The following is a 55017-nucleotide window of genomic DNA, read 5'->3' as shown; positions in this document are numbered from 1 at the left end:
GGCACCACCACCCGCACTCGACTCGGAGCCGCAAAGGGGTCGCCCTGCACATGGTCAATGTGCAACACAAATTTCCCAAAATCATACTTTCCCTTAAGCCCCTTATACGCGCCATAGCTCTGGCCATCGAGCCGATGAAGCTGGTCGTAGAGGTCGTCTTGAGTCGCCATAGTACATAGTGGGGAAGCCATTGACCTAAGCACTTTACCGCACCCGTTCTTCTAGAGAGGCCTCACTAATCCCTCCATTCCCCTCATACCCCTTGACAGGCTCCGCCCCCATCCAGAACCTCAATCGTTCACCTAACCCACCTACCACCTACCCGCCTACCCATCTACCCCCTCCGCCCCACCATTTCCACCGCTACCTCCATCGCCGCTACCATGCTGTTACCATCGGCGATCCCCCGTCCAGCAATATCAAACGCCGTGCCGTGATCTGGAGAGGTTCGCACAAAGGGTAATCCTACAGTCGTGTTCACCGCTCGGTCAAAAGCCATCAGCTTCACTGGAATCAGCCCCTGGTCGTGATAGAGCGCTAGGTAGGCGTCGTGGGCCGTCTCCAGCGCCCTCCCCTCGGTGCCAAACCAGGCTTGCCCAGGGCGCACCCACATCGTATCGGGGGGAATTGGACCATCGATCTGCACCTGAGGGTAACGCTGGCGCTGAGCCTCAAGCCAGGAGATCAGCCAGTCCACCTCTTCGCGGCCTAATTGACCACTTTCCCCGCTGTGGGGATTGAGACCCGCCACGGCAATGCGAGGCTGCGTTAGGCCAAAGTCCTGCTTCAGGCTGTGAATCAGCAAATCGAGTTTTTGGGTGAGCAGGGCTGGCGTCAGCGCCTCGGGCACCTGGCGCAGGGGAATGTGGGTAGTAGCCAACAGGGCGCGCAGCCACCAGTCGGTATGGGGCGACTGAGCCACAAAGGCCATGCCAAACCGCTCGGCTTTGGCCCCCTCAGCTAAAAGTTCTGTCTGTCCAGGGTAGTGGTGCCCAGCCGCTTTCCAAGCTGATTTGGCGATTGGTCCCGTGACGATCGCATCGTACTGCCCCGCCACAGCACCCTCAATGGCGGTCTGTAAATAGGCAAAACTAGCCGCCCCGGTAGCAGCGCTGGCCTGGCCGAAGGTCACCGTTTCTAAAGGCAACGGCGGCGAAATATCCGCTAAATCTAAGGAGTCTAAGGCCGGTAGCGGCCCGGCGTAGGAGGATTGCTGAAGGGCTACTAGCGTTTGGTGTAGGAGCGATCGCGTGCCCAGAATGGTGACAGTTGCGATCGCCGACCAATCCCTCGCCCCTAGCGCCTTGAGCACCACTTCAGGACCGATGCCCGCTGGGTCGCCCAGGGGAATTGCCAGCCGAGGGAGCGGCAAAGACAGGTTAGAGACCGAAGTCGCAGGGGTAGTCATAGCGCAGGGGGTGATACCAAACTGGTCTAAAATGAGGGCGGCCAGGGGATAAGCCATCTCCGGCGGGCTGGGCAACTGGCTCAATTACTATAGTGCTGTGGAAGGAGAGCGTATGGGCGGCGAAATTTTCAATACGGCGATCATTATCTTTACCCTGACCCTATTGGGCCTGGGGATTGGGTTTTTGCTGCTGCGGGTGCAGGGCGGCGAAGAGTAGATTTGGCTTCAGGGGTGTAACCAGTGGAGCCATCTGATATTCTTAGAGGAAGTTAAACTTTTGTATCAATTCCCTCATGAAAGTATTGGTCGTTGGCGCTACTGGCACCCTTGGCAGGCAAATTGCTCGCCGTGCCCTGGATGAGGGGCACGAAGTCCGCTGCCTGGTGAGGAGCGCCCAGCGAGCCGCTTTTTTGCGAGAGTGGGGGGTAGAACTGGTGCGGGGTAACCTCTCCAGGCCTGAGACCCTGCCTGCGGCCCTTGAAGGGGTTGATGCGGTAATTGATGCTTCTACAGCCCGACCTTCCGAGTCGGTGCTGCAGGTAGACTGGCAGGGCAAGGTCAACCTGATCAAAGCTACCCGCGACGCTGGCGTCAAGCGATTCATCTTTTTCTCCATTCTGAACTCTGAAAAGTTTCCCCACGTGCCGCTGATGAACGTCAAGCGCTGCACCGAGAAATTTTTGGCCGAGTCAGGGCTCAGCTACACCATCTTGCAGCCCTGCGGCTTTCTCCAAGGGCTGATTGGTCAGTACGCCATCCCCGTTCTCGAAAAGCAGCCGATCTGGGTCATGGGTGAAGCCGCTCCTATCGCCTATATGGATACCCAGGATATTGCCCGGTTTGCGGTTAGGGTGCTGTCTGTGCCTGAAACGGAGAACCGCAGCTTCCCCTTAGCGGGTACCCGCGCTTGGGGAGCCTACGAAATCATGCGCCTGTGCGAGCGCAAATGTGGCCAAGAGGCCAGAGTCTCGCGCATTTCCCTTGAGCTGCTGCGAGCCATTCGCAAAGTGGCGCAGTTCTTTCAGTGGGGCTGGAATTTTGCCGATCGCCTCGCCTTTGTAGAAGTGGTCGCCGGCAGTCAGCCCCTCGATGCCCCCATGGATGAGGTCTACCAGGTGTTTGGTATTCCCAAGGAGGAAATCACCACCCTTGAAGACTATATGCAAGAGTACTTCAGTCGCATTATGAAGAAGCTGAAGGAACTCGACTACGACAGCGAAAAAGCCAGCAAGAAAAAGCTGCCCTTCTAAAAGCTGTTCGAAATGGCAACCAAGCTATAGTGGTGGGCAAATGCTTCGTCTTTCCTGCATATGCCTTCTCAGCCGCTGAGTGTGTTCATCTCCTACTCCCATCGAGATGAAGCACTCAAACAAGAACTTGAAGATCACTTGGCGCTGTTAAAGCGACAGGGCAAAGTTTGCCCTTGGCAAGACCGGCAGATTGAAGCAGGTACTGAGTGGAATGAGCAGATTCGCGAGGCTCTGGATGCTGCGGATGTCATCTTGTGCTGGTCAGTCCCCGATTTATGAACTCTGATTTTTGCTACGGCAAAGAAATGGAGCGTGCCATGCAGCGTCACCGTAACGGCGATGCCAGAGTAATTCCTATCATTCTCACTCCCACTGACTGGAAAGGGGCACCCTTTGACACATTGCAAGTGCTACCGAAGGATGGCAAGCCTGTGGTGGACTGGCCTAACCACGATGCCGCCTTTGTTGACGTGGTGAAAGGTATTCGGCGGGCGGTCGAGTCTCTAGCGCCGGCTTCAAATAGTCAGGATGACGGTTGGGCAACCCTGCAACGAATCAAGTCTGCCTCAAGTTCATATTCTCAAGCCGACACGCTCCAACCTGAGCGCCCAGTGTCGTCCCGCGATTCCGAACGGGAACGCTCCGCGAAGCGCATGCAGTTATTCACCGCACTCTCCGGTCTACCGGGGCCACAGTTTAGCCAGCTGGTGTTCACCCTCAATCCGCCTCCAGGCAACGTGCCCCCGGACTCAGCTCCCCAATCAAACCGAGTAGCGTCTTTACTGCAATGGGCTGATAGCCCGATAGGGCCAGGGCTAGCAACAGTGGATGAATTGCTGAGCGAACTCATCGATCGCCCTCGCTCGACTTAAAGAGCTGTGTCAGCTATCCAGCAACCCCTACTAGATGAAGCTACAGATTAGTTATGTCCAGACGTCAGTGAGACTGCTAATCGGTATGCGGAGCGTCTAAATAACCCGCCTCTCGCATTAAGCGGGGCCAGACTAGTAAGAAAAAGCCCATCCATGCCCCAATGGGTAGCGCCACCAAGCCGGTGAGCCAGAGTCGGTGGAGTAGCAGCCAACTGCCGCCCACGATCGCAGCCCCTGTCAGCAAAATTGACCAGGGCTGACACCACCAAGGTTTCAGCTGCCAAGCGCTAGTAATAGGCGGTGTTTCAGGCATTAGGATGCTTCAGGCTGACAGCGATCGCACACACCCCGCACCGTCACCTCATAGCCCTCGACTTGCCAACGGGGGCTAAGGGTTTTCAGGTTGACGTTGCCTAGGGTTTCCCAAGGAATGTCGGCGATCGCACCACAGCTTTGACAGCGAAAGTGGTGGTGAGGCCCAATATTGGCGTCGTAGCGGCATACCCCCTCTTCAAGCAGCACTTCGCGGACGAGGTTGGCACCACGCAACGCTTGCAGCGAACTGTAGACCGTCGCCTGAGACGACGTTGGGGCGTTTTGGTTGAGGTCGTGAAGAATATCGTCGGCGGTTGGGTGATCGCAGCGACCCAGCAGGTTGGCATACACAGCAAAGCGCTGGGGAGTGACGCGCAGCCCCCGAGACTTCAACATAGTGACGATTTGATCGGCTTGGGACAACATTTTCCCTGGCTCCGGAACTTCAGCGCTACGACTCTGCCAAATACCAGCTCAGGCTGGACATACTACAGTGGCCTACGTTTAACAGGTTAACATTCCGATCTAAGAATTAGTCTGATTTCGTAAAGAAAATGATTTTTAAGCTAATATACTTATTGAAGATTTCTTAACTCGGAATTATTCTGGGTTAAGCAGCGAAGGCTGGAAACGCAGTTAACTGTTGTAGAACTACGAAAGAGGTAATTATGGTTGCAATGCTTGCTACTGGGCGCGTACCTGACGTCGTCTTTAAGACCCGCGTGCGGGATGAGTCTGTGGGCGGGTCCAACCCCTACCGCTGGCAAGACACCACTACCAGCGATCTCTTTGCTGGTAAGAAGGTAGTGGTGTTCTCCCTGCCCGGCGCTTTCACCCCCACCTGCTCCTCCAACCACCTGCCCCGCTACGAAGAGCTGTATGAAGAGTTCAAGGCCCATGGCGTTGATTCCATCATCTGCGTCTCAGTAAACGACGCCTTCGTCATGTTCCAGTGGGGCCAAAAGGTTGGCGCTAAAAACGTCTTCCTGCTGCCCGACGGCAATGCCGAGTTTACTCGCAAGATGGGCATGCTGGTTGACAAATCCAACCTGGGCTTTGGCATGCGCTCCTGGCGCTACTCCATGCTCGTCAACGACGGCGCTATCGAAAAGATCTTCGTTGAGTCTGACTTTGGCGACAACTGCCCCATCGACCCCTTCGAAGTGTCTGACGCTGACACCATGATGGCCTACATAAAAGGCACCGAAGCAACTGGGGTGTCTGAGCCTCGTTTGGCCTTCGTGGGCTAACGCCCCTGTCTCACCTCAGTGAGCGTTAGGCAAAGGGGATTGTGCAATCCCCTTTGCCTTTTTAGATTGGGGTTCCTAGCCGACCTGAGGGCAGAATTATTCCCTATCGGTCACGAGTCTTGAGTATCCAAACCAATAGCCCTCACCTCTGCCTTGATTGCAGAGAGCAGGTATGCAGGGGTCCTTACGGAACTTCCCAGCTACTGTCCTAGCTGAGTTCTGGCAAGGTTCAGGCCTTACTCAGTAAAGACTCTGTCAATTTTCATCTTGATGCTTGCAGAACCTTTTAGCTTAGAAGGGTGGCTTTATCCATCGCTGCCCAGGCTCGATTGCAGTCCTTTCGCTCAGTTGCCGCTATGAAACTCTCCCGCAAAAATCTACACGAACGCACCGATCAGGTTTATGACGCCATCGTTGTCGGCGGTGGTATGGGAGGGTTGTCAGCAGCTATTTATCTGGCCCGCTATGGCCTCAAGTGCTTAGTGGTGGAAAAGGGTAAGGGGCGATCGCTGTGGATGCAGGAAGTGCGCAATGTGGTCGGAGTCAGCCCCGACACCCCCGGGCGCGAAATGCTCAACCACGGTGTTCAGCAGTCAGTCGATTGGGGGGCAGACTACCTCCGCGGCTACGTCGAAGACGTGGTCGATGAGGGCGACCATCTAGCGGTGCAGGTCAAGGTGGGTAAAGTCGACAGTGTTTACCCCGTATTTCGCGCCAAGTACCTAATCGCGGCTTCGGGCGTGATCGACGTGCTGCCCCAGCTCGACGATATGCAGAACGTCTACGACTACGCAGGCTATACCCTGCACGTCTGCATGATCTGCGACGGCTTCGATATGTGGGATCAAAAAGCGGTGCTGATTGCCGGCAAAGAGTCGCAGATCAACGCAGCCTTTGTGCTGGATTGGTTTACGCCATATATCTCGGTGCTTACCCACGGTCTCTGCACCGTTGGCGATGAAATGCGGGCTAAGCTAGCCGACTACGGTTACCCCCTCTATGAGGCACCCATCGCTAAGTTTCTTGGTGAGCACCACAAAATGAGCGGTGTAGAGCTGACAGACGGCACCGTGGTCGAGGCCACCACCGGTCTGATTAACATGGGCTCGATCTACCACAACCAATACCTCAAGGGCATCCCAACCCTAGAGTGGGATGGTGAAAACCTGGTGACCAACACCATGTGTCAGACGACCCACGACCGCATTTTTGCCATCGGCGACCTCAAGCAGGGCTTGAACCAGGTCTCGGTCGCTATAGCCGATGGCACCCTGGCCGCCACCCAGATCTGGCGCAATATTCGCCGCGCCAGCCCCCCGCGCAGGTGGGAGGAAAATCTGGTCAAAGAAGCGATCGCCTCCTAATAGGATTTACCAGTGTCAATAAGCAAAGGCCCCTCTGCCGTCAGGAGAGGGGCCTTTGCTTGTGCTCTGACCCACGGCATTGCTGTGAGCAGGTCGTCTACCTAGATGAGGTAGGGATTGACGAGATGGGGACTATCCCTGCTGCTACTGTCATGACACGAGCGATTCTAAGCCCTAAGTTGGGTCACCGCATTCGATGGGTCACCCTGATGGCCAAGGGTCGATGATGCCCTCAGAGAATGTCCTCACTATCTCCACTGCAATACCACTTTTTAAAAGCGCCATTTAACAGTCGCGGTTCTCGATCGCACCGTCGGGCATGGTGGTATTGCAAAACTGCACCATGCTGCGGTTGACGCCGCGCAGGTTAGCGCCCTTGAGGTTGGCCCCCGTCATGTTGGCGGTACCGAGGGTGACGCTGAGCATGACCGCACCACTCAGATTGGCATCGGTGAGATCGGCGTCGGTTAGGTTGGCCTGGGTCATCTCCACGTTAGAGAGGTCGGCACCGGATAAATTGGCGTTAGGCAGATTGGCACCGTTCATTTGAGCCCCGACCAGGTTGGCACCGCTGAGGTTAGCGCCTTCCATATCGCTGAGCATGAGGTTGGCGTTGCCCAGGTCAGCTCCGGCCAAATTGGCCCCAGTGAGCACTGCAATCTTGAGATTGGCCCCGGCTAGATCGGTGTTGCTGAGCTCGGCCTCATTGAGAATGCACACCTGGCACTTTTTGGTTTCGAGCAGCTTTTGCACGTCGTCGGGAATGGCGGCTTCGGCGGGGGCAAAGCTCAGGCTCCAGAACATGAGGGCGAGGGCCAGCATGGCTGTCAAGCGTTTCATAGTCGGCAACAATCCTGTAAGGCGGGTCTTGGTTATTCTCCCATTCAATGGCATACCTGGGGGGTAACCGAAGCAGCTAAGGGGGTGGCTCTAAAAAGCCGATCGCCCTAACCAAAACAGCTCGGGCTGAGGGTTATGGCGGCAGGGGGGCCAGTAGCGCAGCGCCTCGGCATCAAGCTGGGGTGACGGCATCGGCAAATCTTGGGCCAGGCACAGGTGAGCGATCGCGCGGCTAAACTCGGCCCCATGCCCTGGAATCCTGGCGATGCCGTGGGCCAGCTCATGGGCCACCAGCCCTGGCCAGTCGGCGAGCACAATGCGGCCTGCGTCAACCATCAGCGTAATGGGGGCGGAGCGATTCTCCCCCAGAGCTGGTTTCGACCCATCACAGCAAAATCCATCTACTCCTGCCTGGGGTGCAATTGGAGCCGCAAAGATTTGCATGTTTTGAGACAAAGCTGTCTCAAAACACCCCAGCAGGTCACGCAAAATGGCGTTGAGCTGCTGGTTTACCCGGTGAATGTGCTGACCAATCCAAATGAGGGCTTCCCCAGGGGGGTCAGCTACGTGGGCTAGGGCAATCCAGCTGGGTTCGACCGACAGATTGCGCAGCAGGCCTAAATACTGCGTAGCCCGCACCGTGGGGTCAGCGCCGCTAGCCGGGGCCTGTTGCCAATAGGTAGCCTGGTGAACCTGTTGATCAAAGGATGCATCGTTGAAACCTAGCTGGGACGGAGGCTCGTTCCATCCAGGTTTCCGCTCGCGTTGCGAATCGCTGGCCATGGGGGAATAATTGAAAACCAGAGCAGTAGTCAAAATTTTCCCACAGGATTTCCGCGATCGGTCAGCGACGAACACTTTAAAGCCGCTATTTTCGTTAGGCTAAATAAGAATTCAAGGCAATAGCTTCGACGTCGCCACCCCTCTGGCAGAGCGGATCTAAGCCAAAAATCTATCCGAATAACAGTCCTTAAGCACAAAAAATTCCTCCGTCAACGGGGCAAAGTTATATATTTAATAAAGAACCTTTGGTAAAACGCAGCACTCCTCCCCACGATTCATGGTTGCCACTCCCAGTCTCAGCACCTTTAGCCAGCGCCCCCGCAACGGGGATGCGGAAACGCTGAGAAAAATTTTCGGCGCTGTAGATGCAACCAGCTGCCCCTATACCTACAACTTTCACATGCACACCGCTTGCTCCGACGGCAAGCTCACCCCTGCTGGTCTCATGGAGCAGGTGGTCGATATTGGCCTCAGCGCCTTTGCTATCACTGACCACCACACCGTCAAGGGCTACCAGCAGGCCAAAGCCTGGTTGGAAGATTGGCAATGGCGCCACCCTACTTCTCTCCGCAGCCGTCAGCGAGGCAAGGGTGGGGCTGTGCCACGGCTGTTCACCGGCGTAGAAATCACCGCTATTTTAGTTGAAACCGAGGTGCACATCTTGGGCTACGGCTTTGCGCCTAGCCACGATGCGATCGAGCCCTACCTGCGAGGTTACGCCCCCCGAGGCGAGGCCAAACTTGCGGTTGCCGTCATTGCAGCAATTCAGGCGGCGGGGGGGCTGGCGGTGCTGGCCCACCCTGCCCGCTACCGCACCTCGGCTAAAACCCTGGTGCCCATCGCGGCGGCCCTCGGCATTGATGGGGTTGAAACCTACTATGCCTACGCCAACCCCGAACACTGGGCTCCCTGCCCTCGCCATACCCCTACTATTGAGCAACTGGCCCAAAACCATGGCCTGCTGACCACCTGCGGCACCGACACCCACGGACCAAACCTGCTGCGGCGACTGTAGTTTTCCAGGGTCACCTACTCTGGGCTCAAGCCTGCAATTAATACGAAACTGATTGCAGAAAACAGCTACGGCTCGATGCAGCAAACTGCTCAGAAGGCCCGTCCGCAATGACGACGATGGGGAAATATAGAGGGCGATGAGGGCGATCGCAGCATAACGGCAGCTGGGCGGATCACAGCGAGCGCTAACTACCGCCGAAACACAAACAAGTTGCCCGTGGCACCGCGCCCAAATCGCAGATCTTCGTCCAGATAGGATGTGATCCACAGCGCCTCTTGGCGGAGAAACTCGAGCACCGGCACGGTAATCTGGGGCAGGTGCAGTCCAGCAATCCCTAGTAGGCGGGTGGCTTGCACCGTAAAGGCCCCAAAGCTAACGCGGGCGCTTTCACCTTCTTCGTAGGGCTTCCAAATGCCCTGGGCCGTGGCAGTGAGTTCGCCAAAGAAGGGTAGAGATAGCACAGCGCCGTTTTCGGTGGCGATGCCAGCCCCGTTGTCTTCGGAGTCGGTCAGCCGCTGCCACACGCGCTGAATGCCCACCGGCAGCGGAAACTGCCGACCCAGGCGGCGCGTGACCACGGTGCCCCGCGAGGCATAGACCAGGGCCCAGGAGCCCAGCAGCATGGGCCAATGCTCTGGCCGTAGGGGCTGGTCGATAGGGTTAAGAGCTTCCAGTTCGCAGATGATCTGGTCAATGGCGGGATGCTCTACGGGCAAGATAGCATCCTCGATTTCTAAGGCACCAATGCTTTGGAGTAGCTGAGTTTTAAGCTGATGGCGGCGAGTCTGAAGGGGAGTCATTGCAGCAGGGAAATGAAGGGAATGTGGCCTAACATAGGCTGAGCTTAGGATACCCGGCCTGGTCAGACAGGTTTCTCCAACGGCAGCGGCAGATTGCGAATGGAGAAATCGAGCAGCTCCATGGGGTGAAAGAGCGGGACCTCTCGTGCTTGCCCAACCATGTGCTGCTGAATTTGCAGTGAGCAGCCGGGGTTGGACGAGGCTACCAATGTCGCGCCGGTGTTCAGCAGGTTTTTCACCTTCATCTGGCCTAGCTCTGCGGCCACGTCGGGATGCAGCATGTTGTAGACTCCGGCGCTGCCGCAGCAGAGGGCCGCATCAAGGGGTTCTCGCAGGGTAACGCCGGGAATTTGTTTGAGCAGCTGTCGGGGCTGAAAGCTGATTTTTTGGCCGTGGAGCAGGTGGCAGGCATCTTGATAGACGATGGGTAGAGCGTCCGGGGTGATGGGATGTAGTGGCGTTGTCAGCCCTACTTGGGCGAGGAATTCCTGCACGTCGCGGACTTTAGCCACAAAGGCTTTGGCGCGATCGCGATACTCCGGGTCATCCTGCAAGATGTGGTGGTATTCCTTCAGGGTGTGGCCACAGCCTGCGGCGTTGATCACCACGTAATCGACCTCGGCGGCCTCGAAGCAGTCGATCATGCGGCGGGCTAAGGTTTGGGCTTGGGCCTCTTGCCCTTGGTGGGCGGGCAGCGCCGAGCAGCACCCCTGCTCGTGGGGAATCACCACCTCGCAACCGTTGGCGCTAAGCACCCGCGCCGTCGCCGCATTCACATCGGAGAAAAACACGCGCTGCACACAGCCCAGCACCATGCCCACTCGGTAGCGCTGAATGCCCACGGCGGGGATTAGCTCGGGTAGATCGTCCTGAAAGCTCTCGGCGGTGATCGGCGGCAGCAGCGATTCCATGGCCGCTAGGCTGGGGGAAAGTTTGGCCAGCAGCCCGGTTTTCTGCACCAGCTTAGAAATTCCTAGCTTTTGATACAGGTACAGCGGCCCAGCCATCGCCCGCAGCCGGGTGGGGTAGGGGAACAAGCTGAAGATCAGCGATCGCACCAACCGTTCCGGTAGGGGTCGCTCATGGTTGCGCTGTACCTGGGGTCGCACCGCTGCAATCAGCTGGTCGTACTGCACTCCAGAAGGACAGGCTGTGGTGCAGGCTAGGCAGCCCAGGCAAGAGTCAAAATGTTTTGCCGAGGTAGCCGACAGAGGCGCTTCGCCGGTGTTGATGGCGTCCATTAAATAAATGCGGCCCCGGGGTGAGTCCATTTCGGTGCCAAGCACGCGATAGCTGGGGCAGGTGGTGAGGCAAAATCCACAGTGCACACAGGCGTCGATCAGCTTGGGGTCGGGGGGATGGTGGGCGTCAAAACCATCAGGACTGGGGACGGAAGCGAGGGGGGCAGGCGACTCTGACGTAGGCATGGAAACCCAGGAAACAGCACTCTTTCAGCCTAACGCGATCGCCCTCTGATTAACCTTGGGACAGTGAAAATCCCGTAATGATGAGCATAGGGATAGACAGAGGAAATTTGGGTGAGAGGTCCCGCAGATTTCCTCTGTAGGGATTGCCTTAAAAAGCCCCTGAAAACGAGGGCAGGCATGGCAGCCAGCAGCCTAGGCTTAATCTATTTCGCGCAGCTTGCGGGTATTGTCGTACAGGCTCTGAGCCAGGCCGTCCAGCCGCTGAGAGAGCTTTTCATGGACAATCTTGCCCTGATCGTCAAAGGCTTGCCAGGCTTGACCGATCGCTACCTGTTCGGGCACTACCCAGGTGTGTACCCAGCGCAAAATCGTGCGCAGATCGTTGAGGGCATTGTTGTTTGACTGACCGCCAAGAATGCTGACCGCCCCGGCTACTTTGCCGTCGAGCTGGTCAAAGCTCATCAGGTCTAGTGCGTTCTTGAGCACGCCGCTGACGCTGCCGTGGTACTCGGGGGTGACCAGCACAAAGCCGTCAGCTTCGAGAAACGCCTGGCGCAGACGCTCGACGTCAGGGTGGTCGGGGTAATCTTTGCCGCCGTGGCAAAGGGGTAGGTTCATCTCGCGTAGGTCGAGTTGCTCAACCTCGGCTCCTAGGGCGCTGAGGCGATCGCATACCAGCCCCAGCGCTAACTGACTGTATGAATTGGGCCGCAGACTTCCAGCGATACCGACAAACTTCACCACTGCATACCTCCTATTCGCTTAAGCGTAATCGTAATGACTTCAGGTTAGTAGGAATTGTCACGATTTGTCAACTGCTTTTTGCTTCCTGAACCGGCCCTACAGAGTTCTTTCCCAACAAAACGGCCCCCAAGAAAACGGCCATGCCCCGCGGTTAATCGGCTATAGTGACGGCAAATTACCCTGCCGGTTGCCTTGGGCAAACCTTCACCAGACTCCCTCGAATGCGTTCGAGCCGTTGGCCCGCCGCTAGCGATTCCGACGGCCGTTCCCCTGGCCCCGCTCACCATTGGGGGTGAAACGATTCCCCTGGGCAAGCGGGTGCGACTCGACTTGCCGGTGGCCCGCCTGACCACCGGCACTATGATGTCGCTGCCGGTGACAGTGATCAGCGGCAAAAAGCCGGGGCCGCGCCTGTGGCTCAGCGCCGCTATCCACGGCGATGAGCTCAACGGGGTCGATATCATTCGCCGGGTCGCTAAATCGCTCAGGCCCAACCGCCTTGCCGGCTCGGTGATTGCGGTGCCGGTGGTGAATATCTTTGGTCTGCTAGAGCAATCGCGCTACCTGCCCGATCGCCGCGATCTCAACCGTGCCTTCCCCGGCTCGGCGCGAGGCTCTATGGCCAGCCGGCTGGCGAATTTGTTTATGAAAGAGGTGGTTAGCCAGTGCACCCACGGCATTGACCTGCACACGGCAGCCATTCACCGCGTTAACTTGCCCCAGGTGCGGGCCGACCTCAACAATCCAGCTACCTACGACTTTGCTAGAGCCTTTGGGGCACCGGTGATCATCCACGCTTCCCACCGCGATGGCTCGCTGCGCCAGGCAGCGGCAAAGCGCAAAATTCCCACCCTGCTCTACGAAGCGGGTGAGGCGCTGCGGTTTGACGAAGCCGCCATACAAACCGGGGTCGATGGCATTTATCGAGTGCTGGCCTACCTGGGCATGTATACGCCGCCGGCTATGGCTCAGCCATGTACTTTAGAGGTGCACGATACCCGCTGGGTCCGCGCCTCGCGCGGCGGTATCTGGCACCGATCGGTTTCCCTAGGCGATGAAGTCAAGCAGCGTCAGCCCATGGGCTTTATCAGCGACACCTTTGGCGACAAGCCGGTGCAGGTGCGCAGCCCCATGGATGGCATTGTCATCGGCCACGGCCAAAACCCGCTGGTCAACCAGGGTGATGCCTTAGTCCATGTCGCCAGCGTGAGGGCAGAGATTGAGCAAGAACAGTAGGATGAGCAAAGCGACGCCTGCCCATCTGCCTAGCTATGCAGCGATTTACTCAGCTTTTTCAGGATATAGATGCGACCACCTCGACGAACGAAAAGGTGCGATCGCTGCAAGCTTACTTTCAAGAGGCTGAATCCGCCGACAAAGTTTGGGCGCTCTATCTGCTGCTGGGCAAAACTCGCCGCCGCATAGTGACCTCGCGGGTGCTGCGGGACGTGTTTTTGCAAATTTCCGACATTCCCGAATGGCTGTTTAAGGACTGTTACGCCCAGGTGGGCGACTCGGCGGAGGTGATCGCCCTGCTGCTGCGGGATGTGGATTTACCTGTCCGCAGGGGCGCAGCATGCTGCGCCCCTACCCCAAGCCATGTTGAGAACCAACCTCCTTCGGCCCCCATCCCTCTGCACCAGTGGATGGAGGAGGTGGTTCCGATGTACAAGGCGATGGAGACCGACGATGAACGGCGCGATTTGATCGTCTCCTGGTGGGCAGCGCTGGATAATACCGAGATCTTTGTGCTCAACAAGATTCTCACCGGGTCCTTTCGGGTTGGTGCATCGGCAAAACTGGTGATCAAAGGCCTCGCCGCCGCCACGGGCGTTTCCGAAGCTGTACTGGCTCACCGCCTGATGGGTGACTTTAGCCCCACGGTCGAGTTCTACACCAGCTTGACCAATGAAGAGGCCACGCAGAATGCTCCCAGCCAGCCCTACCCGTTCTTTTTGGCCACCTCTTTGGACGAAGAAAAATTCCAGGGCGAAAACTTTTCTCGCTGGCGGGCGGAATGGAAGTGGGATGGCATTCGCGCCCAGGTGATTAAGCGGGCCGACCAGGTATTTGTCTGGTCGCGGGGCGAGGACCTGGTTACAGACCAGTTTCCGGAAGTGGAGGCGATGATGGCCACCTTCCCCAACGGCATTGTGATGGATGGGGAAATTCTCTGTTGGCAAGACGGCATGCCGCTGTCGTTTAACCACCTGCAAAAGCGCCTGGGCCGCAAGAAAGTCAGCAAAAAGGTGATGGACGATAGCCCTGTCCACTTTATCGCCTACGACCTGCTGGAGTACGGCGGCATCGATATTCGGGAGAAAAGCTGGAGCGATCGCACCCAGTCGCTCTCCACTCTGCTAGCTGTGCACACCGCCCCCAACCTGCATCAGTCTGTGCCCCTTGAGTTTCAGTCCTTTACCGAACTGGCAACCCTGCGCCAAAACTCGCGCCAGCAGGGGGCCGAGGGGCTGGTGGTGAAGGCGATCGACAGCCCCTACCTAGTGGGTCGCAAGCGCGGTTACTGGTGGAAGTACAAGGTTGAGCCTATGAGTCTCGACGCGGTGCTGATCTACGCCCAGGCGGGCAGCGGCAAGCGGGCCAACCTGTTTACCGACTACACCTTTGCGCTGTGGCAGGGCGAGACTCTGGTGCCCTTTGCCAAGGCCTACAGCGGCTTGGACAATGCAGAGATTGACGCACTAGACAGGTGGATTCGTCGCCACACGACGGAGCGGTTTGGGCCAGTGCGATCGGTTGAGCCGATTCACGTATTCGAGATTGGCTTTGAGGGCATTGCCGCATCGACTCGCCACAAGTCGGGCATTTCGGTGCGCTTCCCCCGCATCCTGCGCTGGCGCAAAGACAAACCCGCCGCCGAAGCCGACACCTTGGATTCGGCCAAGGAGCTATTGTCAACTTTTCGCTGATCAGCAATGTCAGGCTAATGAGCTAATTCAACCCTTTTTAGAGCCTAAGATTCGATAACGTTGCGTGATAATGTTGACTAACTGCTCCGATTCTGCGCCGTTGATTATACCCATGCCAAATTCATGACGCTTTGTGTTGTAATCAAACAGAATACCGCTACAAAACCCACGAGAAAATCGATACGGTTCTAACGGATCTTTAGACGTTCTCAGATCGTTAAACCGAAGTTTGTGAAGCTTCGTCAAATCAATTTTCATTAAACGGTCAAAAAAGGTTTCACTAACCATTGAGGTAATAGAGTAATTGTCAAGTGAAGCAATGAATGTTTTGTCATCCATGCGATCGGCGTCACTTCCAGGCAATGCAAATTCCTTAAGGTTTCTAACTTGTAGATTGTCGATCTTTTCTAGATCAAACTTCTGCTCACGAGCAAAACCTAACATTTTATATTGTAAGATCATGCGGATGCTATTAACGTGAATAATCCTTCTTCCAGTTAAATTCCATAAAACTAATCCAATCATTAAGATGTCAGTTGCAATAAGAAGTATTAGGAAGGGTATAAAGAGCCAAAGAGGTTTGCTTGGATCGTTAAGTACATCCGGTATTGCAAACAACATCGCCAGAGTGGCTGTTCCAAACATAAGAAAGGAAAGTACGCACAATATAACCATGCTCCATTCTTTGCGTACAGGAATGACAACATGCAGTCCTCTATCACTACTGGTAACAGCTGCGCCGCTATTTGGCAGTTGAATTATTTCCATGATGATTGAGTCAATTGAAAATATAGGTTGAAAATGAGGCCATCCTGTACCCTGATAGTTCTCTTAAATAGGTATTATGGCGGCTAACAACTTATTATGTCGACAGTTTCTGTATAAATGCCTTGTAGAGGATAGTTATACTAATGTTTCCGTATAATTTACCTGGAGAGGGTAGTTATATGGAAAGTTCGTACGGCATATCCTTACTGCCGGTGGGCAACTAAAAATTTCTGAATAGCTTTATAAAGACTGGTAGGTAGCGCATTCGCTTCACGGTTGACGAGGAGCAGTTGTACCACTATCATCATCCATTAAGCCGTTCAGCAGAGCGGTGACCACACAGAACTCGAAAACTTTGGCGCTGTCCGTAGGCGCTTGCAACACCTACGAACAGCTAACCCCGCAAATCTCTTGCGCAGATTGCCGGGCTAAGGTCGATCGTACCCTAGCTCTCCCAGTTTGCACCTCAGCTGCGGTTAGCTAGGGTTTTCGCGTTCTGTCTTCCTCAAACCCATAGAAGGAACACAGAACCGATGTTTGAATATCTCGAACCCGACGCCTCTGGCGCGTCGTATCTTCCGCCTGCCCAGCCCGCCCAGCCCCATCCTCGCCCAGAGCGCGTGCGTCACCTGCTCTACGGCAGCCGATTAGGCATAGACCGCACCATCAAAATCCTTCACGCCTACGGCTACGCCAACCCCAACGACTGGAGCGACCCCATCCCTGTGCCGTCCAATAGCATTGAGCCAGGGCACCCAGGTGAACCCCAAACGTGGATGGCTATTCTCACCAAAACCGTGCTGATCGAGTAGATTTCTTAGTCGTAGGTATCGGGTTCCTGGTGCTGCTGCCCAGACTAGGCTACAGGCAAAGGAACCCGGTACCCTATCGCCCCTAGTCGTAATCAGTGCCCTGCGATCGCCAATGTGGCAGAGCTGTTTAGCATGTTGCACTCGCTGATCGTTAAAGTGGCACAGCGGTTTAACGTGTTGCGCCCGCTGATCGTTAAACACAGCCCGATGATCGTTAAAGTGGCATAGCTGATCGTTAAAGTGGCACAGCTGTTTAACGTATTGCGCCTGCTGATCGTCAAACACAGCCCGCTGATCGTCAAAGTGGCACAGCTGTTTAGCAATTGCACCCCGCAATTTAGCTCTTGGGCAGGGTGCGGCAGTCCTTTTAGACGTTGCCCAAAATGAAATCGGCGATCGCCTTAAGCAAGCGGTAGTCGCACTAACTCAGGCTTAACATCATTAAGAAGTTGCCCTGGCCACCAGGTAGACCAGGGGCGATCGCCACTGCACTGTTTGCCCCTGGAGCTGTCGCTGGCAAGTCTGTTGAATGGTCGCTACATCTTTTTCAGGCAGGTGCTCTGCTAGCTGATCGCGATAGCTGGGCGGGGTGCCGCCCACCGCAAACCATCGCTGCAACAGCGCGGAAGACACGTAGATGCTGCTGTGCAAAACGTCTTCGGTAAGCTGAACGGTAAAGCCCGTTTTGAGAAAGAGGGTTTGTAGGGTATCAGCCTGCCAGTTGAAGCGGGGGTCGGTGGTGGAATGGGCGATCGCATCTTCCGCCTGGTGCCAGCGCTTGACCAAGGCCTTGCTCAAGCCCGTGACATCTACTAGGGCGGAGATGCGCTGGCTGTGGCGAGGGATGGTTTCGGCCAGTACCACCACGCCATCGGGAGTTAGCAAGTGCTGCACAATCTCGATAAATCTGTCTCGGTTTACCACTTGCCCAAAGGCATTGCGGCCCACAATGCGCTCAAAGCGAACGCCTGGCGTGTGGGCGGCAAGATAAGCTGCCAGGGCTTCGTAGTCAGCATGCACAAATACGGGGCGAATCAGTTCGGGCAGTTGAGCCGCCTGTTCCTCCAGCGCTGCCTGGTCTTGGGCAGTGTGCACGCGGGCGTAGACGCCGCCCTCGGGTACCCGGCGCAAAGCTTCCCAGGTGAGCAGTCCTGTGCGCGCGTTAAGGTCGAGAATGCGGTGGTGGCGCTGGGGTAGGGCCAGAGCAAAGACGCGATCGCGCACCTCCCCCAGCTGTTCGCCCGCCTGGCTGAGGGTGCGCTGCAGCCAGCGATCGCGGGCCGGGTCATCGGGGCTGTAGGTGAGCGCTTCGGGTAACGCACCGCCGCCATCCACCATTGCCGCTAGCTGAGCCTCGCGCCGTTGGGCTACCTGGGTCTGAATCGATGCCTCGTAGCCTTGAGCCGACGGTTGGTAAAACACCTGCCCCTGCAAGCCGCTGGGCAAATACTGCTGCTCGACCCAGTGGTCGCGGTAGGCGTGGGGATACAGGTAGCCTTTGCCGTGGCCAAAGCCTTTGCTATCGCGATTGCCATCTCGCATGGGGTTGGGCACCTCGCGCTCGCGCTCCTGCTCGATAGCAGATAGGGCGTCGAAAAAGCCCATGGTGCTGTTAGATTTGGGGGCTGTCGCTAAGTACAACGTCGCTTGGGCGAGGGGATAGCGGCCTTCGGGCATGCCCACCCGGTCGAAGGCGGCGGCGCAGCTGGTCACCACCGTTACGGCGTGGGGGTCGCCCAGGCCAATGTCTTCGCTGGCCAGAATCACCAGACGGCGAAAGATGAAGCGGGGGTCTTCGCCTGCGTAGACCATGCGGGCCAGCCAGTAGAGTGCCGCATCGGGGTCAGAGCCGCGCACGCTTTTGATAAAGGCGCTGATGGTGTCAAAGTGAGCGTCGCCCTCTTTGTCGTAGAGCACCGCCCGCTGCTGAATCGATTCTTCCGCCACATCCAAGGTGATTTGGATCTGGTCCTGCCCGTCGGGGGGCGTGGTCTCGACCGCCAGCTCCAGGGCGTTGAGCAGGGCGCGAGCGTCACCGTTGGCTACGTTTACCAGATGATCCAACGCAGCGGGTTCGAGCTGAATGGGGCGATCGCCGTAGCCCCGCTCTTTGTCCGCCAGCGCCTGCTCCACCACCCGGTATAGATCCGCTGACTCCAGCGGCTTGAGCTGAAAAATGCGCGATCGGCTAACCAGCGCCTTATTTACCTCAAAGTAGGGGTTTTCCGTCGTCGCTCCAATCAAAATTACCGTGCCGTTCTCCACCCAGGGCAGCAGCGCATCCTGCTGAGCCTTGTTGAAGCGATGCACTTCATCAATGAAGAGAATCGTGCGCCTGCCGTACTGGCCGCGCAGGTCTTGGGCGGCGGCGATCGCCTCTCGAATATCCTTTACCCCTGCCAGCACCGCATTCAGCGCGATGAAATGGGCGCTGGTGGTGTTGGCAATGATCTGAGCCAGGGTGGTTTTGCCCGTGCCTGGCGGACCAAAAAAAATCAGCGACGACAGCTGGTCGGCCTGAATTGCTCGTCGCAGCAGTCGCCCTGGCCCCACCACGGCATCCTGGCCAATGAATTCGTCTAGCGTTCTAGGCCGCAGCCGTGCCGCCAGGGGGGCATCCCGGCCAATCTGCTCCTGGCGGCTGTGGTCAAAGAGATCCATTGGATTAGGGCAATTAGGGTTAGTAAACACCAATCTACTGGCATTACCAACCCAGTATTTCTATGGTATAGCCCTAAACGCTAGCTTTTCTACAGCGATTCGATGAATATGAATTGCCGTTAGGTTGTTGGGGAATGACCGCAAAATCCCTCAAAATGTGAACATTGCTTCTGAGAATTTGAAAAGTTCTGTTTTTATAGCAAAAGTGAAGCTCCCCCGGTGTCTTTTGTAAAAGGAAAACGAGGGGAGCAGCATGGGACTGAGGTTTCAGCAAAACGCTTTCCAAACGTCCTCTAATCCGAGTTAGCCTAGTCTGGTTTGGAAGCTGTCATCCTACTCATTGAAAGCTACAGCCTTAACCGCGAGCCCGCTCTAGCAGAATCATCATGATTAAGCTGAGCAGTACCTGGGTTTCTTCTTGGGGCGACAGTTGATCGATTGGCTTAACAAGAAACTTTCGAGACAAAAACGACGGCTGCTTTTCTAAACGCATGACTACAGTGCCATTGGTGCGTTTTACCAAATACTTAGGGTTGAGTACATAGCCACTTAAGGCTCCTAGAATTGGCACTTCTTGAAACAGCGAGTCGAGCACTTTAACCCAGGGGTTCTCCTCCTGGATATGCAGATCGCTATTTGCGTTGTCAAAAATATCGTAGTGGGCTTTCCATAACGATTTCATACCCTTCTTCTTAACGCCCCCTATTACTGCGCCGTTACTATCTGTAAAGTTGTAACGAGCCGAAAAATCAATAATGCGATCGGCTTTTATGTCGTAAAGCCTCTGAGTTTGGGCTTCGTCCGCAAAAACACCAATCGCTTCTTTTAATTTGAATAACTTTTGCTTAACAAAGAACAAAACTTTGCCATTAGCATCTGTAACAGTGATCTTGGGCGCAAGCGTCCAAACCTTAAAAGTAATCTCTAAGGGATATTGCATACTTATATAACAGCTCCGGCTTCTAGAAAATGCTGCTCTCTAGTAATCCCCTATATAGAATGCAAATATCAGCTACAAAAGAGCATTGGCATAAAGTTAGTATTTCTTAAATATTTAGCTTGAGTAAATTAGCGATCGCCTGAGATAAGTGAGACTGCACGATCGCAAAAATGGGCAAGAGGTCTCTCCCCTTGCCCATCCATCAGCCAATTGCCTACCCTGCTTTCAACCAGCTAGATACGCCTTCAAATCATGGCGGGCGTAGCGCAGTTTCTTAATTGCGTCGCGCTCGATCTGGCGCACTCGTTCGCGGCTAACGTTGAGCTGCTGGCCCACCTTCGAGAGCGACAGCCCTTCCCCAGTGCCGAGGCCAAAGCGCAGCACTAGTACCTCTCGCTGCTGCGGCGTCAGGCGATCGAGAATGCGAAATATGTCTTGCTTGAGGCTATTTTGAGCTGCATATTCTTCGGGCGATCGTCCCTGCTCATCCTCCAGCATGTCGGCCAGCTCAGTGTCGCCTTTGTCGCCCACTAGAGCGTTTAACGACATGGGCTGCTGCGACTGCGATAGGAACTGGCGCACCTGCACCAAGGGCATATCGAGATAGTTAGCTACTTCTTCAAGGTTAGCGGTGCGCCCCAGCTCTTGGGCCAGATGGCGCTGGGCGCGCTTAATCTTGGTCAGCTTTTCAAAGATGTGAATGGGCAGGCGAATGGCGCGGCTTTTCTCTGCGATCGCCCGAGTTACCGCCTGACGAATCCACCAATAAGCATAGGTTGAAAACCGAAAACCCTTAGTGGGGTCGAACTTTTCGACCCCACGCTGAAGGCCCATAGTGCCTTCCTGTACCAAATCCATCAAATCCAGGTTGCGTTTGGTGTATTTCTTGGCAATAGAAACCACTAGGCGCAGGTTAGCTTCCACCATGCGGCGACGAGCCGCCTCTCCCGCAGCGATCTGCTGGTGCAAGTCGTTGAGCGAGACCTGAGCAGCCGCAGCCCACTCGTCTTCTGAAGGCTCGCGGCCCAAAGTGTTCGTTAGCTGGGTCGATATATCAGTTAGATGATTCAGCTGCTGCACATGCTTACCCAGCGAAATCTCTTCGTCGCGGGTCAGGCGGGGGATGCGGCCAATTTCTTTCAGGTATGCCTGAACAGAATTGCTAGAGGTGGAGATAGCTTGAGCCATGGGGAAATCAGTAGTGGCAATCGACTTACCTGCCACTATGACAAGGGTTGCTCTTCCATGCCTCTACCCAAGGGGAGGAAGGCTAAGAATACCTTAAGAGCTACAGTTAGCGCCGTCGTACTGCACCTGTATCGGCAGCCAATGGGCCCGAGGGTTGGGGAGAGGGCTGCTAGCTTGAGGCCCAAAGCTACGCTGCAGAGCCAGTTCTAGTGCTTTCTCATCCAGCACTGTATAGCCCGTGCTGTCGAGCAAGACTGGCTCCTTTACCAGTTGACCCGCCGCATTCACAATCACTCCAACTAGCCCTTCAGCAGGGGCTGGCGTCAGGCAGCTAGCCAGAGGATAGGTGACCTGTAAAGGGGCAAGTTTGGCTCCTAAAACGGGTACCTCGCTATCGCCTAAACCTTCGCCCTCTGTCTCTAGCCATCCCGGCACCACAGCCGTGTGAAACGCCACCTCATCAGCAACTAGCGACTTGGCCTGCTGATTAAACTGGTATTGCCCTAGATCACGCAGGCGTTCGTCAAGGGTTGCGGGTAGTGGCTCGGGGGGCACCGGCTCTAAGTCAACAACATCCGTAGGTGGTGCAGGGGGCTTGGCCTCTACCGGCTCGACTCGACTTGGCGAGGGGGCGGGAGGTGGAGAAGCGGGCGGCGCGGAGCGAACAACAGGCGGAGCGGAGCGAACGACAGGCGGTGCTTTGGGAGCTGGTGCTTGGGGCGACTGAGAAGCTGGGGCAACCGCAATGGTCTCGACGGGCTTAACGGCTGCCGGTAGCCGCAACACACCCACGGTCGCGGCTGGAGCGGTAATTTCGGTCAAACTCTCCGGCAAACTCTCTGGGGCCTCTGAGCTAGACTCGGGCATAGGCCAAGCTAGCAGCACGCCATGCAGCCCGATGGAGATCAGCGCCAGCAATCCACCCCCCGACCATCGGAGAGAGCGCTTACCCACCCTGAGTTTGAAAGGAAATGTTATGCCCATGCCTGTTGTTTTGCGCTGGTAAATATTAGCGTTTGACGTTCTCAAGGTGGCACATCTTTTAGATGCTGTTAACAGTGGGCAGACAGTTTTCATATTGTCGTTATTGCCGCTACGCTAGGGCTGTCAAGGCTCTACCCACAAAGGCTCACAACAATGCGGCGAAAAAGCTTGACCCTACCCACGGCGGGCCTGCTGCTGGTGATAACAACTATTCTTTTAATCGCCCTGGAGTCTCGTCAGTTGTCCGCTGCTCCATCCCCTGAGGCCAGTGCTGTGACCACTCAACTTTTAACCGATCCATTTCTGCAGAATCCTACCCCTGGTGCGGTGCGAGTGATGTGGTTCACGGAGTTTGAGGGCCAAGACCACCAGGTGCGGTGGGGTTCCCCCGGTCAACCATCCGACGTTAATTTACCCAATCGAGCCCCAGCTACTACCACGCGGCTGGCCCGAACCCGAGAAGATGGTCAGTCGCGGCTTGAGCACCCCGATTTTTTGGATTTACAACAGACCGTAGCGCGACCGATTTGGCGACATGAGGCCGAAGTGACCGGGTTGCTTCCGGGGCAGCGGGTGCCCTACCGGGTAGCCAGCACTGGACCCAATGGCACTGTGGCCGAAAGCCGCACGTTTACCCTGGCTGGAGCCCCCGCAGCCGGTCAGCCCACTAAGATTTTGCTCACCTCCGATCACCAAAACATGCCTATGGTTGCCGCCAACCTACAAAAGGTGGCAGAGACCTTGGGTCAAGTAGATGCGGTATTTTTTGCGGGCGATCTGGTTAACAATCCCGATCGCGCCTCAGAGTGGTTTGACGACAGCCGGGGCGTTGGGTTTTTTCCCTGTTTGCAGGGCAACACTCACTATGACCTAGAGCGCAACGGCCGTGCCGTGACCTACCAGGGCGGCGAAATTATTCAACACGCGCCGCTGTTTCCCATTTTGGGCAACCACGAGGTGATGGGGCGCTTCGCCGCAGCCGCTCCCCTAGGAGAGCAGTTCAACCAGGCTGTACCGCGATCGGCCGCAGTGGAACTATACGAGGCCAATACCGAGCTGTTTAACCCCGCTGGCGACCCTGACCTACGCCACCAGTGGATTGTTGATAATTCCTTTAATAGCGACACCTACGAAGCTTTGTTTAGCCTGCCGGTCACCGAGGTGCCGAACCGCGATCGCCCTGAAACCACCAGCCGCTACTATGCCGTCACCTTTGGCGATATTCGCCTGGTGTCGCTCTATGTCACGCAAATCTGGCGACCTTACAACCTCGATGCCACTGCACGAGGCCGTTACCAAGAGCGCGAGGCCGACCTGGGCACGCCGCAGAACTGGGGCCACGGCCAGCATATTTTCGAACCCATTGAGCGAGGCAGCTTGCAGTATCAGTGGCTGGAGCAGGAATTAGCCAGTGAGGCCTTTCGCCAGGCCAAGTATAAGGTGGTGATGCTGCACCATCCACCCCACACCCTGGGCGACAACATTGTGCCCGCCTTCACTAATCCTGTACGCCGCTACGATCGCGACAGTTCTGGCCGCCTCACCGCTGTTCGCTATGAGTACCCTCGCACCGACGACTACATTGCCCGCGACCTGGTGCCCCTGCTCGAACAGGCCGGGGTAGATCTGGTCTTCTACGGCCACTCGCATCTGTGGAACCGCTTCGTGTCGTCCCAGGGCACCCACTATCTCGAAACTTCTAACGTGGGCAATTCCTATGGTGCGTTTTGGAAAGATAAGTCTCGTCCGGTACCCCCTGAGACCATAGAGGGCTCAGGGGTGACCTACTCTCCCACCGATTACGTGGCCCAAGGCGACCCCAATGGTCTAGAGCCTGTAGTGCCTACGATCGCCCCCCTGCGGGACGAAAGCGGCAATCCGCTGCCCTACCTGGCTAGCAACGATATCACCGCTTTCAGCGTGTTTGACACGGGTACCGGCACCATTAGCAGCTACTACTTTGATACGCGGGAGCCAGACTCAGCAGTGGTGAAGTTTGATGAGTTTGTCGTGGGCCGATGAGCGGATGAGGGGAGCAACCTTGAGTATGGCTGTCGGGTTGTTTGACGTTTCTGCCGCACTGCCTTACTTCCTCTACCCTTCGCCATCTTCATAATGCTCGGTGGCGAGAAAGTGACCGATTAGGTACAGCGAGCCGCACAGCACCTTGAGCTGAGCTGGGGACTGAGCGATCGCAATCAGGCCATCCCTGAGAGACGGGTGGACTTCGCACTGGGCGAGGTTGGGGCAGACCGATCGCGCGATCGCCCTCAGATCCTCCGGCGCTGCCGTCTCATGCCCTGGCACCGGTACCAAATGCAGGGCATCCCCTGGCCGCAGCAGAGCCGCAAAAATATCGCCGTGGTCCTTGGTCGCCAGCATCCCCATCAGCCACGCTGTCCCGGCTGGGCTCCCAGGTTGACTGGCCCACCAGCGATCAACGTATTGACGCAGTACCTCGGCCGCTGCTGGGTTGTGGGCCCCATCGATCAGCAACGGATATCTCTGCGGTTCTTGGCCCCATGTCACCCACTGCAAGCGACCGGGCCAGTGAGCTTGGCCCATGCCCTGGGCGATCGCATCGTCAGAAATGTTCCAGCCTTGGGAGCGCAGGTTGAGCAGGGTGGCGATCGCGATCGCCGAATTGGTGAGCTGGTGCTCGCCCAAAAGCGCTAAGGGATAGGTAATCGCTTCGTTACCGTCGCTATAGCTGGCCTGCCCCTCTCCCACGGAAACAGCGGGCGCAGGCCACACCGCCGGACAGCCCAACTCAGCCAAGCGAGCTTGCACCACTACCGCCGCTTCAGCAGGCAGCGGACCAATCACGGCTCGACGCTCTGCCTTCAGCACCCCCGCCTTTTCGCGGGCGATATCGGCTAGGGTAGGGCCCAAGCGCTGCCAGTGCTCGCGGCTGAGGGAGGTAATCACGCTCACCAGGGGCACATCCACCACGTTGGTAGCGTCGAGTCGGCCTCCCAAGCCCACCTCCATCACCGCCAGATCTACCTCAGCCTCGGCGAAGTGCAGCCAAGCCGCCGCCGTAAACACCTCAAACTGAGTCGGTGAGGGTTGGGACGGGTCAATAGCTGCCACCACCTGCTTCAGTCGAGCAACCAAATTCTCAGCCGCAATGGGTTCCCCATTGACCACAATTCGCTCTCGCCAGCTCACCAAGTGCGGCGAAGTATAGCGCCCTACCCGATACCCTGCTGCCCCTAACACTTCCGCCAGGTAGGCACACACCGACCCCTTGCCGTTGGTGCCTGCCACGTGCACCAGCGGCACCCGGTGCTGGGGATTTTCCAACGCCTCTAGCAATCGCTGAATGCGCTCTAGCCCTAGCTCTACTCCAAACCGTCCAAAGGGGGCCAGAAGGCTCTCAATCTGTTGTTCTTGCTCTATTTGAGGCTGATACACAGGCAATTCTCTTCGCTAGCGAGAGATGGGGTAGCTGGGCCACTAAGCATCTTATCTGAGGGCGATCGCCCTTGTCTTAAACCATTCTCTCTATTGATAGTCAGGAGCCAACTCCAACCGATGCCTAACTTAAAGACAAGATACACAACGATTTATCTACCTAGCGTGATTAAACATCCATTAGGGGAAGCGGACTTGAAGTAGGTCAATAAGCTGTGAACGGCATGAAAAAGGCGCAGCCTAGGCTGCGCCTGAGTCGAGCATTAGCGTTCGGGCCAGAGCTACACGGCCTCGGTATTTTTCTCCCCGGTGCGAATGCGGATGATTTCATCAACGGGGGTGACGAAAATTTTGCCGTCGCCAATCTCGCCAGTGCGGGCGGCGGAAATAATTTTGTCGACTACGGTGTCGACCTGGGCCTCTTCAACCACAATCTCAATCTTGAGCTTTTGGAGGAATTCAACGGTGTATTCAGAGCCTCGGTAGCGCTCGGTCTGTCCTTTTTGGCGACCAAAGCCGCGCACCTCCGAAACGGTCATACCCACAATGCCGGCGTTGACCAGGGCAATCTTGACCTCGTCAAGCTTAAAGGGGCGGATAATAGCTTCTATTTTTTTCATAGATCAAACCAGGGTGCTTCAGCGGATATCTCTTAGCTTCGGTCTATGTGTATCGGGACTGACCCCTACAATACTGTATTGTCAGCTACAAAAAATTAGGCAAGCAGAATCAAAGCGGCTAGAAAAGCAAGCTATAGCCGGCAATCCAGCGCTTCAACGAGAATTGCTCAGCAACGGCTTCATAATCAAGAAACCGGCCCCAAAAGCACTGATCACGATTAGCAGAATAGTTGCACCCAGCCACAGCCCGCTCAAGTCGGACGACTTCTGGTTCATCTGACTAGGACGGCTAGCATCGATCCGCTCTTCGGTGTAAAGCCGCTGGGGCGCTGCCTGGGGCCGTTTGGGCGGCATTTTGGCCCCTTTCTTCGCCTTGGGCTTCACCATTTGAGTTAGCTGGTTGGCTAGGGTCGATACTCCTTCTCCCATAGACTCTGATAGCCGTTCTGGTAGAGAAGCCGAAGGCTCTTCAGCCATGGGGTAGGTCGCAGCCATCGCTGGGGTCTCAACGCCCAAGGAGGTCGTGACAGGGCGGATAATGCTCTCTGGCTCGATCGCCTGAGGTTGACTAACCTCGATCGCCTGCTTGAGGCGAGCTGCTGAGTCCGCAAAGCGAATCATTTCCTGGCGCAGCACCTGGTTCTGCTGGTTGAGCTGCTGATTTTGCTGGGTCAGTGAATCGACCATGCCCTGGGTAGCGCGTAGTTCTGTGGCTAGCTCGCGGTATACCGAGATCGGCACCGAAGGAGCCTGACGGCTGCCCTGGGGTACTTCTGGGGCCACGGCTCCAGGGTAAGCAGATTCGGGAGAATAGGGTACGTTCATGATGACGGTAGAAGGGGCGTTTAAGAACGAAAAAGAAGCCTGTAAATTGGTCTGCCCAAGGGTAGTTCACATTAGAGCAACTGCACCAGTTTTAGTCAAGAAAAGTTTTGGTGCTTACAGATTCAGCATTGCTGAAGGGTGGCATGAATCTACTTAGGGGCAAACGGCCGTTTGCCCCTAAGTAAAACGTGAAGTTTTTGGTTCGTATCTGTATCTAACAATCCCCAAATTCCATTGTCCACAATGGAATTTGGCAACTGTCTCACCCTAGAAGTAGATTCCACTGTCAAAGGGTGCGGGGTTTAGAGTCTGATGCTGGACTTCAACTTAAAAGACCAATTCGAAACCGATATCTATATCTACCGTTCTCAGCTAGAGCGCTACGGAAGGCTCTAGGGCTGCTGCTAGAGCAGCGCTATCGGCAACAAAGCCAAAGCACTGGTTGACGTTATAGACGGTGGCCTGGGCGCAGTAGTCGGGGGAGGTGGTGGCGCTACAGTCGCTCAGCAAAATGCAGTCGTAGCCGAGAAAGTTGGCGTCTTGCAGGGTGGCTATAACGCACTGATCCATATTCACCCCGGCGAAGAGTAGGGTGGTTTTGCCCAGGTTGCGCAAAATGCTGTCCAAGGGCGTGTCCCAAAAGCCGCTCATGCGGTACTTATCAACCCAAATGTCTTGGGGTTGAGCTTCTAGCTCCTCGACCACGGCTGCTGCCCAACTGCCTTTAGTAAGTACGGGGGCACCATTGGCCGGTAGAGGATCGCCGAGACCCACACCAGTGCCGCTGGGGTTATAGACATGGTGCAGGCCGGCACTCAGATTAAGGCGATCGCGGCGGTTGCCCCAGTTGACCCATACTACCGGCACCTGGGCCGATCGCAGTTTAGGCAACAGAGTTTGCAGTGGCTGAATCGCCTGACGGGTTGGAGCGACATTTACCCCAATGCTGGCCAGCCAGCCGTCGGGGTGGCAAAAGTCGTTTTGCATGTCGATGACCAGGCATGCGGTTTTGCCTAGGTCAAACTGCACCTGCTTGGTCTGAGTGACGAGGGTGGCCAGTCGAGGCTGGAGCGCTTGACGGCTAATGTCAGCCACCTGCTCGTTAACCCACCAGGCGTTGGGTGGGTGGCCTAAGGGGCGCAGGTTTGAGCCATCCATACCAAGCCTCCCAGGAGCGCGATTCGGCTATCTCACCTGGAGGGCCAGCACCGCTAGCCCAGCCGTTACCGCGTAGGCCACTGCTACAACTTGAATCTCAGACCAGCCCGACAGCTCAAAGTGGTGGTGGAGCGGTGCCATCTTAAAGAAACGCTTGCCTACGCCGTCGGGACCTTTGGTGGCTTTGAAGTAGCCCACCTGAATGATCACCGATAGGGTTTCGGCAAAGAACAGTAAAGTCAGCACCAGCAGCGCAAACAGGTTGCCGCTGAGAATGCCCACAGCTCCAAGGGCTGCTCCTAGAGCTAAGGAACCCGTATCGCCCATAAACACGCGGGCGGGGTTGTGGTTGTGGAGCAAGAAGCCTAAGCAAGCACCGGCCATGGCGGCGCAAAACACCATCAGGTCGGGGTGAGTAGGGGCAACAATGGCAGCTAGGCCCATGAAGGCGATCGCCCCAGTGCCGCCCATCAGCCCATCGAGGCCGTCGGTGAGGTTGGTGGCGTTGCTTTCGGCCACTAGCACAAACCCGGCTAGGGGCCAAAACAAAAAGCTGAGGGGTAGGCCCAGGCCCAAGGGCAGCGCCACGGTGGTAATGCTAGCAGGCTGACTGGTGAGCACCCAGAGGCAAAACAGCACTGCAACGGCAATCTGTAGAGCAAGCTTGGCTCGGGGTGAGATGCCTTTGTTAGAGCGCCGCTGAATTACCTGCCAGTCGTCAACCCAGCCGATGGCCCCGTAGGCCAGGGTCAGGAGCGATACGGCTACCGAATCGCGGGCAAAGCCTGTCGAGACTAGGGCAACAACGACCGCTACCGGCACAAAAAAAGCGCCACCCATGGTTGGAGTGCCCGCTTTCTTAAGATGGCCCTGAGGACCTTCTTCACGAATGAATTGACCGGTTTTAAGCGCCCGCAACAGGGGAACCGCCGAAAAACCGAGCAGGCTGCTGCCCAGAGCGGCCACAATAAAGGGAACCGTAATTGAGGCACCCAGGCTGACGGCATTGCCTAGGGTTCCATCTAGCCCGACGGCAGCGGCGCTGAGGCCTAGACCCAGCAGCCAGAACAGCGTTTGGCCATTCAGGGATAGCCGCCCCGAGGCTAAAAACTTCGCATCCACAAACAATTCCTCACTTGCTTCACACCGCACACCATCAGGAGTCTACTGGATGATCTTCCAATTGACTACATTTAGTGCCCGGAAATAGTCAGGAAGCTTAAATGAATCGTCTCACTTCGGAGCGAAGTTTAACAACACTTAACGGCGTATTTACGGCAACCTAAACCGTTGGCATCAGCCAATAGCGCCTCAGGCTAAAACCCTTCGAGTTTCGCCACGCCCAGCGGGCCGAGTTCGCTTAGCTACAACGTTTTTTAGACGGGCTACGCTTAGTCGTCGTCATCGTCGAGGGCGAGATCGGTGTCGTCATCGTCCTCAAAGGCATCGTCGTTGCCCATCAGATCCGAGATTTCCTCGTTTTCGGCTTCATCAGGGATGGTCTCAATGACATCGCGGCTGCGCAGGCGACCGATGCTCTCCAGCCAGTGCAGGATGGACGAGTCGCCGTTGGAGGGCAAAATTGGAGCCTTGGCGTTGCGGGGCACCTGGCGCAAAGACGGGTTGTAATACTTGTTAGACATAGCGGTGGTCTTGTACCAGTAACGAGGCAATATACAGACATTCCATCGTAGCAGAGACACTATTCTGCGGTGCCCGAAGTTTTGCCGTATTATGCCGGTACTGCTGTGGAGACTGGGCCATGTTGGGCAAAACTGAGCTATTGGAGGCCGTAGCCCCCGTTAACCGGGGCATTAGCAGCAGCCCCAGCGATCGCACCGCGATTCAAGCGGCAGCCGCTACCCTAGAGGGTCGCAATCCCACCCCCAACCCGCTCCAGGCCACCGATCGCTTGAATGGGGACTGGCGACTGCTCTACACCACCAGCAGTGAACTGCTCAATATCGATCGCCTGCCCTTAGCCTCCCTCGGCCCGATTTACCAGTGCATTCGCCTGGGCGAAAACCGAATTTATAACATTGCTGAGGTGAACGGGCCACCCCTGTTATCGGGATTGGTGGCGGTGGCCGCGACTCTAGAGGCTGTGTCTACCCAGCGGGTAAATGTGGGCTTTGAGCGGGGCGTGATTGGTCTGCGCCAGGCCTTGGGGTACGAATCGCCGGCTCAGTTCGTTGGGGCGATGCAAACTACGTCCAAGTTTTCGCTCTTCCAGGGCATTGATTTTAGAATTAACCGCGATCGCCAGGCGGGCTGGCTCGAAGTCACCTACCTCGACGATGACCTGCGAATTGGACGCGGCAACCAGGGCAGCTTGTTCGTGCTGCAAAAAGTGTAGGCAGGCGCTAGGCCGCAGCTTCTACCGAGGCACGGCTCGCTTCGACAATGGCGCAGCAGTCGGCCACCGGGGCGCGATCGTCCATGGCCGTCACCAGGGCATCGAAGGTGGCACGGTGCTTTTCGAGTAGGGTTTTGGCCTGGAGGGTAGCCCAGCGCTGCTTGAGAGGAGCTTCGGCAGGCGAGCGACCCAGCACTGTCCAAAACTGACCCAGAGCAGCAGTGTCATTGCCGCCACCCTGAGCATCGCCGTAAACCATCTGCTCAGCGGCAATGCCCGCCATCCACACCTGGCAGTAGCGGTCGATGACCTGGGGAGTAAACCGCGCCAGGGCCGCTGGGTCGCTGGGGCCAAACACTACGCCCCCCTGGCCAGGAATCCCTTGCTTCCAGGCTTCCCAAGTGTTGAGGGTATAAGCTTCAACCGGAATATCGAGCAACACCGCCGCCAAAAAGTGCCCGGCCTCGTGGTGCAGCACTCGCTGGCGGTGCTCAGGCGAAGCCCAGGCTACCGTATCCATCAAAATGTCGCCGATGCGGCCGCTCAAGCCGAGCTGATCGACGCTAAACACCCCCAGCCCCACGGCGGCAAACACCGCCACTACGGCAGGCGACAGGTGGATTAGCGGCCCCAGCAGACTAGCCATCGTTACCCCAAAGATGACGACGGCAATGGTGTTGAGGGTGGTGTCGCGCATGCGGTCTCCCAGCGGTTGGATAGCTTAAGCGGCGATCGCTCTGCTCTATGGTAGCGAGGATGGGGAGCCGGGGCTATAGCTCAAAAAATGCCGGCCTCTAGTCGTTTGGCCGTTTGCAGGCTGTCTTGCAGGCGATCGCGCCCCGCCTCGGAGTGCTCAATGGGCACGCTCTCCAGCAGGGCCGGAAAAAATAGTGCCGTCCAGTCCTCCTGCAGCGGGCAGCGGGTGCGGCCTCGCCGTAGGACGACGCGCTGAGCTTCGGCATCCCAAACGAAGGCGGTGGCGGCCCCCAAGGCAATCGCTGCCACATAAGGTTCATTTGGGCAGCTGGCCGCATCGGCTCCATTCATTGCCGGGGCGCGATAGCCGGGTCGAGCTACGGGCTGAAAGCCCACCCGATGGTCGTGGGCCTGAATGCCCAGCCGGGTCGCCTCCACTTGGATACCTTCGACCCCTACTACAAATAACAGGTCGCGGCGAAACTGGGCGCTGGGGAAGCCCACATTCTGAAGCGCCGGAGGCAAGTCAGGCCGCTCTACCCCAGCGGCCAGCAGCGCTCCGGTGAGCAAAATTCGCTGCAACCCCGCTGCATCCCACTCTGTAATCAAGCCGCTAGCTAGGGCTTCGTGATAGAGCCGGGCCATGGCTCGAATACGCGGGGCATCGGCGACATCGACAGCGATCAGCTCCTGCACGTTGAGGGTTTCTTGGCCGTAGGCCCGCAGAGCTGCCTCAGTACCGCCATAGACCGAAATGTCGGGGGCTTCTCTGAGGTACATGGCCAAGCTACGGCGAAAAGCGCGATAGCGTGGATCAGCTGGGTCGGCGGGAACAAAGGCCTGGTCGAGCAGGCGCGCCAAGTGGGCCTGAAACCCCACCGCCTGCTTAAGCGTAGCGCTGACACCAATATCCTGATCACTGGTGACTAGGGTCGCGTAGAAGGTCTCATGGAGGGTAGCCCCCTGCTGAGCCAGCTGTTGGTAGGCGCTGATATCGGCGGCGATCGCCCCCAGCTGAGCTGCCAATAGCGGCTCTTTTTGGGCCAAAATTTGCCAAAAGCGGAGGCTAAAGGCGTGGTCTTTGAGCAGGGCAAATACAATGCGATCGCCCCCAGACCCCCGGTCAGCCCCCGCGAGCAGCTCCAGCAGCAGCAGGCGGCTGTTTTGGTAGGCCGCTTCCAGGCTGTAACCCGCTTTCTCCTGGCGGGAGACCATCACCGAGAGCGTGTTGCCGCCAGTGAGGTGGGCCGCCCCGCCGGGGAACAGGTGCTTGCCCATGCCCACCTGGGCCCAGTCGCGATCGCTAAACCGCAGCAGCGCGAAGCTCAGGGCCGCCCTGTTCTCGGTCGCTAGGCCCTGCATTCTGCCGGTGATGGTAGTTCTTAGGGCGTGCTTGTCGAACTCGTTTTGCTCAATCGAGGCGGCCAGCGATCGCAGCGAATCGGGGTAGAGCCCCTCGCCCTCAAACCGCATTATGCCCAAGGCCAGGGCAATCGCCCCCTCCTCGGCTCCAAAGGTGACGTTGGGAATTTTCGACATCAGCTCTGGACTGCTCGATAGCTGCCGACTTTCTAAGGAGGTGGAGGCATTGAGCTGCCTGAGCAAGGCCAGGCGGGTCAGCTGCCCGGTTCGTCCTGGTTTGGCCAGCAGCGGGCGGGTGAGCACCTGCTGCATCGATAGCAGCTGCTCGCCTGCCCAAAATGAGCCCACGGTGCCCGCCCCAGCGGTAATCGGTCGAGCATCGGGATGGCGCAGCAGCGGATCGTGCAGGGTGCGCAGGGAGTGGTCGAGCATCCACAGCGATTCGCCGGGGTCGAGCCCCGCCGCCCGGCTCGACTCAACATAGACCGGCATAAAATACTCTAAAAAGAAGCGATCGGTGTTGAAACGCGCCCCTTGGCGGTAGTCCAACAGCTTGCCCTTGGACAGATCGGCGGCGATCGCAGTGACGTAGGGATTGGTCTGCAAAAACCAAAAAAACTTGCGATCGAGGGCCGGGAGCAGCCGGCTATCCAGTCCTCCGCTGGCCCGTTGGTAGGTGGCCTCTGATAGGGGTGGTACAACGGTGCCATCGCTGAGGGTAAACCAGGCCCCATTGCTCCTAAACCCGTAGGTCGCTCCCTCAATCGGCCCAATCCAGTCGCGAGGAGGGAGCCCCTGGGCTTGCATTCCTAGTGCCACCGCCACCAAGCCTATATCCAGCGCCAAGTGGCCTGGCGGCAGCAGGGCGGGGTCGGGCTGCACCTTCAAAACAGGCTCTTGAAACGATCCGGTGAGGTTGGCCTGCCACTGCCAGGGGTGGGGGTCGAGGGGCAGGCGATCGCCCACCACCGCCCGTAGATCGCCAGCGGCTACCGGTGGCACTTGGGCGCTCAGGTCGTAGCCCGTTTTGAGGTCGAGACTGCCGGCTGCCGTCAGCGCCATGGCGCCCAGGTTGAGGTTGGTGTCGGACAGGGTAACCCGCTGTCCCTGAAATTCCAGCCGGCTTTGCAGGTTGTGGATCGGTGCCGACTGCTGGCCCACATTCCCCTGCCCATCCCGCACGGCGATCGTGCCTTGCAGGTCGAGGGCGGCTAAGGGAGGTACAACGGCACTGGGCAGAGGCGTGGTTAGCTTCAGATCGCCGCTGAGCAATCCGGCATGAATATCTACTGCTGGCGGCAGCGCCAGGTTGAGGCTAGACAGGGGCAGATCTTGGCCCTGAAGATCGACCTGGAGCGATCGCCGCGCCAAATCGACCGTGCCGCTGGTCTGCCAGTGGCCCTGGTCGAGTAAACCCTCCAGCGCAAAGGCCACCTGGCGGGCGGGCTGCCCCTGAGGCAGGCGCACTGCGGCCTGTACGTCGTGGACCATGACGGCGCTAGGGGTAGCCGCCCCAGGGCTGGGGGCATACAGGGTAAACCGGCCATCTTCAACCCAAAGGCCCGTTAAGATATCGGCAGCGCTCACCGTTCCCGAGCCGTTTCCCCCAGGGAAATCCGGCTCGGCCCCTGGCTCGGGCAGCACCACCGATAGATCGGGCCGCACTAGGGTGACCGTCACCTGTAGATTGCCTCGGTGCAGCAACTCCGGCCAGTTCAACAAAACGACAACGGCATCGATTTCGCCTGCTAGCCCGTTGGCTTCAGTTCTAGGAATCACGGTTTTGCCCAGCACTAGTCCCCACTGCGCTATCCCCCGTACCCCCCCCAGTTGAATGGGCTGATGCAGAGCGTCTGAAATCGTTTCCTCTACTTGGGAGTGCAGAGCTTTAAGCAGCAGTCCGCCACCTAGGACGACGCCAGCTAGTGTCCAGGGCAGCCATGATCTAGACGCCAGTTTGAACCACGCTGTTAGCCTGGGGTCAGAAAGTTTTTGACGGACAAGAGCCATGTAGCCAACGCCAGGCAGAACTGCGCAGAACCCTTTACCTATTTGCTGTAGAAGGTCTCCAAGCTGGTGCGATCGCCCACAAACCGCCAGTGCCAGGGCTCAAAGGCCACTCCCTGAAAATTGTCCGGGGGAAAGGACAGCTCGTAGCCGTAGCGCACGGCGTTGGCTTCCATCCACTGATAGGCCCGGGTATCGACAAAGTCTGTGTTGAGATTAGTCCCCGACTGGTTGCCATCGCCAATATCGACGGCGTAGCCGGTGTGGTGCTCGCTATAGCCCGGCGGGGCGCTGACCTCGGCGCGGGTTTCGGCATCTTGGGCGCGATCGGCCTTAAGGCTAAAGAAAATCGTTTCCTGCTCCTCCTGGGAGCGAAAGCCCGAGAGCGGCACCAGCCTCACCCCAGCGCGACTGGCGGCCTGGGCCATTTCCTCGTACTGGCTGGCCGCGGCGGCGCGCAGGCGAATAGCGGCATTGGCATTTAGCGTGACTAGCTCTTCGGCCGGGGCCTCATTGTAGGCGCGGTGGTTGAGCAGGGTGCGGCTGGAGGGAGCTAGCTGGGTGGCGACGTCGCGATCGCTGGTGGCTGGTGCTGCGTCCCCTGTTCCAGCATCTGTCTCAACCGCAGAGCGGTTGACCATGGTTTCAAAGGGCTGAGCAAATTCGACGGCAGAAAACCCGTTGGTCTGATACCAGGCCACCAGTCCGCCCGCTGCTAGGGCCAGCACAGCCAGGCCTAGAAAGCGTCGCAGGCTACGGGTGCGCCGCAGCCAGGCGGGCTGATCTTCGCCCGTGGAGTAAAGGGGAACGTCGCGGGCCGCTTGGGGAATATCGTCGATAGGAGGCATAGGCATTCGCTTCCGGCAAAGCTCTACCCATTATGGCCCTTGGCGGCGATGCGGTCACAACTTCTCGTGGTCGACCCCAAACTCTGGCCTCGCCTGTCACAATCTCAGTGCAGAGTATGTGAGGGCTGCTGTTTTGCCACCGTTTGAGGTATTGATGCACCTGTATGGGCCGATCGGGGCAGGAATCTGCGCTGGCATCGCCCTGGGTGCTGTGCTCTATCGCGTTGCCCCCCACCGAGACTTGCCCCAGGGGTTGTATCAGCAGGTGCCCCTACGCCTAGGGCGTTTTTTGTTTTGGCTGGGCATTCCCCTCAGCATTGTGGGGTTTATGCGCCGCGCCGACCTGTCGGGCAATCTATACCTGGCACCGGTGGTAGCCTGGTCCGCCATTTTGCTGGGGCTGTTATGCAGCCGCCTGTGGATTCGCGCCGACCAGGAGCCCTGGGCGCGACCTACCCAGGGCAGTTTTTCCCTGGCGGCCATGTTGGGCAACACCGGCTACATTGGCTACCCCGTGGTGCTGCTACTGCCCCAGCTGGGGGTGAGTGTGTTTGGCTGGGCGCTGTTCTACGATGCTCTGGGAACGCTGCTGGGTTCCTACGGGTTAGGAGCGATTTTGGCCTCAGAAATGGGGGGGCAGCGGCTCAACCTAGCCCAGTCCTGGCAGCGGCAATGGTCAACCAGGCTACGGGCCGTCGTGCGGAATCCGATTATTCTAGCCTTTGGTTTGGGCCTGGGGCTGAAGGCGATCGCCCTGCCCGCCTGGCTTGACCTAGCCCTCTATCGGTTTGCCTGGGCTATTGTGGTGCTGTCGCTAATGCTAATGGGGCTGCGCATTCAGCAGCTCAGCTCGTGGCAGCATCTGCACCGGGCCACCATAGCCGTGGCAATTAAGATGCTGGTGCTGCCTCTGGCGGTGGGGCTGGGCCTCACCATTCTGGGTGTAGACGGTCCACCTCGACTGGTAATGATTTTGCAGGCGGGCATGCCCTGCGCTTTTTCTAACCTGGTGCTGGCCGAGGCCTACGATCTCGATCGCGACCTGTCTGTCACCTGCGTAGGGCTCAGTTCCGCCAGTTTGCTATTTACTCTGCCCCTTTGGCTGTGGGCATTTTCTGGGGAGTGACGACCAATGATCACCCGAGCGATCGCAATGTACCATGGCCGCCGGCTGCTGCTAGCTGGCCTGCTGGCCCTAGGAGGACTCGCCCCCCTCACTCCAGGTTTGGCCCAGCCGCTGTCGCCTATTCGGGATGTCGACGCTACTCCCTTGCTGCGCACCGAGGACAGAGGCCCGCTGGTCAATCAGCTTCAAACAGAGCTGGCAAGTTTAGGGCTGTTTACCGGAGTAGTGGATGGCTATTACGACACCGAGACCGCTGAGGCGGTGCGATCGCTCCAAGCGCAGCAAGGCCTGGTTGTCGATGGCATCGCCGGCCCGCAAACCTGGCTCGCCCTAAAGGCAGCACGGCGAGCGGCTACCCTGCCGCCGCCGCTCCTCACCGCCAATCTGTTTACCTTTACCCCCCTGGTGGTGGCTCAGCCTGACCCGCCGCCCCCCGCCATTTGGCTTGCCCTGATGCCTCTGGTGCCCATCGCTGGCGGCGCGCTAACCTGCCTACACCGACGGCGGGGGCGGCAGGGGGTGTCGCTGCCGTTTAAGCCAAAACTTTAAGAGTCTTTAACTGCCAAGCCCCTGCAATCTAAAGAAAAGCTACAAATACAACCCGTGATCCCCGCTTCAGAGGTCACCATAGTAGAGATTGCTGCAAACCGAATCGCAGCGCTGAGGGACCTTCCCCAGCAGCCAGATTTTTGATCTTTCAGGCCGGACCTTGTCAGCCGGTTTATGGGTTCAGATAGAAGCCTGCCCGTGGCGCGCAGGCCTCTGTAATGCGTGGTTGTAGCCCTTACCCTATTGTTTCCTGGAGAGTCCTATGCTGACCGTGGCCGACATCATGACCCCTAACGCCACTACCATCGCTAGCGGTGCCACCGTCGCCGATGCCATTGAGCTGATGCAGCAGCGACAGATTCGATCGCTCCTCGTCGAACACCGCTCTCAAGATATGCCGTTTGGCATGGTGACCGAGCGCGATATTGTCTATACCGTGGTGACCCGAGGCCACGATCCTAAAAAGGTACTGGTCCAAGACATCATGCACCAGCCCTGCATTTCTCTGGCCCCTGATCTCACCATTCAAGAAGCTTCCCAAGTGTTGTCTGACATCAGCGTGCAGCGCGCGCCCGTGGTTCAAGACGGGCGTCTGGTGGGGGTGATCTCGGTGACCGATATCTTTATGCGGGGTATGTCAGTGCCAGCGTTGAGTCGGTAGGGGAATGGGGAAGATGAGGGAGGTGGGGAAGATAGAAAAGAGATCGGTTAGATAAATCTTCAGATCTCTTCACCCTCTTACCTCCTCATCTTCCTCACCTCCCCACCCACAGCCTTACTCCATCGAAGCTGTGGCTCGGTTAGAGAGCTCCGTTAGCGATCGCAGGCGATCGCTAACCTCATCTGTCAGCACCTTGGCCTCGTAGCGCCAGCCCCAGTTGCCGTCAGATCGGCCGGGGGTGTTCATGCGGCAGTCGCTGCCGTAGCCCAGCACATCTTGCAGGGGAGTGATCGCTTGGTTGGAGACCGACAGCAGCGCCAGGCGAATTAGCGACCAGTGAATGCCTTCGGGGCTGATGCAGCCGAGGTATTGCTGGAGGCGATCGCGCTCGTGGTCGGGCATTTTTTCAAACCAGCCTACCGTGGTGTCGTTGTCGTGGGTGCCGGTGTAGACCACGCTGTTTTCGACGTAATTGAAGGGCAGGTAGGGGTTGTCACTGCCGCCGCCAAAGGCGAAGTGCAGAATCTTCATGCCCGGAAACTCAAACTCGTCCCGTAGGGCCTCGACCTCTGGGGTAATCATCCCCAGGTCCTCGGCCATGACGGGCAGTTTGCCAAAGGTTTGGCGCACGGCTTCAAACAGCTCCGTACCTGGGGCCTCAACCCATTCGCCATTGATGGCGGTGGTTTCACCGGCGGGCACGCTCCAGAAAGCCTGCAACCCCCGGAAGTGATCGATCCGGATGATATCGACATAGCCTAGCAGCGCGTTGATGCGCTGAATCCACCAGTTAAAGCCGCTCTTTTTCAACGCCTCCCAGTTGTAGGTGGGGTTGCCCCAGAGCTGCCCCGTCTCGCTGAAATAGTCGGGTGGCACCCCGGCCATCTGGGCCGGAGCCAATGTTTCTTCATCGAGCATGAAGTTTTCGGGATAGGCCCACACATCGACGCTGTCGTGGGCCACGTAGATGGGGATGTCGCCAATAATCTGAATCTGGCGATCGCGGGCGTACTGCCGCAGCGACTGCCACTGGCGGTGAAACTCAAACTGCAAAAACTTGTGGGTAAAGATATCGCCGGCTAGTTTTTCTCGCCAGGCGGCCATCGCCTCGGGTTCACGGCGGGCAATGTCGCTGGGCCATTCCGTCCAGCTCGCGCCGCCGTGGGCATTTTTGAGCGCCATAAAAAAGGCAAACTCATCTACCCAAAAGTGACACTCTTCGCTGAACTGAGCCAGGGCGGCCCGGTCTTCGTCAGAAGCCACTTCGCTAAACCGGTCGGCCGCTCGTCTCAACAGCTCCGTCTTGACTGGGATTACCCGGTCAAAGTCGATCTGGTGGGGAGAAAGGTGCTCTAATTCGTGTAGTTCGTCGGGGTAGAGTAGGGAGCGATTGCACAACTCTTCGAGGCTAATCAGCAGCGGGTTACCCGCCATTGCTGAGTAGCAGAGGTAAGGCGAGTTGCCATGACCGGTTGGCCCTAGGGGCAGCACCTGCCAGAGCTGCTGGCGAGTCGACGCCAAAAAATCTACAAATTGGTAGGCTTCAGGCCCGAGGTCGCCAATACCAAACCGACCGGGCAGCGACGTAGGATGCAGCAGAATGCCGCTGGCTCTGGGAAAGGGCATAGCTTAGCTCGGCTTAAATTTCAGTTGGACTTTAGCATGACCTACGGAGAGGAGTCGGCTGTCCTAAGAGTTATTTTTGTTCCAGAAAATTTCCCATAAAGTCCCCCCTATGACTACCTATCGCAACCCCACACCTACCGTTGACATTATTATTGAGCTGCTGCACCATCCCCACCGCCCCATCGTGCTGATTGAGCGCCACCACGAGCCCCTGGGCTGGGCGCTGCCCGGCGGCTTTGTTGACTATGGCGAAAGCGTCGAAACCGCCGCCCGCCGAGAAGCTCAGGAAGAAACCGGCCTCACCGTCACCCTGATCGAACAGCTCGCGGTTTACTCTGACCCCGATCGCGACCCCCGCCAGCACACCCTCAGCGTTGTGTTTCTGGCCACTGCCACTGTCGACCCCGTCGCCGGTGACGACGCCAAAACCGCCGCTATCGTCAATCCTTGGGAAGTGCCGCAAAATCTCTGCTTTGATCACGATCGCATTTTGCGAGATTATTGGCAGTACCGCTTTTACGGCCAGCGCCCCCGCTTTGGCAGCAACTGAGGGTGATGGGGTGATGGAGTCACCAATCCACCACTTTCCTCACTCCCCCACCCCATCACTCCCCTACTCCCTAATTTCCCTACCCCATCACCCCTTCACTAAAATGCAGCGCACCATCATCAACACCCCCGCCGCCCCTGCCCCCGTTGGTCCCTACAATCAGGCCGTGGCGGTCAGCGGGCAAATGCTTTTTGTCTCAGGCCAAATTGCTCTTGATCCGGCCACGGGGCAACTGGTGGGTGAGGGTGATGTGGTCGCTCAGACCGAGCAGGTGATCGGCAACTTAGAGGCGATTTTGACCGCAGCTGGAGCTAGCTTCGACAACGTGGTCAAAACCTCGGTGTTTCTCAAAGACATGGGCGACTTTGGGGCTATGAATGAGATCTACGCCAAGTATTTCGGCGGTGACAATGCCCCAGCGCGGGCCTGTGTGGAGGTGGCGCGCCTGCCCAAAGATGTTGCCGTAGAGATTGAGTGCATTGCGGTGCTGTAGCTCTACTTAGCGCTGCCTCATACTTAACCGGTGCGTGGGATGCTAGAACTCTACTTGGAGTATTGAGCATCGCCTGTGAAAGTTGCCTTCATTATCGACCCGATCAACCGCCTCGACCCCGGCCACGACACCAGTGTTGCCCTGATGGAGGCGGCCCAGCAGCGCGGCCACGAGGTGTGGATTACAGCGGCTAACGCCCTCAGCGTGGTGGCGGGCAAAGCTCTGGCGCTGATGCAGCCGGTGAAGCTCGTTCCTGTAGATCTGGTGGATGGGCTTTGGGCGGCGGCTAACCCGTGGTTTGAAGTGGGCGAAGCGGTGCAGCTGCCGCTGGAAGAGATGGATGCGGTGTTTATGCGCACTGACCCTCCGGTGACGGTGCCCTACCTTTACGCTACCTACATTCTCGACTACATTGACCCGGCCAAAACCCGCGTGATCAACTCACCCAAGGGGCTGCGGGCCGCTAATGAAAAGATGTATGCCTTGCAATTTACCGAGGCGATTCCCGAAACGATTGTTACTCAGAGCAAGGCGGTGATTCGCGAAACTGTAGAGCGCTGGGGCTCGGCGGTGCTCAAGCCTCTGGGGGGCAAGGCTGGCGAGGGGATTTTGTTTTTGCAGACGGGCGATCGCAACCTCAACTCTATGGTTGAAATCAGCACCCAGCAGGGCAAAGAGCCGGTGATGGTGCAGACCTACCTGCCCGCTGCCAAAGACGGCGACAAGCGAATCATTTTGCTCAACGGCGAACCCATCGGCGCGGTGAACCGCATCCCCACGGGCAGCGAGTTTCGCGGCAACATGGCGGTGGGTGGCCGGGTGGCTCAAGTAGACATCACCGATCGCGAACTCGACATCTGCCGCCAGCTCGCCCCAACGCTGATTCGCGACGGCCTCTACTTTGTGGGCATTGATGTGATCGGCGGCTACCTCACCGAGGTCAATGTCACTAGCCCCACCGGCATTCGCGAAATCGATCGCCTCAACGATGTGCGCTTGGGCGACCAGGTAATTGCTTGGGTTGAACAGAGATAAAGCGCTGATTGATACGGGGTTAAACTGGTGTCATACCCGCAAACAATGCTGTAGGGAAGCCTATGCAAGCGTTATCTGAGCAAGAACGGCAACTGATCGACAAAATTCGTCAGTTCTCTCCTTTGCAGATTGCTGAGATAGAAGATTTTATTGATTTTCTCAGTCAGCGCTATTCAGATAGACAGCTAGTTGCCGCCGCTGCCCAGGCCTCTGAGCCGTCGTTAGCTCAGATTTGGGATAACCCAGAAGATGCTGCCTACGATGACTTTTGAAGTCAGCAACGGCTAGCCAAAGTATTGCTGGTGCTCTTCTGAGGCGAGCCAGTAGGCGCTGGCGGGTTCGATTTGGGTGACGATGGGTTTGGGGTAGTGGCCTGAGTCTTGCAGTTTGTTTTTGGCTTGACGGGCGGCTTTGCCCTGTTCTGGGGTGTGGTAAAAAATCACGGAGCGGTATTGCTCGCCGCGATCGCCCCCCTGGCGATTGAGGCTGGTGGGGTCGTGAATGCGCCAAAAGGTATCGAGCAGCGCGTCGTAGGAAATTTCGGCGGGGTCAAACTGTACCTGACAGACTTCGGCGTGGCCGGTGATGCGAGAGAGCACATCTAGGTAGCAGGGGTTCTCGAAGTGGCCGCCCATGTAGCCTACGGAGGTGGCAATTACGCTGTCGAGTTTGCGAAAGGCGGCTTCTACACCCCAGAAGCATCCGGCCCCAAAAGTAGCAAGTTCAATGGTTTGGGTCATAGTTTCAGCATAGAACACTGACTTGGGCTGACGACGGATTCGGTAATATTAAAGGAATGCGGCATTGGTTGAGTGCAAGCCTTATGTTGAATATCTCTTTGCCAGATAGTGTAGGAGCGGCGATCGCTCAACAAGCTGAACGGGCTGGTTTTGACACAGCAACCGATTACTTGGTGCATTTAGTCTTGAGAGACCAAGAGCGCCTATCTCAACAGGCAAAGATTGAAGCACTTTTGCTAGAAGGCTTAGAAAGCGGCGAGCCTATTGAAGCGACCGATGAATGGTGGGAGCGGAAGCGCTCAGCTTTAATTGCTCAACTGCCTACTGAGTAGTATGGGTAAGCAAATTACAGTTCGCCCACGGGCAAACCAAGACCTTGACGATCACTTCACCTACATTGCGCAGAGCAACTCCGAAGCAGCGTTAAAATTCTTCGATGCTGCTCGGTTAACGATCGCACAGATAGCTAGAATGCCTGCAATTGGCGTCGTTTACCCAGTTCAGAGTGCTTCTTTGCAGGGCTTGCGAAAATGGCATGTGAAGGGGTTTAGGCAATACATGATTTTTTATTTTGACTTGCCCACAGCGGTTGAAGTCGTCCGAATTCTGTATGGATCACAGGATATCAATAGTATTCTTGAGCGTGAGCAGCCAAGCTAAGAGAAAAAACAGAAATTATTGCAAGTGTTTGATTGGAAAGTCAGTCATACTTTGAAGCCTTTCTGCGACCTCTGTACGATGACAGCGTGAATAATCTAGCTCGGCACATAGCAAAAGAATGTTCCTAGTCTTTTTGCTGTTTAAAATTTCAGCAATCTCAAGGAGACGCTGTTCTGCCAGAGCTATATCTGGAGGGATCCAATTTTTTTTCCCCGAAGTATTTCCTAAAGATGTCTCTGAAATGTATTCAATATCTATTTCATCACAGAATTTTTTAAGCGCGCAGCCGTACCATTTTCTCGTCCAAGCACGAGGATTTAGACGCACATCAATTACGTATTGAATACTATACGTCTTCAAATAGTCCAAAAAAACGCTATAGTCTTTTCGATTTCCGTACCCAAACGTCAGTATTGATTTCAAGGTTTCGCTACATGAGTTCATATCTATATCCCTTACATAGATCTTGCCAAGACGGTGGCAAAATTCTCTATATACCAAGATCAAGTTGAGATTTGAAAGGTGGGTAGAAGAGCCCGATTATCATAAATGTCTTGCTATGATTCTTCAGATTTCCAACAATAAAGTACAAATCTATTTTGTCCTCATCCATGAATCTCTCAGCAAGCTTTTGTCTGACTTTTTCTAAAGCATCCTTTTCTCTCTCCGCTAGAGTTGCTTTTTGAGATGAGTTTCGACAATTTCTGTATAACTGACTAATTTCCCAGTCACTTATTGAAAATTTATGTTGGGTTCCATCTTGTGCAGTGAATTTGTAGCCAAACTGGTACGGTATTTTTTCGAGATCACTAGCTTCCTCAAAGAAGTCGCCCTGATCTAGAACAGCTTTCTGACTATCACTCCATTCACTTGATGCTGGTCGACAGAAATAGCTGTCAATCTTGAGAGGTTTAATAATTCCAAGAGATCTCCCTTGGTTGCTGATAGATGAAATTGACGGGCTTTGAAATGGCAAGACAAATGACTTTCGCTCCTGCCAATAGTTGGAGGTGCCGAGTGATCGGATGACTTCAATAGAAGAATCGTCTATTCTGTAGCTTTCTACTCGGTAATCCTTTTCATTTCTCTCTATCTTGGCACTAACGATAGACCATCGAGGATATTGCCTATCAAATGACAATGTACGGAATCGGACAGGATAAATTCTTATCCAACATACCGGAGTTTCATCGTTATCTAAGAGAATTCCAGCAGTGCAAACAGTCTCCTTATACTTTTTGCTAATGGAAGGGTAGGTTTTAGTAGCAATTAATATCTTCCGTCTCTCCATAAGATATCAACCCTTCACTAGTTCTTGTGAACTATTCTTATTCGACAGTGTACATCACTCAGCAAGAAATGCAATTGTGTGTTTTGAGTGCTTACATCGAAATTCAGGAACGCTAGATGTAATCATTTCCTTGAATAGCAACGCTACATCTAGTACTGAAATAAGTGTTTTAATTATTCTTTATTTCCCGAAGGGCCAAAGTCACTAGGTAGTTCATCAAAGGGAACTTGTAACTCCCTGCATAATGCTCGAATCTGAGGGATTGTTAGAGTTGGAGGATATTCCCCTTTTTCCCAAGCTCTTACTGCTCTGTCGGATACCCCAATTCGCCTTGCTAGTTCAACTTGGGTTAACCCAACCCGTTGCCGCATCTGCTTCAAAGGGGATTCTTGCCGATTCAGTGCCTCATCAGACATTGCGGAATTCAACTTCCGGAAGTCCACTGCTTGACACATGCGTCAAGCGGAAGTAAGCTTCCAGTATTGCCTCTAAACTACGGCCCAGAAGACAAGACCGTTCTTGCCGTTACGGGGCATTGCTGATTTGTTAGCCCAGTTTCCCATTTTGCGCAGGGTTTCGCACCCTTCGTGCAGCTTCTTGCGGCAAAAGATCCCAGGGTTTTTCAAAAGCTCTAGGATTTAGCCCTCTTCTGTCACCCTTATTTATCGATCGCCATGTCAGAATTCATCCCCAACAGCGAAATCTATAGCCAGCCGCCCTCCGGCGACCCACCCAGCTCAGAGCCCGCCGACCCACGCGAACCCGTGCGCGTCATGCTCATCGGCACCGCCACCGGCATGGAGCTAGTCATCGCCCATCTCCACAGCATCGGCTTCGCCGAACCCCGCGCCTGGAGCAAACCCCAGCTCGACCCCACCACCGGCCAGCCCATACGCATTCTCACCAAATGGATACGCCGCTAGCGCTTTGGGCCATCTACCAATTCAGCGGTTTGCCATCGCGAAAGAAGCCACCCGTGGGGCCATCGTCAGGCAGTGTCGCTGCCCACACCACGCTGGCTGCGCCATCGGCCACCGGGCGACCGCCGCTGCCGCCCATGTCAGTCGCCACCCAGCCAGGGCACACCGCATTCACCAAAATGCCCGTGCCCTGTAGCTCAGCGGCCAGCAGTCGGGTAAACGCATTCAGGGCTGCTTTAGAGGTGCTATAGGCCGGGGTGCCTGCCCCCATGCTGCTCAACGCCCCGGCTCCGCTAGAGACATTGACGATGCGACCGTGCGGGCTAAGTTTGAGCAGGGGCAAAAACGCCTGAGCCATGCGCCAGGGGCCGAGCGTATTGGTGGCGATCGCCTCCTGCACCACCTCCAGGTCGGCATTGCTAGCCTGCTGCCAGGTGTCGTAGAGAATGCCCGCATTGTTGACTAGCACATCGAGGCGGCCAAACTGCTGCTCTACCAACTGGGCTAGATGGGCAACGCTGGCTAGGTCGGTCACATCCAACGGCTGCGGTAGCACCTCCAACCCAGCCTGAATCATCGACGCGGCGGCAGCTTCTCCCTTAACCAAGTCGCGGCTGCCCAAAATCACCGTCATTCCCGCTTGGGCAAGCTGGCGGGTAACTTCTAGGCCAATGCCTCGGTTGGCCCCGGTGACCAGGGCAACAAGGGTTGGGGGAGAGGTTGCTTCAACCATCAAGGGTGCTCGTAGGGAGGACAGTGACCACGATTTTGGTGCATGCCTTTATTCTACCGATCGGGCAGGTTGCCGCCTTTGCTTTGAGGTGGCTGAGCGCGCGGTCGGCGAAGGTTAGATCATAAAATGAGGGACTTTGGCTAGCCCCCTTAGTTTGATAGAATCAAGAGCTTGCACAGAAAACACCGCAGTCCGTCAACTTCAAGGAGAACCCCATGGCCCGCATGTATTACGACAGTGACGCCAACTTAGATTTGCTCAACGGCAAGACCGTCGCCATTATCGGCTATGGCTCCCAGGGCCATGCCCACGCCCTCAACCTCAAAGACAGCGGCGTCAACGTCATTGTGGGTCTCTACGAAGGCAGCCGCTCCACCGCCAAAGCTGAAGCCGAAGGTCTGACCGTCAAGCCCGTCGCCGATGCCGTCAAGCTCGCCGACTGGATCATGATTTTGCTGCCCGATGAAGTGCAGCGCACCATTTATAAAGAGGCGATCGCCCCCAACCTTGAGGCGGGCAACGTGCTGCTGTTTGCCCACGGCTTTAACATCAACTTTGGCCAGATCGTGCCCCCCGCCGATGTGGATGTGGTGATGGTAGCCCCCAAAGGCCCCGGCCACCTGGTACGCCGCACCTATCAAGAGGGCCAAGGGGTACCCTGCCTGTTCGCCGTCTACCAAGATGCCACGGGTCAGGCTCGCGATCGCGCCATGGCCTACGCTAAGGGCATCGGCGGCACCCGCGCTGGCGTACTCGAGACCACCTTCCGCGAAGAAACCGAGACCGACCTGTTTGGTGAGCAAGTGGTGCTCTGCGGCGGCCTCAGCGAGCTGATCAAAGCCGGTTTTGAAACCCTGGTGAATGCTGGCTACCAGCCCGAGCTGGCCTACTTCGAGTGCCTCCACGAAGTGAAGCTAATTGTCGATCTGGTGGTCGAAGGCGGCCTCGCCAAAATGCGCGACAGCATCTCCAACACCGCTGAGTACGGCGACTACACCCGTGGCCCCCGCATCATCACCGACGAAACCCGCGCCGAAATGCGCAAGGTGCTGAAGGAAATTCAGACCGGCCAGTTTGCCCGCGAGTTTGTGCTCGAAAGCCAGTCAGGCAACGCCGGGTTCACCGCCATGCGCCGCCGCGAAGCCGAGCACCCCATTGAAGAAGTGGGTAAGGATCTGCGGGCCATGTTTAGCTGGCTGAAGAAAGCGTAATTGGGCGGTAGGGGCACAGCACTGCTGTGCCCCTACATAGATCACGCCTCGACTTTCACCTTGTTGCTATAGAACGCCACGTAGCCCTTGATGTTGCTCGCGGCGGGCTTGGGTTCGGCGTAGTACCAGGCGGCACCAGAATTCACGTTGTTATCAACAACGATGTCGTAGTAGCTAGCGGTGCCTTTCCAAGGGCAGCCGGTGGTTTTGCTGATGGGCTTGAAGTAGTCCATATTCAGCGAGTCGGGGGGAAAGTACTGGTTGCCTTCGACCACTTCGCAGGCGTCGCTTTCGGCTAATACAACGCCGTTCCAGGTAGCTTTAGCCATGGGATATCCTCCAATTTTTCCTCTCAGACTATAGCGAATCTAAGGTAGGTGATGAGGGTGGAGATCCCTCCATGCCCTCTATAGCAGTAGTACGTGACAAGTCTTTGACGGCGAGGAAATGGGGGAGCAGAAGTCTTGCCTGGAGAGGCTTTCACCAAACCCGAGCAACGCTACAGGACTCGGCTCATAGGTTCTTTCGCAGCCATGCTCGATCAATCGCAGACTCCTATTCTCTCGGCGTTGCAGGCCAGCAGTCGGCGACCCCATGCGGCGTTCTACGCGCCAGGCCACAAGCGGGGGCAAGGAGCATCGTCTCGACTGCGAAACCTGTTGGGGGCAGCGGCACTGGCGGTAGACCTGCCGGAATTGCCGGAGCTAGATAATTTGTTTGCTCCAGAAGGCGTGATTCTGGAAGCTCAGGAACTCGCTGCCGAGGCGTTTGGGGCTGAGCGCACCTACTTTCTCACCAACGGCTCGACCTGCGGCATCGAGGCCGCTATTCTTGCTACCTGTGGCCCTGGCGACAAAATTATCGTGCCGCGCAATGCCCATCGCTCGGTGATTGCGGGGCTGGTGCTATCGGGGGCGATGCCAATCTTTGTGGCACCCGAGTACAGCCCAGAACTGGGCTTGGCGCTGGGGGTAAAGGCAGAGGCGATCGCCGCTACCCTCAGCCATCATCCCGACACCCGCGCGGTGCTGCTGGTATCGCCTACCTACCACGGCATTTGCTCGGATGTAGGGGCGATCGCAGCCCTCGCCCACCTCCACGGCATTCCCTTACTAATAGATGAAGCCCACGGGCCGCACTTTGCCTTTCACCCTGACCTGCCAATCCCGGCGTTGGAGCTGGGCGCTGATCTGGTGGTGCAGTCAACCCACAAGGTGCTGGGAGCACTAAGTCAGGCGGCGATGCTGCACACGCGGGGAGACCGCGTCGATCGCGATCGCCTGCAAGCGGCCCTACAGCTCACTCAATCTACCAGCCCCAATTCTCTGCTGCTGGCTTCCTTAGATGCCGCCCGTCACCAGGTAGCGATCGAGGGCAAAGCGCTTTTGTCGGATACATTGGCCCTAGCACAACACATGCGAAGGGAGCTGGCCACGGTTCCTGGTTTGCGAGTCGTGGATAAACCGGCGGTAACGGCCTTCTCTAGCGCTAGCGATCTGGATCTGACTCGTCTGACGGTAGATGTATCAGGCCTGGGGCTCACGGGGCTAGAGGCCGACGAAATTTTGCACGAAGAGCTCGGCGTCACTGTCGAACTGCCGGAGCTGCGACACTTGACCTTGATCGTTAGCCTCGGCAACACAGACGAGGATGGGCAGCGGTGCGTGGCTGGTTTTCAATCGCTAGTCAAGAGCCACGCCAAGCAGCATGCTGCCATCGAGGTCTGGCCTCAGCCCGCCCCCATCACGGATACCTCATTTACCCTGCCGGTAGTGTCGCCCCACGAGGCTTTCTTTGCCCCTACAGAAACCGTTGGGGCTAAAGCTGCCGTTGGCCGCATTAGTGCTGATACGGTTTCGGCCTATCCCCCAGGGATTCCTGCCATTGTGGCAGGCGAGGTGATTGGTGAAGGGGCGATCGCCCATCTCACTGCCATCAAACAACAGGGTGGCTACGTGACCGGCGGCGATGCACCAGAAGCCTTCCGGGTTCTGGCCTAAAAGCACCAACAACCATCGCTCTCGGTCTCTGAGCTAGGATAGTCTGGGTTTTTGTCGATCTATTCCTTAACCGTTTCTTGCCCCATGGATTCTGTGTTTAGTTCTGTTGATCCTCAACTGGTGCTGCTGATTGCGGCGATCGCGGTCGTCGTTTTAGTTGCCCAGCTGTTTCTCAGAATTTTGAGCATAGGACTTGTCCCCCTCATCGGTCTGGTCGCGATCGTTGTGGCGCTGCAATATCTGTTTGGCATTAGCCCTGAGCAGCTATGGGTTGAGGTCAGCCACCTACCCCAGATGGCGATGGAATTCTTCAATAGCCTGGCTTGATACTGAATCCGCCTTCTCACCCCCGGTTGGGTTGGGCAAACACTGTTTGCCCCTACGCCAGCCCGCTGTTTGTCATCGGATGATGCGATTTGGATCTGGAATGGGATCCTAAATTTTTCTCCTAGCTAAATGAGGGCGGCTGACGATCGCCAATTGTGTCTTTTTAGACACCTAAAGCCTGATTTCGGCCCACGAGGCTAGATTGGGACAGTTTAGATCGCCTCTTTTAAGCTGTGCCGATGCGTTTGTTGCCGCTGTTAACTCCGGTTCTCTGGGCAGGAGTAACGCTGCCCACCCTAGCCCAAGCCGAGCCGATCCATACCAGCTTTGCCGCCTGGTGCAATCACTACGACAGCCTTGCCCCAGAGACGCAGCACACGGTTGAGGCCATGCTCGCCTACACAGGCACCGACGACTGTGCTGAAGCTGAGCAGCAGCTGGCTAGCAGCACGACGCTCAGCCTGGAGTATTCCAACATCAGCGATCTGCGTCCGTTGGCGTCCCTTACCCAGCTGGAGCAGCTCTATCTCTACAGCAACCAGATCACCGATATTCAACCCCTGTCCGAGATGACGCAGCTCACTGACCTGGGCCTCAGCGATAATCAAATCACAGATATTAGCGCTTTGCGATCGCACCCCTCCCTGCAAGTTATCAACCTGGGCGGCAATCAAATCAGCGACATCAGCAACCTAGCTGATTTGACCCAGCTTATTCAGCTCGATCTCTACGCCAATCAAATTTCCGACCTGGCTCCGCTGGCCGGCCTGACCCAGCTCACCCGCCTCAATCTACGAGATAACCAAACCATCCAAGACCTGCGCCCCTTGCAGAGGCTCAGTCAGCTCTCGACCCTGATTCTTAGCAACAATCAGATTGGCGACCTCACCCCGCTCCAGTCCCTCACCAATCTCTACGAACTAGATCTGAGCCGCAACCAAATTAGCGATCTCAAGCCGCTACAGGCTTTATCCCCAAGCGAGCTGCATCTCAATCACAACCAAATTCAGGACGTGCAGCCTCTAGCCACCCTGAGCAATCTCCAAATTCTGACGCTCGATCACAACAACCTTGCTGACCTGACACCCCTGAACAATCTAGAAAACCTATTCTTACTGAGTCTGAGCGGCAATCAGATCAGTGAGCTGGCTCCGCTGGCCAACCTTCAGAATCTGCTAGATCTGGAACTCGATGCTAACCAGATCACCGACATCTCAGCGGTGCGATCGCTTACCCGTCTCACCCGCCTTTCCCTAGAAAACCGCGTTTGGGTGGACGATTACCGCGAGCCCCAAGGCGACAACTACGTCACCGATCTCACCCCCCTGCAACCGCTAACCGAGCTATCTGAGCTATATCTAGACGGCAACGGGGTTACCGATCTCAGCCCTCTAGCCAATAAACCCTACTTGTTTCAGCTCGGGTTGAGCCGCAACCCGGTCAGCAACCTGGCCCCCCTGGCAAATCTACCCGTAGTAGACCTCGATATTGACGCTACCTCGGTCAGCGATTTTGGCCCTCTGACCACGCTTACCGATCTCACTCGTCTCCACGCTAGCCAAACGGGCTTGAGCGATCTGCATCGCCTGCCAGTTCTGCCCCAGCTCAGCACCTTGACCCTACAGGGCAATCAAATTGAAGATCTCAGCCCTCTAGCCCAGTTTCCCAACCTTCTTGGGTTAGACATCAGCTCTAACCAAATTGAAGACCTCAGTCCCCTGGCTACGCTGTCGCAGCTAAGCTTCCTTTACCTGAGCGACAACCAAATCCGAGATCTGATGCCGTTAGCTAGTCTAGGTAACCTTTCTACCTTGGGGCTGACCAGCAACGCCATTGAGGATGTTAGCCCCCTAGCCTCCCTTATCTCCCTCGAAACTTTGACCCTTGGGTTTAACCCTCTCCAAGACATTCGACCCCTCTCTGAGCTAACCAGTCTAGAAACGCTAGTACTGGTCAACACCGAGGTTCAAGATGTCAGCCCGCTCGCCTCACTGCTGAACTTAGAAGTGCTGTATCTAGACGAAACCCCCGTCACCGACCTGAGTCCGCTGGGCGCTCTGCCGCACCTGATGCGCCTTACCCTTGGGAGTGTCCCGGTAACGGAAGCAGATTGCCCCTTAGTCCCGCAAAGCGCGTGTGAATTTTAGACAGAAGCAGCCCATCGAATACGTTTTATCTCAAGGCCAAACGGTGTAGGGACAAACGGTTGTTTGCCCGCTGCAAAGTCCCCTGTTTTTAAACAGAGCCGCTAATTTCAGCACTAGTGCGATCAAGCCCTAGCGCCAGCACGCCATTCTGCCCCCCAAAGCCGAAGCTAAAGCACAGAGCCACTTCCAAATCAGTAGGAATGGGATGAGTCACGAGCTTGGGGTAAATGCTCTCGTCCTGAGCCCCTGTATTAGGTGGCAGCACTTGATGCCGCAGCGCCAGCAGGCAAAGCGCCGCCCCGATCGCCCCAGAAGCCCCCAACGTATGCCCTGTCGCTCCTTTGGTCGAACTCATCCACGGCGGCGGCGAAAACCCCTCCGTCAATAGCTGCACCTCATGGGCGTCGTTGAGTCTAGTTCCGGTGCCGTGGGCATGCACGTAGCTGACCTGCTGAGGCTTCAGCCCGCTGTAGTAAAGACAATTCTTGAGAGCCAAACGACTGCCCCCCAGTGTTGGGTCTGGCGCTGTGCGGTGGTAGGCATCAACGCTAAATCCGCCCCCCAGAATGCGACCGTAAGCTTTTGGCCCCGATCGCGCCAGCCAGGAAGATGCTGACTCTAGCACCAGCACCGCCGCCCCCTCCCCCAGCACCAATCCTTCTCGTTGGGGGGCAAAGGGGTAGCAGCCGGTGGTGGCGAGGGCTCCCAATTGCTCAAAGCCAGCCAGGGTAAGGGGAGTGACGGGCGCTTCGGCCGCCCCGACAATGACGCGATCGCACTGCCCCCGCCGCACCAGCTCATAACCCTGGAAAATCGCCGTCAATCCTGTAGCACAGGCCGCCATCGGTGCCAGCACCGGGCTTTGGGATTGAATCTGGCGGGCAACGGCGATCGCCCCCATGTGCGGCAGCGCCTCTAGCCAGGGGTTGTCTGCCCAAGATTCACTACGGGCCATCTGTTCCCAGCGGCCCTGAAAGCTGCGGCTAGAGCCGATTACCACGCCACAGTCGGTCAGGGGAGGCGTGAGCTGGGCATCGGCGATCGCCTCAGCTACTGCCAATTCCAGCAAATCCTCAATATCAGTGGGCTTATCGCCCACCATAGCCAAAGGCCGAGGCGGCAGTTCCGAAAACGGCTGTCCGATCCGAATGCCCGATTTCCCGGCCAGAAGATTGTTCCAGGTGGCCGTTGCCGTAGTTCCTAGGGCCGTGACCAGCCCTATGCCAGTGACAACAACGGCCCGATCTCTACCTTGCCTACTCAGTCTTCAGATTCTCCAGCCCGGCCGTAACTCGCGCCGACTCAATGCGATCGCCCTGCTGAATGGCATCCACCACCTCCATACCGCTGGTGACGTAGCCAAACACCGCGTAGCTACCGTCCAAAAAGGGCAGCTCCGCCAGGGTGATATAAAACTGCGCCGAGGCTGAGTCTACCGCCTGCGATCGTGCCATAGCTACAGCACCCCGAGTGTGGGGCAGTTCTGGGGCATCGCTGATGCCGGCTTCTTCAAGGGTTTGGCTATAGATTGGCTCTTCTGCCCCAGCGGGCTTAATTTCTAAGGGAACGTACCGGGGAGCCTGGGTATCAGGGTCAATAAAGCTACCCGTACCCAACTGCTGAGCCGGCACGCTAGGGTCTTTGCTCTGGGGGTCGCCGCCTTGAGCCACAAAGGGCTGTGGGTCACGCACCACCCGGTGAAACACTAGGCCGTCGTAGACGCCACGGTTCACCAAATCTACAAAATTGCCCGCGGTGACTGGGGCATTGGCACCGTCTAGCTCCATCACAATGGGGCTGCCGTTCACCACCATCTCCACCGTTGCCGTACCCTCTAGCACGGGCAAACCGGTCGGGGCCACCGCCACTGACTCAGTTAGGCCGGGGTCTGTGGGGGCTTCGCTGGTCGAGTCCAAACTTGGGGAACTGGTGCAAGCGCCCAGCCATAGGGTTAGCAGGGCAGCTAGGGCTAGGGTAAACGGGCGTGTCGAGAGAGCCATCAATACGTCAATTCCTAATAGTTCAACCGACCCCCCATGTTATCGCACGGGCTCAAAGCCGGGGGCCGCCGCTCAGCATAGACCTTTAAACGGTCTATAGCCCCTCTAGCGGCACCTGCAAAAACCGCGCCAGTTCTGCTCCCTGATTTTCCAGATCAGCTAGGGGAATTGGCTGGCCCACCCGAGTCAGCGGAATATCGGGGCGGCCCTTGATGCGCAGGTATAGGGTGCGCTTGGGGTTGAGCCCTTCTTTAATCGCCACCCGCACTGCGGTCACGTCTTCTAGGGGATGCTCAAATTCAATGCGGCGGTTTTTGCCCCAAAAGCCTTTGCGTACAATCTGTAGGCGATTGCTGGCTTTGTCGAAGCTGTTGTACCCGCCGCCCACATCCAAACTGATGACAATCCAAAGGAACGTGGCCAGACCAAGGGCAGCTACCCCATAAAAGCCCATGGCAATGCCCTGGGGAATAAATACCAGCTGGGTTGGGTCAGCGAAGGGCAGCAGGTTCTGTTTCAGGTAGCTAGAAGCTCCGGCCAGGGCAAACCCTAGCCCGCCTAGGGTGAGCACCACGGCCCAAAAAATGTTGCTCACACGACGGGCCCCTAACACGGTGCGCTTAAGGGCTTGAGATTGAGTAGTCGACAGGGAGGCAGTCATAGATCTTAACAAGCGATAGTGATAGATGAAGAGCGACAAAAACCTAGAAAAAGCTTGGGTGGGGCGGCTTCAACGCCACCGCTTTCTTCAAATCAAACTGAGCGAACTGGGTTACATCACCCGCTATTACTCTATATAAACACTGAATCAGCCCAGTCTAAACCCCACGGCGGCTTCGCTAGTCAACCCCTATGGCCAACACCGACTTCATTACCGCCAAGCCCCCGGCACCGCTAGCCTGAGAAACTACGTGTCAGATTGTAAAAAATTAGAACACTCCTTATCATAAATAGAAACCCAGTCTTTAGACGCTTGTCTTCAAGGCTGCTGGTGCGACTCAGGCAGAGGTATCGGCGATTGGAGCAGGAATATTATTCTCCCTGGCTCTAATATCTGGAATACTTAGTAGTTACTAACCCCTGCTTTGAGGTATGCTCTGCCAGACTTGTCTGGATCCACCAGAGTTGCGACCTTATGGATTGGATGTCATATAAAGAGGATTTGACATGACCATAGCAATGGGACGCGCGCAAACCGAGCGAGGATGGTTCGACGTCCTTGACGACTGGCTAAAGCGCGATCGCTTTGTGTTTATTGGGTGGTCGGGCCTTTTGCTGTTCCCCTGCGCCTTCATGGCCGTAGGTGGA

59 protein-coding genes and 1 pseudogene (1 of these 60 only partly in view) are annotated in these 55017 nt (G+C 56.7%); 27 read left to right on the top strand and 33 right to left on the bottom strand.

Annotation, left to right across the window (positions count from 1 at the left end; all coding sequences use genetic code 11):
- Together H6F59_RS02930 and pdxA are read right to left on the bottom strand one after the other, a co-directional pair.
- Positions 1–170, bottom strand: the 5' portion of a protein-coding gene (locus tag H6F59_RS02930; RefSeq protein WP_190695001.1) for an ABC-ATPase domain-containing protein. It extends 1534 nt beyond the left edge of the window; the window shows 170 of its 1704 coding nt (coding positions 1–170); it begins with the start codon at positions 168–170; the stop codon falls past the left edge of the window.
- A gap of 164 nt (positions 171–334) precedes the next feature.
- On the bottom strand, positions 335–1408 hold the full coding sequence (gene pdxA / locus H6F59_RS02925; RefSeq protein WP_190695207.1) for a 4-hydroxythreonine-4-phosphate dehydrogenase PdxA: 1074 nt from the start codon (positions 1406–1408) through the stop codon (positions 335–337).
- A 112-nt stretch (positions 1409–1520) separates the two neighbouring features.
- On the opposite strand from pdxA, the gene H6F59_RS02920 reads away from it, so the two are divergent.
- The 4 genes from H6F59_RS02920 (at position 1521) to H6F59_RS02910 (ending at position 3530) form a co-directional block, all read left to right on the top strand.
- A complete protein-coding gene (locus H6F59_RS02920; RefSeq protein ID WP_073610864.1) occupies positions 1521–1625 on the top strand; it encodes a PetM family cytochrome b6-f complex subunit 7 in 105 nt (34 codons plus the stop codon).
- Between the two features lie 76 nt (positions 1626–1701).
- A complete protein-coding gene (locus H6F59_RS02915; RefSeq protein ID WP_190694999.1) occupies positions 1702–2658 on the top strand; it encodes an SDR family oxidoreductase in 957 nt (318 codons plus the stop codon).
- A 60-nt stretch (positions 2659–2718) separates the two neighbouring features.
- Entirely contained in the window at positions 2719–2937 is a 219-nt protein-coding gene (locus H6F59_RS26210; RefSeq protein WP_242021235.1) for a toll/interleukin-1 receptor domain-containing protein, read from the top strand.
- Positions 2934–3530 (top strand): hypothetical protein, encoded by a 597-nt coding sequence (locus tag H6F59_RS02910; RefSeq protein ID WP_242021234.1) that lies wholly within the window; start codon positions 2934–2936, stop codon positions 3528–3530. The genes H6F59_RS26210 and H6F59_RS02910 overlap by 4 nt, the downstream gene beginning before the upstream one ends.
- Before the next feature lie 76 nt (positions 3531–3606).
- Here the strand turns inward: H6F59_RS02910 and H6F59_RS02905 are convergent, their stop codons facing one another.
- Positions 3607–3843: a DUF6737 family protein gene (locus H6F59_RS02905; protein WP_190694996.1), complete on the bottom strand. Its 237-nt coding sequence runs from the start codon at positions 3841–3843 to the stop codon at positions 3607–3609.
- Positions 3843–4271, bottom strand: coding sequence for a Fur family transcriptional regulator (locus tag H6F59_RS02900; protein WP_190694994.1), 429 nt, complete (start codon positions 4269–4271; stop codon positions 3843–3845). Before H6F59_RS02900 ends, H6F59_RS02905 begins: the two co-directional genes overlap by 1 nt.
- Before the next feature lie 251 nt (positions 4272–4522).
- Here H6F59_RS02900 and H6F59_RS02895 point away from each other — a divergent pair, with 251 nt between their 5' ends.
- Positions 4523–5095, top strand: coding sequence for a peroxiredoxin (locus H6F59_RS02895; RefSeq protein WP_190516267.1), 573 nt, complete (start codon positions 4523–4525; stop codon positions 5093–5095).
- 356 nt (positions 5096–5451) lie between these two features.
- Positions 5452–6459 carry an NAD(P)/FAD-dependent oxidoreductase gene (locus H6F59_RS02890; RefSeq protein WP_190695205.1) on the top strand — a complete coding sequence of 336 codons (1008 nt, stop codon included), beginning with the start codon at positions 5452–5454 and terminating at the stop codon, positions 6457–6459.
- Between the two features lie 285 nt (positions 6460–6744).
- Here the strand turns inward: H6F59_RS02890 and H6F59_RS02885 are convergent, their stop codons facing one another.
- Positions 6745–7299 carry a pentapeptide repeat-containing protein gene (locus H6F59_RS02885; protein ID WP_190515842.1) on the bottom strand — a complete coding sequence of 185 codons (555 nt, stop codon included), beginning with the start codon at positions 7297–7299 and terminating at the stop codon, positions 6745–6747.
- Positions 7300–7389: 90 nt separating this feature from the next.
- A complete protein-coding gene (locus H6F59_RS02880; protein ID WP_190694992.1) occupies positions 7390–8082 on the bottom strand; it encodes a hypothetical protein in 693 nt (230 codons plus the stop codon).
- 277 nt (positions 8083–8359) lie between these two features.
- Between H6F59_RS02880 and H6F59_RS02875 the strand changes: the two genes are divergently transcribed.
- A complete protein-coding gene (locus H6F59_RS02875) occupies positions 8360–9097 on the top strand; it encodes a PHP domain-containing protein (RefSeq protein ID WP_190694990.1) in 738 nt (245 codons plus the stop codon).
- Positions 9098–9285: 188 nt separating this feature from the next.
- On the opposite strand, the gene H6F59_RS02870 is transcribed toward H6F59_RS02875, so the two are convergent.
- The 3 genes from H6F59_RS02870 to H6F59_RS02860 all read right to left on the bottom strand — a co-directional run bounded on the left by H6F59_RS02870 (position 9286) and on the right by H6F59_RS02860 (position 12068).
- Positions 9286–9897 carry a PAP/fibrillin family protein gene (locus H6F59_RS02870; protein ID WP_190515852.1) on the bottom strand — a complete coding sequence of 204 codons (612 nt, stop codon included), beginning with the start codon at positions 9895–9897 and terminating at the stop codon, positions 9286–9288.
- A 62-nt stretch (positions 9898–9959) separates the two neighbouring features.
- Positions 9960–11324, bottom strand: coding sequence for a (Fe-S)-binding protein (locus H6F59_RS02865; RefSeq protein WP_190694988.1), 1365 nt, complete (start codon positions 11322–11324; stop codon positions 9960–9962).
- A 198-nt stretch (positions 11325–11522) separates the two neighbouring features.
- On the bottom strand, positions 11523–12068 hold the full coding sequence (locus H6F59_RS02860; protein ID WP_190694986.1) for an NAD(P)H-dependent oxidoreductase: 546 nt from the start codon (positions 12066–12068) through the stop codon (positions 11523–11525).
- A 285-nt stretch (positions 12069–12353) separates the two neighbouring features.
- Here H6F59_RS02860 and H6F59_RS02855 point away from each other — a divergent pair, with 285 nt between their 5' ends.
- Both H6F59_RS02855 and H6F59_RS02850 read left to right on the top strand, forming a co-directional pair.
- On the top strand, positions 12354–13304 hold the full coding sequence (locus H6F59_RS02855; RefSeq protein WP_190516273.1) for a succinylglutamate desuccinylase/aspartoacylase family protein: 951 nt from the start codon (positions 12354–12356) through the stop codon (positions 13302–13304).
- 35 nt (positions 13305–13339) lie between these two features.
- Positions 13340–14998, top strand: coding sequence for an ATP-dependent DNA ligase (locus H6F59_RS02850; protein WP_190694985.1), 1659 nt, complete (start codon positions 13340–13342; stop codon positions 14996–14998).
- Positions 14999–15025: 27 nt separating this feature from the next.
- Here the strand turns inward: H6F59_RS02850 and H6F59_RS02845 are convergent, their stop codons facing one another.
- Entirely contained in the window at positions 15026–15766 is a 741-nt protein-coding gene (locus H6F59_RS02845; RefSeq protein WP_190694983.1) for a hypothetical protein, read from the bottom strand.
- Between the two features lie 533 nt (positions 15767–16299).
- Between H6F59_RS02845 and H6F59_RS02840 the strand changes: the two genes are divergently transcribed.
- Positions 16300–16578 carry a hypothetical protein gene (locus H6F59_RS02840; protein WP_242019740.1) on the top strand — a complete coding sequence of 93 codons (279 nt, stop codon included), beginning with the start codon at positions 16300–16302 and terminating at the stop codon, positions 16576–16578.
- Positions 16579–17019: 441 nt separating this feature from the next.
- Here H6F59_RS02840 and H6F59_RS02835 read toward each other — a convergent pair whose 3' ends face one another.
- The 4 genes from H6F59_RS02835 to H6F59_RS02820 all read right to left on the bottom strand — a co-directional run bounded on the left by H6F59_RS02835 (position 17020) and on the right by H6F59_RS02820 (position 22321).
- Entirely contained in the window at positions 17020–19239 is a 2220-nt protein-coding gene (locus H6F59_RS02835; RefSeq protein WP_190694981.1) for an AAA family ATPase, read from the bottom strand.
- 355 nt (positions 19240–19594) lie between these two features.
- Positions 19595–20179, bottom strand: a complete 585-nt coding sequence (locus tag H6F59_RS02830; protein ID WP_190694979.1) for a hypothetical protein — start codon at positions 20177–20179, stop codon at positions 19595–19597.
- Between the two features lie 225 nt (positions 20180–20404).
- Entirely contained in the window at positions 20405–21367 is a 963-nt protein-coding gene (locus tag H6F59_RS02825) for an RpoD/SigA family RNA polymerase sigma factor (RefSeq protein ID WP_199308687.1), read from the bottom strand.
- A 93-nt stretch (positions 21368–21460) separates the two neighbouring features.
- On the bottom strand, positions 21461–22321 hold the full coding sequence (locus H6F59_RS02820) for a hypothetical protein (protein WP_190694976.1): 861 nt from the start codon (positions 22319–22321) through the stop codon (positions 21461–21463).
- A 183-nt stretch (positions 22322–22504) separates the two neighbouring features.
- On the opposite strand from H6F59_RS02820, the gene H6F59_RS02815 reads away from it, so the two are divergent.
- Complete coding sequence (locus tag H6F59_RS02815) at positions 22505–24373, top strand: metallophosphoesterase family protein (RefSeq protein ID WP_190694975.1); 1869 nt, start codon at positions 22505–22507, stop codon at positions 24371–24373.
- A gap of 72 nt (positions 24374–24445) precedes the next feature.
- Here the strand turns inward: H6F59_RS02815 and H6F59_RS02810 are convergent, their stop codons facing one another.
- The 6 genes from H6F59_RS02810 to H6F59_RS02785 all read right to left on the bottom strand — a co-directional run bounded on the left by H6F59_RS02810 (position 24446) and on the right by H6F59_RS02785 (position 30014).
- Positions 24446–25774, bottom strand: coding sequence for a folylpolyglutamate synthase/dihydrofolate synthase family protein (locus H6F59_RS02810; RefSeq protein WP_190694972.1), 1329 nt, complete (start codon positions 25772–25774; stop codon positions 24446–24448).
- A 275-nt stretch (positions 25775–26049) separates the two neighbouring features.
- A complete protein-coding gene (locus tag H6F59_RS02805; RefSeq protein WP_190515880.1) occupies positions 26050–26388 on the bottom strand; it encodes a P-II family nitrogen regulator in 339 nt (112 codons plus the stop codon).
- Positions 26389–26541: 153 nt separating this feature from the next.
- On the bottom strand, positions 26542–27213 hold the full coding sequence (locus tag H6F59_RS02800; RefSeq protein WP_190694971.1) for a hypothetical protein: 672 nt from the start codon (positions 27211–27213) through the stop codon (positions 26542–26544).
- Between the two features lie 372 nt (positions 27214–27585).
- Positions 27586–28371 (bottom strand): cysteine hydrolase family protein, encoded by a 786-nt coding sequence (locus H6F59_RS02795; RefSeq protein WP_190694969.1) that lies wholly within the window; start codon positions 28369–28371, stop codon positions 27586–27588.
- Positions 28372–28398: 27 nt separating this feature from the next.
- Complete coding sequence (mraY, locus tag H6F59_RS02790) at positions 28399–29493, bottom strand: phospho-N-acetylmuramoyl-pentapeptide-transferase (RefSeq protein ID WP_190694967.1); 1095 nt, start codon at positions 29491–29493, stop codon at positions 28399–28401.
- Between the two features lie 269 nt (positions 29494–29762).
- Positions 29763–30014: a DUF3134 domain-containing protein gene (locus H6F59_RS02785; RefSeq protein ID WP_190515893.1), complete on the bottom strand. Its 252-nt coding sequence runs from the start codon at positions 30012–30014 to the stop codon at positions 29763–29765.
- A gap of 119 nt (positions 30015–30133) precedes the next feature.
- On the opposite strand from H6F59_RS02785, the gene H6F59_RS02780 reads away from it, so the two are divergent.
- Complete coding sequence (locus H6F59_RS02780) at positions 30134–30727, top strand: PAP/fibrillin family protein (protein WP_190694965.1); 594 nt, start codon at positions 30134–30136, stop codon at positions 30725–30727.
- A gap of 7 nt (positions 30728–30734) precedes the next feature.
- Here the strand turns inward: H6F59_RS02780 and H6F59_RS02775 are convergent, their stop codons facing one another.
- The 3 genes from H6F59_RS02775 to H6F59_RS02765 all read right to left on the bottom strand — a co-directional run bounded on the left by H6F59_RS02775 (position 30735) and on the right by H6F59_RS02765 (position 35646).
- Positions 30735–31424: an ATP-dependent Zn protease gene (locus H6F59_RS02775; RefSeq protein WP_190694963.1), complete on the bottom strand. Its 690-nt coding sequence runs from the start codon at positions 31422–31424 to the stop codon at positions 30735–30737.
- An 80-nt stretch (positions 31425–31504) separates the two neighbouring features.
- Positions 31505–34795 (bottom strand): DUF748 domain-containing protein, encoded by a 3291-nt coding sequence (locus tag H6F59_RS02770; protein ID WP_190694961.1) that lies wholly within the window; start codon positions 34793–34795, stop codon positions 31505–31507.
- A gap of 38 nt (positions 34796–34833) precedes the next feature.
- Entirely contained in the window at positions 34834–35646 is an 813-nt protein-coding gene (locus H6F59_RS02765) for a D-alanyl-D-alanine carboxypeptidase family protein (protein WP_190694959.1), read from the bottom strand.
- Between the two features lie 127 nt (positions 35647–35773).
- On the opposite strand from H6F59_RS02765, the gene H6F59_RS02760 reads away from it, so the two are divergent.
- The 3 genes from H6F59_RS02760 to H6F59_RS02750 all read left to right on the top strand — a co-directional run bounded on the left by H6F59_RS02760 (position 35774) and on the right by H6F59_RS02750 (position 37976).
- Complete coding sequence (locus H6F59_RS02760) at positions 35774–36766, top strand: AEC family transporter (RefSeq protein ID WP_242021232.1); 993 nt, start codon at positions 35774–35776, stop codon at positions 36764–36766.
- Between the two features lie 6 nt (positions 36767–36772).
- Entirely contained in the window at positions 36773–37315 is a 543-nt protein-coding gene (locus H6F59_RS02755) for a peptidoglycan-binding protein (RefSeq protein WP_190515906.1), read from the top strand.
- 262 nt (positions 37316–37577) lie between these two features.
- Positions 37578–37976 (top strand): CBS domain-containing protein, encoded by a 399-nt coding sequence (locus H6F59_RS02750; RefSeq protein WP_190515914.1) that lies wholly within the window; start codon positions 37578–37580, stop codon positions 37974–37976.
- 114 nt (positions 37977–38090) lie between these two features.
- Here the strand turns inward: H6F59_RS02750 and malQ are convergent, their stop codons facing one another.
- Positions 38091–39602 (bottom strand): 4-alpha-glucanotransferase, encoded by a 1512-nt coding sequence (gene malQ, locus H6F59_RS02745; protein ID WP_190694957.1) that lies wholly within the window; start codon positions 39600–39602, stop codon positions 38091–38093.
- Between the two features lie 109 nt (positions 39603–39711).
- Here malQ and H6F59_RS02740 point away from each other — a divergent pair, with 109 nt between their 5' ends.
- The 4 genes from H6F59_RS02740 (at position 39712) to H6F59_RS02725 (ending at position 41952) form a co-directional block, all read left to right on the top strand.
- Positions 39712–40152 carry an NUDIX hydrolase gene (locus H6F59_RS02740; RefSeq protein WP_190694955.1) on the top strand — a complete coding sequence of 147 codons (441 nt, stop codon included), beginning with the start codon at positions 39712–39714 and terminating at the stop codon, positions 40150–40152.
- A gap of 103 nt (positions 40153–40255) precedes the next feature.
- On the top strand, positions 40256–40645 hold the full coding sequence (locus tag H6F59_RS02735; protein ID WP_190695198.1) for a RidA family protein: 390 nt from the start codon (positions 40256–40258) through the stop codon (positions 40643–40645).
- 75 nt (positions 40646–40720) lie between these two features.
- Entirely contained in the window at positions 40721–41680 is a 960-nt protein-coding gene (gene gshB, locus H6F59_RS02730) for a glutathione synthase (protein ID WP_190694953.1), read from the top strand.
- Between the two features lie 62 nt (positions 41681–41742).
- On the top strand, positions 41743–41952 hold the full coding sequence (locus H6F59_RS02725) for a toxin-antitoxin system, antitoxin component, Xre family protein (protein ID WP_190694951.1): 210 nt from the start codon (positions 41743–41745) through the stop codon (positions 41950–41952).
- Between the two features lie 12 nt (positions 41953–41964).
- Here H6F59_RS02725 and msrA read toward each other — a convergent pair whose 3' ends face one another.
- A complete protein-coding gene (gene msrA / locus H6F59_RS02720; RefSeq protein ID WP_190694949.1) occupies positions 41965–42420 on the bottom strand; it encodes a peptide-methionine (S)-S-oxide reductase MsrA in 456 nt (151 codons plus the stop codon).
- A 68-nt stretch (positions 42421–42488) separates the two neighbouring features.
- Between msrA and H6F59_RS02715 the strand changes: the two genes are divergently transcribed.
- Both H6F59_RS02715 and H6F59_RS02710 read left to right on the top strand, forming a co-directional pair.
- Positions 42489–42752: a type II toxin-antitoxin system ParD family antitoxin gene (locus H6F59_RS02715; protein WP_242021231.1), complete on the top strand. Its 264-nt coding sequence runs from the start codon at positions 42489–42491 to the stop codon at positions 42750–42752.
- 1 nt (position 42753) lies between these two features.
- Entirely contained in the window at positions 42754–43080 is a 327-nt protein-coding gene (locus tag H6F59_RS02710) for a type II toxin-antitoxin system RelE/ParE family toxin (protein ID WP_190694947.1), read from the top strand.
- A 15-nt stretch (positions 43081–43095) separates the two neighbouring features.
- Here the strand turns inward: H6F59_RS02710 and H6F59_RS02705 are convergent, their stop codons facing one another.
- The 3 genes from H6F59_RS02705 to H6F59_RS27495 form a co-directional block, all read right to left on the bottom strand.
- The gene (locus H6F59_RS02705) at positions 43096–43524 is read right to left on the bottom strand and encodes a DUF488 domain-containing protein (RefSeq protein WP_190694944.1); all 429 of its coding nucleotides are present in this window, start codon (positions 43522–43524) and stop codon (positions 43096–43098) included.
- Between the two features lie 46 nt (positions 43525–43570).
- Entirely contained in the window at positions 43571–44371 is an 801-nt protein-coding gene (locus H6F59_RS02700; protein WP_190694943.1) for a hypothetical protein, read from the bottom strand.
- A gap of 173 nt (positions 44372–44544) precedes the next feature.
- Positions 44545–44742 (bottom strand): helix-turn-helix transcriptional regulator, encoded by a 198-nt coding sequence (locus H6F59_RS27495; protein WP_242021247.1) that lies wholly within the window; start codon positions 44740–44742, stop codon positions 44545–44547.
- A gap of 303 nt (positions 44743–45045) precedes the next feature.
- Here H6F59_RS27495 and H6F59_RS02690 point away from each other — a divergent pair, with 303 nt between their 5' ends.
- On the top strand, positions 45046–45294 hold the full coding sequence (locus H6F59_RS02690) for a hypothetical protein (protein ID WP_190694942.1): 249 nt from the start codon (positions 45046–45048) through the stop codon (positions 45292–45294).
- A 13-nt stretch (positions 45295–45307) separates the two neighbouring features.
- Here the strand turns inward: H6F59_RS02690 and H6F59_RS02685 are convergent, their stop codons facing one another.
- Positions 45308–46024, bottom strand: coding sequence for an SDR family oxidoreductase (locus H6F59_RS02685; protein ID WP_190694941.1), 717 nt, complete (start codon positions 46022–46024; stop codon positions 45308–45310).
- A 215-nt stretch (positions 46025–46239) separates the two neighbouring features.
- Here H6F59_RS02685 and ilvC point away from each other — a divergent pair, with 215 nt between their 5' ends.
- A complete protein-coding gene (gene ilvC / locus H6F59_RS02680; protein ID WP_190694940.1) occupies positions 46240–47235 on the top strand; it encodes a ketol-acid reductoisomerase in 996 nt (331 codons plus the stop codon).
- Between the two features lie 41 nt (positions 47236–47276).
- Here the strand turns inward: ilvC and H6F59_RS02675 are convergent, their stop codons facing one another.
- Positions 47277–47564 (bottom strand): DUF427 domain-containing protein, encoded by a 288-nt coding sequence (locus H6F59_RS02675; RefSeq protein ID WP_190694939.1) that lies wholly within the window; start codon positions 47562–47564, stop codon positions 47277–47279.
- A gap of 204 nt (positions 47565–47768) precedes the next feature.
- Here H6F59_RS02675 and H6F59_RS02670 point away from each other — a divergent pair, with 204 nt between their 5' ends.
- The 3 genes from H6F59_RS02670 to H6F59_RS02660 all read left to right on the top strand — a co-directional run bounded on the left by H6F59_RS02670 (position 47769) and on the right by H6F59_RS02660 (position 51709).
- Positions 47769–49235, top strand: coding sequence for an aminotransferase class I/II-fold pyridoxal phosphate-dependent enzyme (locus H6F59_RS02670; RefSeq protein ID WP_190694938.1), 1467 nt, complete (start codon positions 47769–47771; stop codon positions 49233–49235).
- Positions 49236–49319: 84 nt separating this feature from the next.
- Complete coding sequence (locus H6F59_RS02665) at positions 49320–49562, top strand: hypothetical protein (RefSeq protein WP_190694936.1); 243 nt, start codon at positions 49320–49322, stop codon at positions 49560–49562.
- Between the two features lie 239 nt (positions 49563–49801).
- A complete protein-coding gene (locus H6F59_RS02660) occupies positions 49802–51709 on the top strand; it encodes a leucine-rich repeat domain-containing protein (RefSeq protein WP_242021246.1) in 1908 nt (635 codons plus the stop codon).
- An 88-nt stretch (positions 51710–51797) separates the two neighbouring features.
- On the opposite strand, the gene H6F59_RS02655 is transcribed toward H6F59_RS02660, so the two are convergent.
- From H6F59_RS02655 to H6F59_RS02645, 3 genes are all read right to left on the bottom strand, one after another.
- On the bottom strand, positions 51798–52973 hold the full coding sequence (locus tag H6F59_RS02655; RefSeq protein WP_190695192.1) for a beta-ketoacyl-ACP synthase: 1176 nt from the start codon (positions 52971–52973) through the stop codon (positions 51798–51800).
- Complete coding sequence (locus tag H6F59_RS02650; protein ID WP_190694932.1) at positions 52966–53709, bottom strand: peptidylprolyl isomerase; 744 nt, start codon at positions 53707–53709, stop codon at positions 52966–52968. Before H6F59_RS02650 ends, H6F59_RS02655 begins: the two co-directional genes overlap by 8 nt.
- A gap of 94 nt (positions 53710–53803) precedes the next feature.
- Complete coding sequence (locus H6F59_RS02645; protein ID WP_190515962.1) at positions 53804–54370, bottom strand: photosystem I assembly protein Ycf4; 567 nt, start codon at positions 54368–54370, stop codon at positions 53804–53806.
- 506 nt (positions 54371–54876) lie between these two features.
- On the opposite strand from H6F59_RS02645, the pseudogene H6F59_RS02640 reads away from it, so the two are divergent.
- Positions 54877–55017 (top strand): annotated as a pseudogene (locus tag H6F59_RS02640) (photosystem II D2 protein (photosystem q(a) protein)); the annotation flags it as partial.

Source organism: Nodosilinea sp. FACHB-141, from assembly GCF_014696135.1.
Classification (GTDB): Bacteria; Cyanobacteriota; Cyanobacteriia; order Phormidesmidales; family Phormidesmidaceae; genus Nodosilinea.
Note: the sequence above shows the minus strand (reverse complement) of the source record. Positions and strands in the feature narration are given on the sequence as shown.

Coding starts and splice junctions, on each gene's coding strand:
- H6F59_RS02840 (WP_242019740.1), top strand. CDS start 16,300: ATGTTTGAATATCTCGAACCCGACGCCTCTGGCGCGTCGTATCTTCCG.
- H6F59_RS02850 (WP_190694985.1), top strand. CDS start 13,340: ATGCAGCGATTTACTCAGCTTTTTCAGGATATAGATGCGACCACCTCG.
- H6F59_RS02835 (WP_190694981.1), bottom strand. CDS start 19,239: ATGGATCTCTTTGACCACAGCCGCCAGGAGCAGATTGGCCGGGATGCC.
- H6F59_RS02785 (WP_190515893.1), bottom strand. CDS start 30,014: ATGTCTAACAAGTATTACAACCCGTCTTTGCGCCAGGTGCCCCGCAAC.
- H6F59_RS02700 (WP_190694943.1), bottom strand. CDS start 44,371: ATGGAGAGACGGAAGATATTAATTGCTACTAAAACCTACCCTTCCATT.
- H6F59_RS02890 (WP_190695205.1), top strand. CDS start 5,452: ATGAAACTCTCCCGCAAAAATCTACACGAACGCACCGATCAGGTTTAT.
- H6F59_RS02645 (WP_190515962.1), bottom strand. CDS start 54,370: ATGACTGCCTCCCTGTCGACTACTCAATCTCAAGCCCTTAAGCGCACC.
- H6F59_RS02660 (WP_242021246.1), top strand. CDS start 49,802: ATGCGTTTGTTGCCGCTGTTAACTCCGGTTCTCTGGGCAGGAGTAACG.
- H6F59_RS02735 (WP_190695198.1), top strand. CDS start 40,256: ATGCAGCGCACCATCATCAACACCCCCGCCGCCCCTGCCCCCGTTGGT.
- H6F59_RS02670 (WP_190694938.1), top strand. CDS start 47,769: ATGCTCGATCAATCGCAGACTCCTATTCTCTCGGCGTTGCAGGCCAGC.
- H6F59_RS02755 (WP_190515906.1), top strand. CDS start 36,773: ATGATCACCCGAGCGATCGCAATGTACCATGGCCGCCGGCTGCTGCTA.
- H6F59_RS02885 (WP_190515842.1), bottom strand. CDS start 7,299: ATGAAACGCTTGACAGCCATGCTGGCCCTCGCCCTCATGTTCTGGAGC.
- H6F59_RS02915 (WP_190694999.1), top strand. CDS start 1,702: ATGAAAGTATTGGTCGTTGGCGCTACTGGCACCCTTGGCAGGCAAATT.
- H6F59_RS02920 (WP_073610864.1), top strand. CDS start 1,521: ATGGGCGGCGAAATTTTCAATACGGCGATCATTATCTTTACCCTGACC.
- H6F59_RS02685 (WP_190694941.1), bottom strand. CDS start 46,024: ATGGTTGAAGCAACCTCTCCCCCAACCCTTGTTGCCCTGGTCACCGGG.
- H6F59_RS02880 (WP_190694992.1), bottom strand. CDS start 8,082: ATGGCCAGCGATTCGCAACGCGAGCGGAAACCTGGATGGAACGAGCCT.
- H6F59_RS02740 (WP_190694955.1), top strand. CDS start 39,712: ATGACTACCTATCGCAACCCCACACCTACCGTTGACATTATTATTGAG.
- pdxA (WP_190695207.1), bottom strand. CDS start 1,408: ATGACTACCCCTGCGACTTCGGTCTCTAACCTGTCTTTGCCGCTCCCT.
- H6F59_RS26210 (WP_242021235.1), top strand. CDS start 2,719: ATGCCTTCTCAGCCGCTGAGTGTGTTCATCTCCTACTCCCATCGAGAT.
- H6F59_RS02770 (WP_190694961.1), bottom strand. CDS start 34,795: ATGGCTCTTGTCCGTCAAAAACTTTCTGACCCCAGGCTAACAGCGTGG.
- H6F59_RS27495 (WP_242021247.1), bottom strand. CDS start 44,742: ATGCGGCAACGGGTTGGGTTAACCCAAGTTGAACTAGCAAGGCGAATT.
- H6F59_RS02805 (WP_190515880.1), bottom strand. CDS start 26,388: ATGAAAAAAATAGAAGCTATTATCCGCCCCTTTAAGCTTGACGAGGTC.
- H6F59_RS02775 (WP_190694963.1), bottom strand. CDS start 31,424: ATGCGCGACACCACCCTCAACACCATTGCCGTCGTCATCTTTGGGGTA.
- H6F59_RS02705 (WP_190694944.1), bottom strand. CDS start 43,524: ATGAACTCATGTAGCGAAACCTTGAAATCAATACTGACGTTTGGGTAC.
- H6F59_RS02765 (WP_190694959.1), bottom strand. CDS start 35,646: ATGCCTATGCCTCCTATCGACGATATTCCCCAAGCGGCCCGCGACGTT.
- H6F59_RS02815 (WP_190694975.1), top strand. CDS start 22,505: ATGCGGCGAAAAAGCTTGACCCTACCCACGGCGGGCCTGCTGCTGGTG.
- malQ (WP_190694957.1), bottom strand. CDS start 39,602: ATGCCCTTTCCCAGAGCCAGCGGCATTCTGCTGCATCCTACGTCGCTG.
- H6F59_RS02750 (WP_190515914.1), top strand. CDS start 37,578: ATGCTGACCGTGGCCGACATCATGACCCCTAACGCCACTACCATCGCT.
- H6F59_RS02800 (WP_190694971.1), bottom strand. CDS start 27,213: ATGAACGTACCCTATTCTCCCGAATCTGCTTACCCTGGAGCCGTGGCC.
- H6F59_RS02690 (WP_190694942.1), top strand. CDS start 45,046: ATGTCAGAATTCATCCCCAACAGCGAAATCTATAGCCAGCCGCCCTCC.
- H6F59_RS02895 (WP_190516267.1), top strand. CDS start 4,523: ATGCTTGCTACTGGGCGCGTACCTGACGTCGTCTTTAAGACCCGCGTG.
- H6F59_RS02865 (WP_190694988.1), bottom strand. CDS start 11,324: ATGCCTACGTCAGAGTCGCCTGCCCCCCTCGCTTCCGTCCCCAGTCCT.
- H6F59_RS02795 (WP_190694969.1), bottom strand. CDS start 28,371: ATGGATGGCTCAAACCTGCGCCCCTTAGGCCACCCACCCAACGCCTGG.
- H6F59_RS02825 (WP_199308687.1), bottom strand. CDS start 21,367: ATGGCTCAAGCTATCTCCACCTCTAGCAATTCTGTTCAGGCATACCTG.
- H6F59_RS02870 (WP_190515852.1), bottom strand. CDS start 9,897: ATGACTCCCCTTCAGACTCGCCGCCATCAGCTTAAAACTCAGCTACTC.
- H6F59_RS02710 (WP_190694947.1), top strand. CDS start 42,754: ATGGGTAAGCAAATTACAGTTCGCCCACGGGCAAACCAAGACCTTGAC.
- H6F59_RS02725 (WP_190694951.1), top strand. CDS start 41,743: ATGCAAGCGTTATCTGAGCAAGAACGGCAACTGATCGACAAAATTCGT.
- H6F59_RS02650 (WP_190694932.1), bottom strand. CDS start 53,709: ATGGCTCTCTCGACACGCCCGTTTACCCTAGCCCTAGCTGCCCTGCTA.
- H6F59_RS02910 (WP_242021234.1), top strand. CDS start 2,934: ATGAACTCTGATTTTTGCTACGGCAAAGAAATGGAGCGTGCCATGCAG.
- H6F59_RS02675 (WP_190694939.1), bottom strand. CDS start 47,564: ATGGCTAAAGCTACCTGGAACGGCGTTGTATTAGCCGAAAGCGACGCC.
- H6F59_RS02780 (WP_190694965.1), top strand. CDS start 30,134: ATGTTGGGCAAAACTGAGCTATTGGAGGCCGTAGCCCCCGTTAACCGG.
- H6F59_RS02875 (WP_190694990.1), top strand. CDS start 8,360: ATGGTTGCCACTCCCAGTCTCAGCACCTTTAGCCAGCGCCCCCGCAAC.
- H6F59_RS02830 (WP_190694979.1), bottom strand. CDS start 20,179: ATGCAATATCCCTTAGAGATTACTTTTAAGGTTTGGACGCTTGCGCCC.
- H6F59_RS02845 (WP_190694983.1), bottom strand. CDS start 15,766: ATGGAAATAATTCAACTGCCAAATAGCGGCGCAGCTGTTACCAGTAGT.
- msrA (WP_190694949.1), bottom strand. CDS start 42,420: ATGACCCAAACCATTGAACTTGCTACTTTTGGGGCCGGATGCTTCTGG.
- H6F59_RS02900 (WP_190694994.1), bottom strand. CDS start 4,271: ATGTTGTCCCAAGCCGATCAAATCGTCACTATGTTGAAGTCTCGGGGG.
- H6F59_RS02905 (WP_190694996.1), bottom strand. CDS start 3,843: ATGCCTGAAACACCGCCTATTACTAGCGCTTGGCAGCTGAAACCTTGG.
- ilvC (WP_190694940.1), top strand. CDS start 46,240: ATGGCCCGCATGTATTACGACAGTGACGCCAACTTAGATTTGCTCAAC.
- H6F59_RS02665 (WP_190694936.1), top strand. CDS start 49,320: ATGGATTCTGTGTTTAGTTCTGTTGATCCTCAACTGGTGCTGCTGATT.